Source organism: Planomonospora sp. ID91781, from assembly GCF_015711595.1.
Taxonomy (GTDB): domain Bacteria; phylum Actinomycetota; class Actinomycetes; order Streptosporangiales; family Streptosporangiaceae; genus Planomonospora; species Planomonospora parontospora.
The window spans coordinates 3,265,950-3,323,620 of sequence record NZ_JABTEY010000001.1 but is presented as its reverse complement, the minus strand read 5'-3'; the positions used below and the strand labels follow the sequence as shown (position 1 = coordinate 3,323,620).

The following is a 57,671-nucleotide window of genomic DNA, read 5'->3' as shown; positions in this document are numbered from 1 at the left end:
CGCCGTGATCCTGCTGCTGACGCTGGTGACGACGGTGCACGACGTGGCGCTCACCACCATGCCGCTGCTGGGCCTGGGCATCGCGATCGACTACTCGCTGCTGCTGGTGGCCCGGTGGCGGGAGGAGCAGGCGCGCGGCCACCGCGGCGACGAGGCCGTGCACCGGGCGATGCGCGGCGCCGGGCGCGCGGTGCTGTTCAGCGGCGCGGCGGTCGCGATCGGCCTGGTGACCATGGTCGTCCTGCCGGTGCCGTTCCTGCGCAGCCTCGGGCTGGCCGGGATGGTCATCGCGGCGGTCAGCGTGGCCGTCACGCTGACCGTGCTCCCGGTCCTGCTCGCCCTGGCCGGCCGGCGGCCGGAGCACGGGCCCGCCCGGCCCGGCGACGCCCTCCCGGCGGGTGGATCCGGCACGGCGGGTGGATCCGGCACGGCGGGCACGCCGTACCACCGGGAGGCGCGGGCCGGGCGCGCCTGGTCGGCCTGGGCGCGCGGGGTGGTGCGGCTGCGCGTGCCGGCCGCCCTGGTCTCCGGCGGCCTGCTGGTCGCACTGACCGTGACCGCGTTCGGCGTCGACCTCGGCCTGCCCGAGAGCGCCGACCTGCGCACCTCGGGACCCGGTCACGAGGGGCTGGCCGCGCTCCGGCGGGCCGGCGTCCCCGCCGGTTCCCTCACCCCGTTCGACGTGCTGGTCACCGGCGACCCCACGCGGGCGGTCGAGCGGATCAGGGCCGTCGAGGGCGTCTCCGCCGTGCTCGCCCCCCGGAACCCGTCCTGGCGGCGGGGCGGTACGGCGGTCGTCACCGTGCTCCCGGTCGCGGAAAGCGGGAGCGACGCGGGTCAGGAGACCGTCGCCCGGGTCCGCCGGGCCGTACCGGGGACCGTCCGGGTGGGCGGCGGCGCGGCGCAGAGCATGGACTTCCGGGAGCACGCCTACGGGGCCTTCCCGTGGATGCTCGCCCTGATCGCGCTGGCCACGTTCGTGATGCTGGCCCGGGCGTTCCGCTCCCTGCTGCTGCCGCTCAAGGCGATCGTGCTCAACCTGCTCTCGCTGGGCGCGGTGATCGGCGCGATGGTCCTGCTCTGGCAGTCCGGCTGGGGCACGCGCGAACTGCTCGGCATCCAGCCGACCGGCTCGATCGGCGAGTTCGTCCCGTTGACGATCTTCGCCTTCCTGTACGGCCTCAGCATGGACTACGAGGTGTTCATCCTGGCCAGGATGCGGGAGGAGTACGACAGGTCGGGAGACACCGCCCACGCGGTGGTCGAGGGCGTCGGCAGGACCGGCCGCCTGGTCACCTCGGCCGCGCTGATCCTGTTCGTCTCCTTCGCCGCCCTGGCCATGACGCCCGAGCTGGACGTGAAGGTGTTCGCCAGCGGCCTGGCCCTGGGCGTCCTGCTGGACGCGACCCTCATCCGGGGCGTCCTCGTCCCCGCCGCGGTCGCGATGATGGGTCCCTGGAACTGGTGGCTGCCCGGCTGGGCCGCCCGGCTGCTGCGGGTGGAGCCCTCACCGCTTCGGGCGGATGCGCCGCGCGGCCCGTGAACGGGGCCATGACCTCCTCCGGAGGGGATCCTTCGCATCGGACCACGCGAAACGTCCCGATTACCCCCTTCGATCCGGGGTAGTCCGAGCCCCATGTCCGATTCTCAGGAGCTCATCGCTGACCGGTATCGGCTGCTGGAACACATCGGCCGGGGGGGCATGGGCACGGTCTGGCGCGCCCGGGACGAGGTGCTCGGCCGGAACGTGGCCGTCAAGGAGGTCATCCCCTCGCCCGACCTGACGGGGCCCGAGCGCGAGGTCTTCACCGTCCGCACGCTCCGGGAGGCGCGTGCGGCCGGCCGGATCGGCCACCCGTGCGTCGCGACGGTCTACGACGTGGTCGAGGAGCGGGGCCGTCCCTGGATCGTGATGCAGCTGGTGGACTCCCGCACGCTCGGCGCCGTGATCAGGGAGGACGGGCCGCTGCCGCCCGCCCGGGTGGCGAGGATCGGGCTGGAGGTGCTCGGCGCGCTGGTCGCCGCGCACCGGGTGGGCGTGCTGCACCGCGACGTCAAACCGGACAACGTGCTGCTCGCCGCCGACGGCCGGGCGGTGCTGACCGACTTCGGCATCGCGATGCTGGAGGGCGACTCCTCCGTGACCAGGACCGGGGCGCTCATCGGCACCCCGGCCTTCATCGCGCCGGAGCGGGCGGGCGGCGGCCCCGCCGAGTTCGCCTCCGACCTGTGGTCGCTCGGCGTGACGCTGTACATGGCGGTCGAGGGGCGCTCCCCCTTCCAGCGCGCCCATCCCCTGGCCACGCTCGCGGCGGTCATGCACGAGCCGCCGCCGCCGCTCCGGTACGCCGGGGCGCTGGGACCGGTGATCTCCGGCCTGCTCCGGAAGGACCCGCGGCTGCGCATGTCCGCCCAGGAGGCGTGCGCCTCCCTCCGGGGGATCGTGGACGGGACCGCGCCCGACCCCACCATGCCGATCGACCTGACGGCCCGCGGCCGCGGTCCCGCGACCGGAGAGCCGGAGACCGGTCCCGGCCCGGCGGCCCCCGCCGCGGTTCCGGCGGCACCGCTCGCGGGCTCGGCAGCGTACGCCGGGCCCGCCGCGGAACCCCTGCCGGGGGGGAACGGTCCGGTGGGGGCCGGGCCGGCGGGGACGCCGCCCGCCCCGCCGCAGGCCGGATCGCCCGCCGGGCAGGCACCGCCACCCGCGGCCGCCCCCGCCTCCCGGCGCCGTCCGGTCATGGCCGGGGTCGCCGCGTCCGTGCTCGCGGTCGCCCTGTCCGCCGGGGGGATGGCGTGGGTCACCGCTCAGGGCTCGGCGGGAGGGGCGCACCCGGCGGGTCCGTCGAACCCGACCGTGCAGGCCAGCGTCCCGGCGAAGGGGCGTACCGCGCCGCCCGCCACCGACACGGTGGGGACCGACTCCCGCCCGACCGGGTCCGGCGGTTCGCGGCCCGCGGCCCGCCCGACGGGCGCCCCCGCCCAGGAGCGCGGAGCACCGCGGGAGGAGTCGTCCGGGAAGCCGTCGCAGAAGCCCTCTCAGAAGCCCTCCCGGAAGCCCTCGGGGGACTCCGGGAACGGGCAGGGCACGGCGGAGAAGCCGTCCGAGAAGGGCCGGGACGACGGGAACGGCCGGAACAACGGCGGCGGCAACGGGAACGGCAACGGGCAGGACCGCGGCGCGGACCCGCCCGGCCGGGACGACGGCGAGGGCCGGGAGAACGGCGACGGGCGGGACGGCGGCGCGGACCCGCCCGGCCAGGTCGACCCCGGGAACGGGCCGAACGCCATGAGCGCCAACGCCCCGGGCAAGGCCGTCAAGGCCAGGAAGGCAGGGAAGCCTAGGAGTCGCCGCTGACGACCTTGAGCGAGTGCGCCAGGTCGGCGGGGTACTCCGCGGTGAAACCGACCCACTCGCCCGTCGACGGGTGCTCGAAGCTCAGCGAGACCGCGTGCAGCCACTGGCGGGTCACGCCCAGCCTCGCGGCCAGCGTGGGGTCCGCGCCGTACAGCATGTCGCCGACGCACGGGTGGCGCAGCGCCGACATGTGGACCCGGATCTGGTGCGTCCGGCCGGTCTCCAGCTTGATGCTCAGCAGCGACGCGGCGCGGAAGGCCTCGACCGTGTCGTAGTGCGTGACCGACTCCTTGCCGCCCGCCACGACCGCGAACCGGCCGTCCCCGAAGGGGTGGCGGTCGATCGGCGCGTCGACGGTGCCCCGCAGCGGGTCGAGGTGCCCCTGGACCAGCGCGTGGTAGAGCTTGTCGACGGTGCGCTCCTTGAAGGCCCGCTTCAGGTGGGAGTAGGCGTGCTCGCTCTTGGCCACGACCATCGCGCCGGTGGTGTTGGCGTCCAGGCGGTGCACGATGCCCTGGCGCTCGGCGGCGCCGCTGGTGGCCACCTGGTGCCCGCTGCCCAGCAGGCCGCCGATGACGGTCGGCCCGGTCCAGCCCGTGGTCGGATGGGCGGCCACGCCGACGGGCTTGTTGACGACGATGATGTCGTCGTCCTCGTGGAGGATCGCCATGCCGGGGATGGGCTCGGCGACCGGCATCGGCGCGGCGGGCGGCGGCGGCAGCGTCACGTCCAGCCACTCCCCGCCCTGGACCCGGTCGGACTTGGCGGCGGTGGAGCCGTCCACCAGCACGTCGCCGGAGGCGATCAGCTCCGCCGCACGGGTGCGGGAGAGGCCGAACAGCCGGGACAGGGCCGCGTCGAGGCGCTCGCCCTCCAGGCCGTTGGGGATCGGGAGACTCCGCTGGTCAGCCATTGTCGTTCTGCTCCTTCTGACCGGTGTCGCGCGTTCCGTCGATCTGGTAGCCCCGCCAGGCGAGGAGGACCGCGAGGATGCCGCCGCAGACGATCCCCGCGTCGGCGATGTTCCAGACGGGGAAGTGCCCGGGGAAGGTCTCGATGAAGTCGACGACGTATCCCTGGAACGGGGCCTCCCTGCCGAAGCCCGACGGCCAGCGGAAGACGCGGTCGGTCAGGTTGCCGAGCGCCCCGCCGAGCAGCAGGCCGAGCGTGACCGCCCAGGGCAGGCTGCGCAGGTGCCGCGCGGTGCGCAGGATGGCGATCACCACCGCGGCCGCGACGAACGTGAAGACGATCGTCATGCCGGTCCCGATGCTGAAGGCGGCGCCGGAGTTGAAGATCACCCGGAACTGGAGGAGGTCCGGGACCAGCACGAGCGGATCCCGGCCCTCCAGGGTCTTCAGCACGACCGTCTTGGTGACCAGGTCGAGGAGGTAGACGATCGGTGCGATCGTCGCGAGCACGGCTATGCGCCGCCTTCCGGGAGGGAGGACCGGCCCGTCCGCGCCGGCGGCCCCTTCCGTCTCACCGTCCGCGGTGCCGCCCGCGGCGCCGCCCGTCGTGCCGCCCGCGGCCCCTTCCGTCGTGCCGCCCGCGGCGCCGGTGTCACCGGTGCCGCCGCCGGAGCCGCCCGGGGCGCCGCCCTCGGTCAGCGGCGCTCCTCCCGCTGCTTGCAGGCCACGCACAGCGTCGCCCTCGGAAACGCCTGCAGGCGCTCCTTTCCGATCGGCTGGTGGCACGATTCGCACACTCCGTAGGTCCCCGCGTCGATCCGGGCGATCGCTCGCTCGTTCTGCGCGACCAGGTCGCGCGAATTCAGGGTAAGGGCGATCTCGCGTTCCCGTGCATACGTCCTGGCTCCGGCGTCGGCCTGGTCGTCGCCCGCGCCGTCCGTGACGTCGCTCGACGCGATCTCCGACTCCGCCCGGGCGATCTCCAGGGTCAGCTCCTCGATCTCGGCGGCCAGCCGCCCGCGGACCTCCGCGAGCTCCTCCTCGGTCCACGGCGCGGCAAGGCCGTTCCGGGACGGCGCTACCGCGCTCTCGTCTGCGCGAATGGTCGTGGCCATGTCGGCCTCCTCACTCGGTCGGACCCCTACCGATGCGGTAAGACGGTGCGGGCAGCTTAGGTCGCTCATAACAGAACGGCAAACGACCCGCCGGAGTCTTTGCCCATCCCGTACCATTCCGCCCTTCACCTCTCGATCTCCGGGCTCACCGATATCGGGAGCCGGGGATATCGGGAAGCCTCCGGCGCACCCCGTGCGTTATCGTTTGAGTCCGCAAGGCGTTGACGGGGACGAGTATCTCCGGCCCCCTCGCAGGAGCGACCCGGGGACGGTGCGAGCCCGGGGCGAGGCCCGGAGAGAAGATCACCCCTGAGCCGCCGGAAGAACGGTCCTCCGCGTGCAGCGGATACCCAGTAGACCCGGCCGCGAACCGAAAAGAAGAGGGCCTCCTCACCCGGGAGGTCAAGGAGGGTGGTACCGCGGGGCCGCCAGGTCTCGTCCCTCCGCGCCACTGCCAGCCAGCACCAGCGTGGAGGTTCCGCCCGTCATGTCCGCCCATTTCCGTCCTCTTCCCGCGCAGGTCGACCTGCCCGCGCTCGAACACGAGGTGCTCGACCGCTGGAGGGACGGCAAGGTCTTCGAGCGCTCGGTCGAGCAGAACTCCGGCGGGCCCGCCTGGGTCTTCTACGAGGGCCCGCCCACCGCCAACGGCATGCCCGGCGTCCACCACGTCGAGGCGCGCGTCTTCAAGGACGTCTTCCCCCGCTACAAGTCCATGCGCGGCTACAGCGTGCCCCGCAAGGCCGGCTGGGACTGCCACGGCCTGCCCGTCGAGGTCGGGATCGAGAAGGAACTCGGGCTGACCGGCAAGAAGGACATCGAGGCGTACGGCATCGCGGAGTTCAACGCCAAGTGCCGCGAGTCGGTGCTGCGGCACGTGGACGCCTTCGAAGAGATGACCGAGCGCATGGGCTACTGGATCGACCTGTCGGCGGCCTACCGCACGATGGACCCGGCCTACGTCGAGTCCGTCTGGTGGTCGCTGAAGGTCGTCTTCGACAAGGGCCTGCTCTTCCGCGACTTCCGCATCACGCCGTACTGCCCGCGGTGCGGCACCGGCCTGTCCGACCACGAGCTGGGTCAGCCCGGCGGTTACGAGACCGTCTCCAGCCCGTCGGTCTACGTCCGCATGCCCGCCGTCTCCGGCCCGCTGGCCGAGCTCGGCGCCTCGCTGCTGATCTGGACCACCACGCCGTGGACGCTGGTGTCCAACACGGCGGTCGCCGTGCACCCCGAGGTGACCTACGTCGCGGCCCGCCCCGCCGGCTCCGAGGAGGTGCTGGTCGTCGCCGAGCCGCTGCTGACCGCGGTCCTGGGCGAGGACGCCGAGGTGCTGGCCTCCTTCACCGGCGCGGAGCTGGAGCGCACCTCCTACCGCAGGCCGTTCGACCTGGTCGACATCCCCGGTGCGCACTACGTGGTGCTGGGCGACTACGTCACCACCGAGGACGGCACCGGCCTGGTCCACCAGGCGCCCGCCTTCGGCGCCGACGACATGGCGACCTGCAAGCGGTACGGCCTGCCCGTGGTCAACCCGATCGGCCCCGACGGCCGGTTCGCCGAGAGCGTGCCGCTGGTCGGCGGGCAGTTCTTCAAGCACGCCGACGAGTCCCTGACCGCGGACCTGCGCGACCGGGGGCTGCTGTTCCGGGGCGGCCACTTCGAGCACAGCTACCCGCACTGCTGGCGCTGCCACACCGCGCTGCTCTACTACGCGCTGCCCGCCTGGTACATCCGCACGACCGCGATCAAGGACCAGCTCCTCGCCGAGAACGAGAAGGTCGGCTGGTACCCCGAGACGATCAAGTGGGGCCGCTTCGGCGAGTGGCTGCGCAACAACGTCGACTGGTCGCTGTCGCGGTCCCGCTACTGGGGCACTCCCCTGCCGCTCTGGGTCTGCTCGGCCGACGAGTCCCACATCACCTGCGTCGGCTCGCTGGCCGAGCTCGGCGAGCTGTCCGGCCAGGACGTCTCCGCCCTCGACCCGCACCGCCCCTACGTCGACGACGTCACGCTGCCCTGCCCCTCCTGCGGGGCCGAGGCCCGGCGGGTCCCGGACGTGATCGACGCCTGGTACGACTCGGGCTCGATGCCGTTCGCCCAGTGGGGCGCGCCCTACCAGAACCAGGAGGTCTTCGAGGCGGCCTACCCCGCGCAGTTCATCTGCGAGGCCACCGACCAGACCCGCGGCTGGTTCTACTCGCTGATGGCGGTCGGCACCCTGGTCTTCGGCCGCACCTCCTACGAGAACGTGCTCTGCCTGGGGCTGATCCTCGCCGAGGACGGCCGCAAGATGAGCAAGCACCTGGGCAACGTGCTGGAGCCGATCTCCCTGATGGACCGGCACGGGGCCGACGCCCTGCGCTGGTACATGGCCTGCTCCGGTTCCCCGTGGGCGGCCCGGCGGGTCGGGCACGCCGCCCTGGAGGAGATCGTCCGCAAGGTCCTGCTCACCTACTGGAACACCGTCTCCTTCTTCACCCTCTACGCGGGCGCCGAGTCCTGGAGCCCGGCGGCGCTGTCCGAGGCCCCGGCTCCGGGCGAGCGCCCGCTGATCGACCGGTGGGCGCTGGCCGAGCTGCACCGGACGGTGGCCGAGGTCACCGCGTCGATGGACGAGTTCGACACCGCGCGGGTCGGACGGCGGCTGGCCGAGTTCCTCGACGACCTGTCCAACTGGTACGTGCGGCGCTCCCGCCGCCGGTTCTGGTCGGGCGACGCCTCCGCCTTCGCCACCCTGTACGAGTGCCTGGAGACCGTGACCCGCCTGATGGCGCCGGTGGTGCCGTTCATCACCGACTACGTCTGGGACGTGCTGCGGGAGGAGAGCGCCCCCGCCTCGGTCCACCTGGCCTCCTGGCCCGCCGTGGACTCCGCGCTGCTCGACCCGGCCCTGTCGGAGCAGATGGCGCTGGTCCGCCGCCTGGTGGAACTGGGCCGCTCGGCCCGCGCCTCCAGCGGCGTGAAGACCCGTCAGCCACTGGGCCGGGCCCTGGTCGGCGCCCCCGGCTGGGCCGCGCTCTCGCCCGAGCTGCGCGAGCTGATCGCCGACGAGCTCAACGTGCAGGCCCTGGAGGACATGTCAGGGTTCTCCGCCGACCTGGTCTCCTTCACCGTCAAGCCCAACTTCCGGGCCCTGGGCAAGCGGTTCGGCTCGCAGACCAAGCTCGTCGCCGCGGCCGTGTCCGCCGCGGACGCCGGTGAGCTGGCCCGTACCCTGCGCGCCGGATCGCCCGTCTCGCTGGACGCCGGCGAGCTGGGCACGGTGGAGGTCACGGCCGAGGACGTGATCGTCACCGAGCAGCCGAAGTCCGGCTGGGCGGTGGAGACGGGGGCCGTCGACACCGGCACGGGTGAGACCGTCGCCCTCGACCTGGCCATCACCGACGAACTGCGCCGGGCCGGTCTGATCCGCGACGTCGTCCGGCTGGTCCAGGACGCCCGCAAGTCCTCGGGACTGTCCATCACCGACCGGATCGACCTGTGGTGGTCCGCCGCCGACGCCGAACTGGCGGAGGCGCTGCGGGCCCAGGGCCGTACGGTGGCCGACGAGGTCCTCGCCCTCTCCCTCACCGAGGGTCTCACCGAGGAGGGGCTCCCGGTCCACGAGGACACCGACCTCGGGCTCTCCTTCCAACTCCGCCGCACCACCACGGCCTGACCGGGGCCGGACCGCGGTCCGGCCTCACCTCGGCGGGCCGGTCGGATCCGGTCAGTCCGCCGGGCGGTGGAAGACGACCGGGCGGTGGAAGGCGAAGGGCTCCGGGGATGTCTCCCCGGAGCCCTTTCCGCATGCGCTTCATCTCCGCCTTCCGCAGGCGTGCGGGTCAGCCGCGGTCCGGCACGTCCCCCTGGCAGACGGCGCAGCCGCTCAGGCCCGCCTCCTCGGCCTCGGCCCTGGACATGGTCTCTATGCCGTCGTCGTCGACTCCCCTGACGAGCGGGCAGGCCACGCCGTGGAAGCGGCGGGTGCCCGAAATGACCTTGACCGTGCCGGAACCGGCGGCACCGGCCTTCACGGCGGGGATTCCGTGGGGCGAGGTGTCGTCGTCCCGGCTGTCGTCGTCCCGGGTGACGTCCGGGACGGCGCTCTCCTCCGGAGCGGGCGGCACCGGCTCCCCCGGCCCGGCCGAGGTGGAGCCAGCCGGCACCGGCCGCCCGGCGCGCCCGGGCTGCTCGGTCCCGGCCGGCTCCACCGGCTCGGCGGGCTCCGCGAGGGGTCCGGACCCGGCCGGAGCGGGCTCCGTCTCGGGCCGCCCGTCGGTCTCCGACCCTGATCCAGTGGTCCCCGGTCCGTTGGTCTCGAGTCCGCCGTTCTCCGGTCCGGTGCTCTCGCCCGCAGGCCCGGTCCCGGCAGGCCGCCCGGGTTCAGCGGATCCGGCCGAAGCGGGCTCCGCCCGCTCGATGGGTTCCGCGGGTTCCGATCGTACGGCGGACCCCGCAGCGGGCTCCGGTCCGGCCGGAGAGGGCTCCGCGGTGGTCTCCTCCACCGGCTCCACCGGCTCGGCGGACTCCGCGAGGGGTCCGGATCCCGCCAGAGGGGGCTTCGCCTCCACCCGCTCGCCGGACTCCGGCGCGTCCTGCTCGGCCGCTCCCCGCGTCGGGGCGTCCTGCTCGGCCGCCGTCCGTCTCCCGGACGTCTCTCCTCCGGGCGTCGGCTCCGGAGTCTCCTGCTCCGGCGCGCCCTGCTCGGCCGCTCCCCGTGCGGGGGCGTCCTGCTCCCCGGGCTCGGACGGCCGGGTGTCCGTCACGGGCTCCGGCCTGGAGGCCGGCGGGGAGGCGGGATCCCGGCTGAACCAGCTGGTGGCCGAGGAGTCCTCCCCCGCCGGGGCGGGCGACGGCATCTGGAGGGGGAACGAGGGGGCGGCGAAGGGGGCCGCGGCCTTCTCGGAACGGGGTGCGGAAGCCGGCTGCTCACGGGACTCCCGGAGCGGGGCCTCCGGCTCCCCGGGCGGTGTGCGGGGCCGGTCGGCCTGGTTCCCCGAAGTTCCGGCGGGGCGGTACGGAGGGGTGAACCGTACGGTCTCACCGCTGTCCGGGCCGGTCGTGCCGGAGGGACCGGACTCCCGGAGGGCCTGAGTCGGCCGGGAGGCCTGGGACGGCGGGGCCGGGGCCGGGGCGGCCTCATGCCCCTCGGGGGCGTCCTGCGGCGCGATTCCGCCGCTGAGCTCGGAGAGGCAGGTGGTGCAGGGCGTGAAGCCCTCCTCCCGAGCCTCCTCGTGAGTGAGTTCCTCGTGTTCCCTGCCGGCCAGCTGACGGCACCCGGCGACGTGGTAGCGCCTGCGTCCGGGGATCACCAGCACGATCGCCTCGGCGTCCGGCACTCCCTGCCGCGCGGAGGCCGATCCGGCCGCCGGAACGGGCCGGGGCCGGGTCGCGGCGGCGACCGTCTGCCGCGCGCCCTGCGGCGCCGCCTCGGGCGGGCCGGCGGGCACCCCGGGCACGGGCTGCCGATGAGACGTCATCGGGGGCACGGGCATCGGACCGGCCGGAGCCGGTCCCTTGAAGGGGGACGGCGGAGCCACCCCGGCGCGTCCACCGCCGGGGAAGAGCTCATGGCGTCGCAGCAACGCCCCGATCACCAGGAAGACCGCGGACAGCACACTGACCGCGATCGACCACATGACCAGAAAGGGCTTGGCGATCACGACCCCTGCGATGAGCAGGACGACGGCCGTCAACACCAGGCCAGCGCTGATAAGGATCACGAAGGGACTCCCGGTTACGGGTCAGAGGGAATGACCCGACACCTTAGCGGCGGTCGTTGTGCGGGCCGTCGGCGCCCTGGAAGGCTCCGGAGTGCTGCGACGGCTCACCGCCGAAGGCCCCGGGACCGCTCTGGAGGGGCTGCTGCCCGCCCTGGGCCGCGGCGTGGGACATGACCGGCGGACCGCCCACGGGACCGCCCACGATCGGGAAGCCCCCGCTGCCCTCGGCGGCGACGTTGAGCTCCGCGAGCTGGTTCTCCAGATAGAGCTTGAGGCGGCTGCGGTACTCGCGCTCGAAGCTGCGCAGCTCCTCGACCTTGCGCTCGAGCTCGTCGCGGGTCTGCACCAGCGAGCCCATGGCCTGCCGGTGGCGCTCCTGCGCGTCGCGCTCCAGCGTCTCGGCGCGCGCCCGGGCGTCACCGATGACCTGCTCCGCCTGGCGACGGGCCTTGCCGAGGATGTCGTCGGCCTCGCGCCGCGCCCGGGTCACCGTCTCGTCCGCCTCCCGGCGGGCGTCGGCGATCGCCTGGTCGGCGGTCTGCTGGGCCAGGGCGAGCACGCGCGCGGCGGTGTCCATGTTGTCCTCGGCCGGGGGCATGCCCATGCCGACGGGGACCGGCTGCTGCTGCACCGGCTCGGGAGCCCGCATCGGCTCCGGTTGCGGCGGCATCATCATCTCGGGCTTGGGCTCGGCGACGGGGGCCGGCGCCATGGCCATGCCCATCCCGCCGGGCACCTTGCCCCGCATGCACTCCGACAGCTTGGCGCGGAGCTCCTCGTTCTCCTGGATGAGGCGGTCCAGCTCGGACTCCACCTCGTCGAGGAAGGCGTCTACCTCTTCCTCGTCGTAACCCGGCCTGAGCCGGGTCGTACTGAACTGCTTGTTCCGCACATCTGCGGGTGTCAGCGGCATTTCGGTCTCCTTGGCGCGCTTGGAGTCTGTCCGGAGGGACGGTACCCGATCAACGAAGCGCGGACACGAGTTGGATCAAGACCCAGACCACAATGAACAGGACTGTGAAGCTTAGGTCAAAGGCCACCGTACCCAACCGGAGTGGCGGAATGAAACGGCGGAGGAACTTGAGAGGTGGGTCGGTGACCGTGTATATGGCCTCCGCCAGGACCAGGACCACCCCCGTGGGGCGCCACTGGCGGGCGAACGCCTGGACCGTCTCAAAGATCATTCTGCCGATCAGCAGGAGGAGGTAGATCCACAGGACGACGACCACGATGTCGCTAACGATCCCCACGGCGTTGTCCTGCCTCCGTCCTGGTCCACGACCCCCGGAAGGACGGGGTGGGCTTCGACTCGGTGTGCATAGTGGAACTCTAGCTCTGGTTGAAGAACCCGCGCTCCGCGATTCGGGCCTTGTCCTCGGCGGTCACCTCGACATTGACTGGGGACAACAGGAACACCTTGTTGGTAACACGTTCGATGCTTCCGTGTAGGCCAAAGACGAGACCTGCCGCGAAATCGACGAGCCGCTTCGCGTCGCTGTCAACCATTTCCGTCAGGTTCATGATGACCGGCGTGCCCTCACGGAAGTGCTCACCGATGGTCCTGGCCTCGTTGTAGGTACGGGGGTGGAGCGTGGTGATGCGCGCCAGATCGGTCGTACGGCGCTCCAGGACGGCCGTCGTGGGCCTCGGGGCCGGCACACCGGCCTCCGTCTCGTCCTGGGGGTCTCCGGGCGCGCCGGGGCGCTCGTCACCGGTCCGCCGCGACTCGTCGAACTCGTCGTACTCGTCGTCGGGGTAGACGTCGTACCTCTCGTAGCGGTCGTCCTCCACAAGACCGAGGTAGACCGCCATCTTGCGCATCGCGCCGGCCATCGCTCTTCTTCCTCCGTCTTACTTCGATTGACTCGGGGTGGAGCCATCCCCCCTTGACGCTCACCGCCGATCGACCACTCACCGGATACGTGGGCGCCAAGGCCCACTTGGAGGGACATTACCTGACGAAGGGCTTCCGGCGACCGAGCAACGCCGTACCGACACGCAGGTGTGTCGCACCGTTCGCCACGGCCTCGGACAGGTCGCCGCTCATGCCCGCGGAGACGACGTCCGCTCCCGGGTGTGCCTCCCGTACGGCCCGCGCGATCTCCCGGAGCCCGGCGAACGCCCGGCCGGGCTCCTCCCCCAGCGGGGCCACCGCCATCACCCCGCCCAGCCGGAGCCCCTCCGTGGCGGCCACGGCGTCGGCCAGGGCGGGCACGTCCCCCGGCCGGGCGCCGCCCCGGGCCGGATCGTCGTCCAGCGCGACCTGGACCAGACAGGTGACCTCCCGGCCCGCCCTGACCGCCTCGCCGCCGAGCGCGGAGACCAGGCGGAGCCGGTCCACCGAGTGCACGACGTCGGCGTAGCGGACCACGGAGCGGACCTTGTTGGTCTGCAGCTGGCCGATGAAGTGCCAGGCGAGTCCGAGGTCCGCGCATTCGCGCGCCTTGGCCGAGGCCTCCTGGTCGCGGTTCTCCCCGACGTCGCGCACGCCCAGCTCGGCCAGGAGCCGCACGTCCGAGGCCGGGTAGGTCTTGGTCACCGCGACGAGGGTCACTTCCTCACGGGTGCGTCCGGCCGCCCGGCAGGCCTCCGCGATCCGCTCCTCGACCTCGGCCAGACCGGCCGCGATCTCTTCCCGCCGTGTTCTGTTTGTCACGTTCCCGCCGCTCGAATTCCGACAAACTGGTGGAATCCATTCTGACGGTCCCCGCGGGGCGGGCCGTCACCCGCCCTCGGGTGATGAATGTCACTTCAGGAAGTCGGGCACGTCCAGCTCCTCCTCCTGCTCCTCGAAGACCACCGGCCGCCGACGGGCGGGATCGGGGACCTTCGCGGAGATCGGAGTCGGCTGCGCCGGCTCGGGCGTGGGCCGCGGGATCGACAGCGGCGGCGGCTCCTCCGCCCGCACCGGTTCGGGCTGCGCGACCGGCTGCGGCGCGGACTGGACCGGCTGCGGCGCGGGCGCCGGGGTCTCCGCCACGGTCGGGGCGGGCAGCGGCGGCGCCGAGACCGGGCGTACCGGCGGAGGAGGAGGCGTCTGCACCGCCCGGGGCTCCGGACGGGGCTCCGGCCTGGGTTCCGGCCGCTGCTCACTCCTGGCGGGCGGGGGCGCCGCCGGCCGGAGCGGTGTGCTCGCCGGAGGAGCGGCGGCCTGGCGGGCCGGCTGCGGACGGGCGGCCGGCTGCGGGGCCGCGGCCTTGTCCCCCGCGATGGGCTCGTCGAAGCCCGCGGCGATCACCGTGACCCGCACCTCGTCACCGAGCGCGTCGTCGATGACCGTACCGAAGATGATGTTGGCGTCCGGGGCCGCGGCGTTCGAGACGAGCTGCGCCGCCTCGTTGATCTCGAAGAGGCCCAGGTCGGAACCGCCCGCGATCGAGAGCAGCACGCCGTGCGCGCCGTCGATGCTGGCCTCCAGCAGGGGGCTGGAGACGGCCATCTCCGCCGCGGCGACCGACCGGTCGTCGCCGCGCGCGTGGCCGATCCCCATCAGGGCCGAGCCCGCACCCGACATGACCGACTTCACATCGGCGAAGTCCAGGTTGATCAGACCCGGTGTGGTGATGAGGTCGGTGATGCCCTGGACACCCGAGAGCAGCACCTGGTCGGCCGCCTTGAAGGCGTCCAGCACGCTCACCTGGCGGTCGGAGATCGACAGCAGCCGGTCGTTCGGGATCACGATGAGGGTGTCGACCTCCTCGCGCAGCGTCTCGATGCCCGCCTCGGCCTGCATCGCCCTGCGACGGCCCTCGAAGCTGAAGGGACGGGTCACCACGCCGATGGTGAGCGCTCCCAGGGAGCGCGCGATGTTCGCGACCACCGGGGCGCCTCCGGTGCCCGTGCCACCGCCCTCTCCCGCGGTGACGAACACCATGTCGGCGCCCTTGATGACCTCCTCGATCTCCTCGCGGTGGTCCTCGGCCGCCTTGCGCCCGACTTCGGGGTTGGCCCCCGCGCCGAGGCCCCGGGTGAGCTCCCGCCCGACATCCAGCTTGACGTCGGCGTCACTCATGAGCAGCGCCTGGGCGTCGGTGTTGATGGCGATGAACTCGACGCCCTTGAGTCCCTCCTCGATCATCCGGTTGACGGCGTTGACTCCGCCTCCGCCGATTCCTACAACCTTGATGACCGCGAGGTAGTTCTGCGGTGCTGCCACGACGAGGGGCCTTTCCGCTCGTTGACTTGCAATTTCATGCGGCACGGGGCCCGTGCCGTCGTTTCTTTAACTCTCACCCTCAAGTTGAGATTTAGGTTTATGTCAACCTGAGGATTGATACGGACAGTAGGAGCTACGCTCCAGGTGGGTCAACTAACCGCGCCGCAAGCGTGCCCGGCGTGTCGCGGCCTGTCCTTTTCGTGAGACGCCTCAGGAGGCGCCCCGGAGCACGCGGGCGGACGACCGCGCCCGACCCCGTCGATCCCGTCAATCCACCGTCACGACGTCCGGCGAGCTCACATCATAGGTGTCCGCCGGCCTCTGCAGCAGGGTGACCAGGATCCTCGCCTTGTCGGCGGGACGGTCGCGGCCGCCCCACACCACCGTCCGGCCGTCCTTGAGCCGCAGCGTCACGGTCTCGGCCGACGGGGCGTGCACCTCCGCCACCCGCAGAGCCAGTTCCTCCGGCAGCGCGCCGATCACCGCCAGTGCGGCCGCGGTCGCCGGGTCGCCCGGCCCCGGGCGGTCCAGGCGCAGCACCGGCAGGGCCGGCGGCGCCGTCTCCCGCACCTCGACGACCACACCGTGGCGGTCCATCAGCGCCGACTTACCGCCCACCGGCACCGCCGCCAACGGCTCGCGCTCGACGACCTCGATCACCAGGGTCCCGGGCCAGTTGCGGCTGACCTCGGCCGACTCGATCCGCCGGATCCCCCGGATCCGGCCCTCCACCGCCGCGACGTCCACGGTGGCCAGCGGAGTGCCGTCGGCGACCCCGGCCGCCCCCCGGATCTGCGCGGCGGAGACGTCGAAGTTGCCCGTCACCCGGACGTCGCGCACCCCCAGCACCGGGGAGAGGAACACCAGCCAGACCGCGCTGCCCACCACTCCGGCGGTGAGCAGCGCCAGGAAGGCGGTCCGCCAGGCTCTGTTCGCAGGGTCCGCGGCGACGCTGCGCGCCGCGCTCACCGGGCGGCCAGCTCCGCGACGATCCGGGGGCCCAGCTCCGTCACATCGCCCGCGCCCATGGTGAGGACGATGTCGCCGGGCCTGGCGCGGTCCGCCACCAGGGCGGGCACGGCCTCGCGCAGGGGCGCGTACTCGACCTGTCCGGGCGGGAGCGGCACCTTCTCCGCCACCAGCGCCCCCGACACCCCGGGCTCGGGATCCTCGCGGGCTCCGTAGACGTCCAGGACGACGGCCTCGTCGGCCAGGCCCAGGGCCGCGCCGAACTCGTCGGCGAAGAACCGGGTACGCGAGTACAGGTGCGGCTGGAAGACCGCGATGACCCGGCCGGATCCGGAGAAGGAGGTCACCACGTCCCGGGCGGCGCGCAGGTCGGCGGCCAGCTCGGTCGGGTGGTGGGCGTAGCTGTCGAAGACCGCCACCCCTCCGGCCTCGCCCTTGGCCTCGAAGCGCCGCTTGGCCCCGGTGAAGGCGGCCAGACCGTCGCGGATGGCCGCGAACGGGACGCCCAGCTCCGCGGCCACCGCGATGACGGCCGCCGCGTTGAGCGCGTTGTGCCGGCCGGGGACGGCCAGCCGTACCCCGCCGTGGCCGTGGATCGCGAAGGAGACGCCCATGCCGTCGGGGGTGATCTCGCCGACCCTGAAGTCGGCCTCCTCGGCCTCGCCGTACGTGACCACCCGCAGACCGCGTGCGCGGGCGATCGGCACCAGCGCCGCCGAGCCCGGGTCGTCGGCGCAGACCACCAGGGTCCGGCCGACCCGCTCGACGAACCTGGCGAAGCTGTCGTAGACGGCCCGGGGGTCGCCGTAGTTGTCCAGGTGGTCCGGCTCGACGTTGGTCACCACGGCGATGTCCGGGGCCAGCATGAGGAAGGAGCCGTCGCTCTCGTCCGCCTCGGCGACGAACACCTCCCCCGCACCCTCGTCGGCGCCCAGGCCGGTGGTGACCAGCTGCCCGCCGACGCAGTAGGACGGGTCGACCCCGCACTTCTGCAGCGCCACCGTGAGCATCGAGGTGGTGGTCGTCTTGCCGTGCGTGCCCGCGACGGCCACCGCGTTCCGGCCCGCCATGACCGAGGCGAGCGCCGCAGCCCTGGGGATCACCCTCAGCCCCTGCCGGAGCGCCTCGCCCAGCTCGGGGTTGGAGTCGCGGATCGCGGTGGAGACCACCACGGTGTCCACGTTCTTTATGTGCGAGGCGGCGTGGCCGATGTGGATCACACCGCCCAGCTCCCGCAGGGCGGTCACCATGTCGGACCCGCGCGCGTCGCTGCCGGAGACCGCGACGCCCCTCTTGAGCAGGATGCGGGCGATGCCGGACATGCCGGCACCGCCGATCCCGATGAAGTGGACCCGTCCCAGTTCTTCCGCCGCGACCGGCTCCACCAACTTGACCAGACTCACCGGTCGCTCACCACTCCTCGTTGACCGTACGGGCGGTCCCGGTCGCCGACCGGCCGCTCCGCTCACCGCGCCGGGTCCGCTCCCCGGTCATCGGTCGTTCCACCGCTGTCCGCCCGCCGTCCGGGCGCCCGTCGTATCCGCCGCCCGCCGTCACGCCCGTCCCTGCGCCGCGACCTGCACCACCCGGCGCGCGAGCGCCGTGTCCGCGTCCTTGCGGCCCATCCTGGCGGCGGCCTCCGACATGGCGACCACCCGCTCGGGGTCGGACAGGATCGGCAGCACGTTGCGCAGGATCCACTCGGGCGTCAGCTCGGCGTCCTCCGCCATGAGCCCGCCGCCCGCCTGCACGATCGGCGCGGCGTTGAGCCGCTGCTCGCCGTTGCCGTGCGGGAGCGGGACGTAGGCCGCCGGCAGGCCCACCGCGGTGAGCTCGGCGCAGGTGATGGCCCCGGCCCGGCAGAGCGCGAAGTCGGCGGCCGCGTAGGCCAGGTCCATCCGATCGACGTACTGCAGCACGACGTACTGCGGGTCGCCCGGAGGGGGCTCCTCCTCCAGCGTGTTCTTCGGCCCGATGACGTGCAGCACCTGCACCCCGGCCCGGCGCAGCGCCGCGGCGGCGCCGAGGGCCGCCCGGTTGAGCGAGCGCGCGCCCTGGGAGCCGCCGGTGACCAGCAGGGTGGGCAGGTCGGCCTCCAGCCCGAACCAGGAGCGCGCCTTGTCACCGGTGGACAGCCGGTCCAGCTGGGCGATCTCGCGCCGGAGCGGGATCCCGGCGTACTCGCCCCTGGGCAGGGACGTGTCCGGGTGGCCGGTGAACACGTGGTCGGTCAGCCGCGCGCCCAGCCGGTTGGCCAGGCCGGGGCGCGGGTTGGCCTCGTGCACCACGATGGGCACGCCGCGCCGCCGGGCCGCGAGGTAGGCGGGGGTGGCCACGTATCCGCCGAAGCCCACCAGGACGTCGGCCTGGACCCGGTCCATGATGCCGGCCGCCGCGTTGATCGCGCCCGCCAGCCGGCCGGGCACGGTCAGCAGCTGGGGCGTGATGGCCCGGGGCAGCGGCACCGCGGGCACGAGCTGCAGCTCGTAGCCCCTGGCGGGCACCAGCCGCGTCTCGAGGCCGCGCTCCGTGCCGAGGCAGGTGATCCCGATCCCCGGGTCCAGCCTGCGCAGCGCGTCGGCCAGGGCAAGCGCCGGTTCGATGTGACCGGCTGTCCCGCCGCCGGCGAGGACCACTCTCATGCCGGGTCCTTTCGCTCTCGTCCGCTCAACGTCTTCCGCGGCCCGGTCGTCTTCCCCGTTCCGGGCCGCCCAGGCCAAGCCAGCTTAGAGCCCGCGCCGCCGGTCCGGGGCCACGGTCGAGGAGAGCCTCGCGCGCACCGGGCTCCAGCTTGGCGAAGGAGAGCAGCATGCCGAGCGCGGCCAGGGTCGGCAGCAGCGCCGAGCCGCCGTAGGAGACCAGCGGGAGCGGGATGCCCGTGATCGGCAGCACGCCGATGACCGCGCCGATGTTGACGATCGCCTGCCCGGCGATCCAGGCGACGGCGGCGGCCGAGGCCAGCCGGACGAACGGGTCCCTGACCCGGGTGGCCACCCGCAGCCCCGCGTAGCCGAGCAGGCCGAACAGGGTGATCACCACCAGCGTGCCCATCAGGCCGAGCTCCTCCCCGATGATGGAGAAGATGAAGTCGCTCTCGGCGTGCGGCAGCCAGTTCCACTTCGCCCGGCTGGAGCCCAGGCCGAGCCCGAACCAGCCGCCGCTGCCCATCGCGATCTGCCCCTGCACCGCCTGGAAGCCCGAGGTCTGGGCGTTGCCCCACGGGTTGAGCCAGCCCTCGATCCGGTCCGCGCGGTAGCCCTCGGTGCTGATCATCACGATGGTGGCGAGGACCGCCACCGCGAGGATCCCGCCGAACAGCCGGAGCGGGGCCCCCACCACCCACAGCAGCGCCAGGAAGATCACCATGAGCACGATGGTGGTGCCCAGGTCGCTGCCGGCCATGACCAGCAGCGCCAGGATCGCGGTGCCCGGCATGAGCGGGACGAGCAGGTGGCGCCACTCGATCATCCCGCCCCGCGCCCGGCGCGCCAGCAGGTCGGCCCCCCACACCACCAGCGCGAGCTTGGCCGGCTCCGACGGCTGGATGGTCAGCTCCCCGATGTAGATCCAGCGCTGCGCGCCCAGCTCCGACTGGCCGATGAAGATCACCAGGACCAGTCCCAGGGCCGCCAGGACCATCAGCGGGTAGCCGGCCAGCCGGAAGAAGCGCAGCGGCAGCCGGGAGCAGACCCACATGATGACCAGGCCCAGCGCCATCGACAGGAACTGCCGCCCGAAGAGCGCGAACGCCGAGTCCCTCGTCTCCAGCGCCGAGATGCTGGACGCCGACAGCACCATCATCAGCCCCAGCGCCATCAGCAGCCCGCTGACGCCCAGCAGCAGGTGGTAGGAGAGGAGGGGCCGCTCCAGCAGCTCGCGCAGGCGGGAGAGCCCTCCGCCCAGCGGGACGGGGCCCGCCGGCGGTTCGGTGGCGGTCACCGGCCGCCCCGCGGACCGGTCCGCGCGCCGCCCCGGGCACTTCCCCGCCCGCCTGCCCCGGCCTCCGCACGGGCCCCGGTCCGGGCCTCGGCGACGGGCCGCGGGCTCACGTCCCGCTCCCGTCCCCGGGGGCCCCCAGGCGGTGCACGGCCCGCGCGAACGCCTCCCCCCGGGCCGGGTATCCGGTGAACATGTCCAGCGACGCCCCCGCCGGAGCCAGCAGCACGGTGTCTCCGGGGGCGGCGAGCCTGGCGGCTTCGGCGACGACACGGTCCATGGCCCCAGTGTCCTGCTCCGCGACCTCGACCACCGGGACATTCGCGGCGTGTCGCGCCAGAGCCTGCCGGATCCGCTCGCGGTCGGCGCCCAGGAGCACCGCGCCGCGCAGCCTGGGGGCCGCCTGCCGTACCAGGTCGTCGACGTCGGCGCCCTTCAGCTGCCCGCCGGCCACCCAGACGATCGAGGGGTAGGCGGCGAGCGAGGCGGCGGCGGCGTGCGGGTTGGTGGCCTTGGAGTCGTCGACGTAGTCGACCCCGCCCACCCGGGCGACGTGCGCGATCCGGTGCGGGTCGGGGACGAAGTCCCGCAGTCCCTGCCGTACGGCCTCCTCCGGCACCCCGTAGGCCCGGGCGAGCGCGGCGGCGGCGAGCGCGTTGGCCACGTTGTGCGGCGCGAGGGGCCGGACGTCGCCGAGCGAGGCCAGCTCGGCGGCCTCCCGGACGGGGTCCGCGGTGAACGCCCGGTCCACCAGCAGGTCCTCGACCACGCCGACCTGCCCCGGCCGGGGCACCTGCAGCGTGAAGCCGACCGCGCCGCCGTACGGCGCGGCCAACCGGGCGGACCACTCGTCGTCGGCGTTGTAGACGACCGTCCCGGCCCGGGCGAAGATCTCCCCCTTGGCGCGCGCGTACTCCTCCATGGAGCCGTGCCAGTCGAGGTGGTCCGGTGCGACGTTGAGCACGGCCGCCGCGAGCGGGGCGATGCTCGGCGCGCGGTGCAGCTGGAAGCTGGACAGCTCCACCGCCAGCACGTCGTACGGCTCCGCGACCGCCTCCGCCACCGGGACGCCCACGTTGCCGACCGCCAGCGCCCGGTGCCCGGCGGCGAGCAGCATCGAGGTGAGCATCCGCACCGCGGTGGTCTTGCCGTTCGTCCCGGTCAGCGCCAGCCACGGCGCCGCGCCCTCGGGGCGCAGCCGCCAGGCCAGCTCGACCTCGCCGATCACCTCGATCCCGGCCCGCGCCGCCGCGGCGAGCAGCGGGTGGTGCGGCGGCCAGCCGGTGGCGACGACCTGGGTCGTGCCCTCGGGGAGCCCGGCGGGCTCGCCGAAGCGCACCTCCACGCCCGCCTCGGCCAGCTCGGCGGCGACGGCGCGCTGGCGCTCGCCGTCGCGGCCCTCCAGGACGACCGTCCTCTCGCCGCGGGCGGCCAGCAGGCGGGCGGCGGCGGCGCCGGAGAGCCCGGCGCCCAGCACACAGATCATTGGAACCAGCGAGTCCTTCCAGGGACGGCGGAGTGGTGCGGAGTCCTGCTCAGGACTTGGGCATCCACTCGATGTAGAACAGTCCGAGACCGGCCGCGGCGCACAGGCCCGCGATGATCCAGAACCGGACCACGATGGTGGTCTCGGCCCAGCCCGCCAGCTCGAAGTGGTGCTGCAGCGGCGCCATCCGGAACACCCGTTTGCCCGTCAGCTTGAAGGACCCGACCTGGATGATGACCGAGAGCGTGATGATCACGCACAGTCCCGCCAGGATGATCAGCAGCAGCTGGGTGCGGGTGGTGATGGCCAGTCCGGCGATGACGCCGCCCAGGGCGAGCGAGCCGGTGTCGCCCATGAAGATCTTCGCGGGCGGGGCGTTCCACCACAGGAAGCCGATCAGCGCGCCGAGCACGGCGGCCGCGACCACCGCCAGGTCCAGCGGGTCGCGCACCCAGTAGCAGTTGGGGCCGAGCTGGGTGGTGCAGCTGTTGCGGAGCTGCCAGTTGCCGATCAGGATGTAGGAGGCCAGCACCGCGCCGGTGGCGCCGCTGGCCAGGCCGTCGAGGCCGTCGGTGAGGTTCACCGCGTTGGAGAAGCCCACGATCATGATGAGCACCCAGACCGTGAACCCGACGATGGTGATCGACGGGCCGAAGTCCCGCAGGAACGACAGCCGGGTCTCGGCCGGGGTGATGTCGTAGGCGTTGGGGAAGCGCACCACCAGCACGGCGAAGACCGCGCCGACGATGAGCTGGCCCAGCGCCTTGGCGCCGCTGCGCAGGCCGAGGCTGCGCTGCTTGTAGATCTTGATGAAGTCGTCGAGGAAGCCGACCGCGCCCAGGCCCGTCATCAGGAACAGCACCAGCACCGCGGAGACCGTGGGCGTGGTCCACGACATCAGGTGGGCGCAGGCGTACCCGATCAGTGCGGCGATCACGATCACCGTGCCGCCCATGGTGGGGGTGCCGCGCTTGTCGTGGTGGCCGGAGGGGCCCTCCTCGCGGATGCTCTGGCCGTAACCGCGGCGGGAGAACAGCCGGATCGCCAGGGGCGTGCCGAACATCGACAGCAGCAGGGAGACGGCCGCCGCGATGAGGATGTCCCTCACTGGCCGTCACCCCCGACCAGGGCGTGGGCCACGCGCTCCAGCCCGGCGGCGCGCGAGCCCTTGACCAGCACCACGTCGCCGGGGGCGAGCATGCCCTCCAGGAGGGCCGCGGCCTCCGCCGTGTCGGCCGCGTGCACCACGCGGGTGGCCGGACGCGGCTGCGGCCCCGGCGGCGCGCCGGACGCGGCCTCCTCCACCACCGTGCGGGCGCCGGCCAGGATCGGCTCGGCGTCCCGGCCGACGACGACCAGGCCGGCCAGTCCCGCCTCGCCGGCCATCCGGCCGACGCCCTCGTTCAGCGCGTCGCTGTGCTCGCCCAGCTCGGCCAGGGAGGCGACGACGGCGAAGCGGCGGCGCGGGCCCGCGAGCGCGTCCAGGGCCCGGAAGGCGGCGCGCATGGAGTCGGGGTTGGCGTTGTAGGCGTCATTGATCACGGTGACGCCGTCCGCCCGGTCGGTGACCTCCATCCGCCAGCGGCTGCGGGGCTCGGCCTCCGACAGCTCCTGGGCGATGACGGCGACCGGCAGGCCGAGCTCGTAGGCGGCCGCCGCCGCGGCCAGGGCGTTCTCCACCGCGTGCTCGCCGTACAGGCGGAGCCCGACCGGCGCGGAGCCCGACGGGGTGCGCAGCGTGAAGGACGCGCGGCCCCGCTCGTCCACGGTCACGTCCTCGGCCCGCACGTCGGCGCTCTCGGCGCGGCCGTACCAGGTGACGCGGGCGCGGGTGCGGGCGGCCATCGCGGCGACCAGCGGGTCGTCGGCGTTCAGCACGGCCACGCCGTCGGCCGGCAGCGCCTCCACCAGCTCTCCCTTGGCCTGGGCGATGGCCTCGCGGCTGCCGAAGACGCCGAGGTGCGCGGTGCCGACGTTGAGGACCACGCCGATCTTCGGCGGGGCGATGCGCGCCAGGTAGTCGATGTGCCCGACGTTCCTGGCGCTGAGCTCCAGCACCAGGCAGCGGGTGGTCTCGTCGGCCCTCAGCACGGTCAGCGGGTGGCCGATCTCGTTGTTGAAGGATCCGGGCGGGGCGACCGTCGGGCCGATCCTGGCGGTGAGGCGGGCCAGCAGGTCCTTGGTGCTGGTCTTGCCCGCCGAGCCGGTGACGCCGACGACAGTGCAGTCGGGCAGCTCCGCGCAGGCGGCGGTGGCGAGGGCGGCCAGCGCGGCCAGGACGTCGCCGACGATCACCGCGGGGGCCTCGACGGGCCGCTCCGCGAGCACCGCGACCGCCCCGGCCGCCACGGCCTGCGCCGCGAAGTCGTGGCCGTCGGCCCGGTCGCCCTTGATGGCGACGAACAGCGACCCCGGTTCGGCCGCCCGGGAGTCGATGACGACCGGGCCGCGCACCACCGCGCGGGGATCGGCCATGCCCGCGAGGGCGCCCGAGGTGATCTCGGCGATCCTCGCCAGCGGCAACGGGATCATGATGCGTCTTCCCTACTCTCGTCCGTGCTTCGGCGCCCGGTACGGCTCCGCCGTCCGGCGATCGCGTCGGCCACCACCTGCCTGTCGTCGAACGGGAGGACCCGGTCTCCGACGTACTGACCCTGCTCGTGGCCTTTGCCCGCCACGACGACGACGTCGCCGGAGCCCGCCCGGCCGATCGCCAGCCCGATGGCCGCGGCCCGGTCCGGCTCAATGATCACATGCGCGCGCTCCTCCTCGGGCACGCCGAGGACTCCGTCCATCATCTCGGCCAGGATCCGCAGGGGGTCCTCCGAGCGAGGGTTGTCGCTGGTGAGAATAGCCACATCCGCCAGGCGTGCGGCGGCTTCCCCCATCATCGGGCGTTTGCCCCGGTCCCGGTCGCCCCCGCAGCCGAGCACCACGGTCAGCGCGCCGGAGGTCACCTCGCGCAGCGAGCGCAGCACCGACTCCACCGCGCCCGGCTTGTGCGAGTAGTCGACGATCGCCTCGAAGCCGTCGGCGCCGGGGACGCGCTCCATCCGGCCGGGCACCCCGGCCAGCGTGCCCACGCCCGTCACCGCGGCGCGCAGCGGCACCCCCGCCTCGACCAGGGCCACGATCGCGCCCAGCGCGTTGGCCACGTTGAAGGGGCCGGGCAGGGCCACCGCGGCGTCCTCCTCGACCCCGCCCGGGCCGACGACGCGGAAGGCGCTCCCGTCGGAGCCCAGCCGCACGTCCAGGGCCCTCCACTCGGCCTGCGGGGCGCCCAGGGCGGAGAAGGAGACCGTCGGGATCTTCGCCCGGCCCAGGAGCTCGCGGCCGTGGGCGTCGTCGAGGTTGACGACGCCCACTCGGCTCATCCCGGGGGTGAACAGCCGGGCCTTGGCCGAGAAGTAGTCGTCGAGGTCGCGGTGGAAGTCCAGGTGGTCCTGGGAGAGGTTGGTGAACAGCGCGACGTCGTAGAAGACCTCGTCGACCCGGCCCAGGGCCAGGGCGTGGCTGGAGACCTCCATGGCGGCGGCGGTGACGCCCTGCTCGCGCATGAGGGCGAACAGCCCCTGCAGCTCGCTCGCCTCGGGGGTGGTCAGCCTGGGCGTGAAGCGCAGCTCCCCGGCCCGGATCTCCACCCCGCCGACCAGGCCGGTCGTGTGGCCCGCGGCGCGCAGCCCGGCCTCCAGCATGAAGGTGGTGGTGGTCTTGCCGCTGGTGCCGGTGACGCCGACGACCGTCATGCCGTCCGCGGGCCGGCCGTACACCCAGGCGGCGGCCTGCCCCAGCACGGCCCGCGGGTCCGGGACGACGAGGACCGGCAGGCCGGTCGCGACGGCGGCCCGGCGGCCCGCCGGATCGGTCAGGATCGCGGCCGCTCCCGCGGCCAGCGCCTGCGCGGCGAAGTCCGCACCGTGGGAGACGGCTCCGGGCAGCGCGACGTAGAGGTCGCCGCGCCGGACCTGGCGGGAGTCGATCGTGACCCCGGAGACCGCGGCCAGCGGCGCGCGCGACGTGCCCGAGGGGGCGCCGAGCAGGCTCGCCAGCCCGGAGAGCGGCCGGGGTGAACTGGTTGAAGGTCGCATGGACGACGGGGGACGCACGGCGAGAGCGTACCGTCCTCGCTCATTCCCCGGCGCGGATCCGCACCGCCGGCGGCTCGGTACCGGTGGGCGGGATCTTCCTGCTCTTCAGCGCGAACGTCATCACCTTCTTGAAGACCGGGGCCGCGATCTCGCCTCCGTAGTGGCCTTTCCTGGGGTCCTGGATGACAGCCAGGACGACCAGCCGCGGCTTGTCGGCGGGGGCGAAACCCGCGAAGGTCGCGGTGTAGCCGCAGTAGCCCTGGCAGGCGGCGTCGTAACGCATCGCGGTGCCGGTCTTGCCCGCCACCCGGTAGCCCTCGATCGAGGCCAGGTTGCCGGTGCCCTCCGCGCTGACGGCGGCCTCCAGCATCAGCGAGACCTCGCGGGCCGTGCGCTCGCCGACCACCCGGGTGCGCTTCGCCGGGGCGGCCGGCACGAGCGAGCCGTCGGCGCCGGTGGTGCCGGCCACGACCGACGGGGCGATCCGCACGCCGCCGTTGGCGATGGTCTGGTAGACGCTGGCGGTCTGCAGCGCGGTGACGGAGACGCCCTGGCCGTAGGCGATCGTGCAGCGCTGGCTGCCCGACCACTCCTTCCACGGGGGCAGCAGGCCGGCCTCCTCCCGGTAGAGGCCCGCACCGGGCTTGGCGCCGAACCCGAAGCGCCGCAGCATCTCGTGGAGCTTCTCGTCCCCCACCTTCTGCGCGGCGAGGATCGTGCCCACGTTGCTGGAGGTGGCGACCACCCCGGAGAAGGTCAGACGCTCGGTGGGGTGCGGGTGGGAGTCGCGCAGCACCTTGTCGGCGCACCTGATGTCGTCCGCGACGGTGAACACGGTCTCGGGGCGCACGGCCCCCGACTCCAGCGCGGCCGCCGCGGTGATCACCTTGTTCGTGCTGCCCGGTTCGAACACGTCGGCCACGGCGCGGTTGACCCAGCTCTCCGCGGAGGTCTTCGCCCAGTCCTTCAGGTCCAGCTCGGGGGCGTTCGCGATCGCCACCACCTGGCCGGTCTGCACGTCCATCACGATGACGCTGCCGGTGCGGGCCCCGGTCTCCGCGACCTGCTCGGCGATCGCCTGCTGCGCGGCCCACTGGACGTCCCGGTCGATGGTGAGCCGCACGTCCCGGCCCTCCACCGGCTGCCGCCGGGTGCTGCGGGTCATCGGGATCCGCTGCCCGTCGCGGCCGGTCTCGATGCTCTGCTGGCCGTCGCGCCCGGCCAGCAGCTTGTCGTGCACGAGCTCCAGACCGCTCAGCCCGCCGCCGTCGTCCCCGACGAAGCCGATCAGGGTGCCCGCCAGGTCGCCGCCGGGGTAGTCGCGGCGGTACTCGTGCCTGCTCCCGACCCCCTTGAAGCCGTGCGCGAGCACCTTCTGGGCGTGGATCGGGTCGACGGTCCCGATGGGGACGTAGCGCTTGCCGGTGTCGGCGATCTCCGCCGCGATCCACTCCTTCGGCTTGCCGAGCTCCGCGGCCAGCATCGCCGCCACCTGGGCGCGCTTGGCGGGCGTCACCTCCAGCGGGTCCACGAAGATCTCGCGCACCTCGACCGTCAGCGCGAGCTCGTGCCCGTTGACGTCGGTGATCGAACCGCGCCGGGCGGGGATCCGCTCCTCCTGGACGCGCTGCCTGGCCGCCTCGGCCATGTACACCTTGGAATCCAGGCCCTGCAGCTGGACCAGGCGGCCGGCGAAGACGGAGAGCACGAAGGTCATCGCGATCAGGCCGATGCTGATCCGCCTGCCGGGGTTGCCGAGGTGCAGCACCATCGGCGCGCGCGCCGGCGGGCGGGGCGGTGCGCCCTCCCCCGTCCGCCGCACGGGCCCGCGGGGCCCGGCGGGCCCCGCGGGCTGCTTGCGGGTGGTACGCCCGGGATCGGCCGGCCCGTCGTCACGCTCGCGCACGGGACGCGGACCCGGCCGTCCGGGCGCGGGGCGGGCCCCCTCCGGGCGGGCGGGCCTGCCGGGCGCCGCGGGGCGCGGCGGCCTGCCCGGCCCGTCCGGCTTGCCCGTCCGGCTCTGCCTGCCGCCTCCGGCCGGTCCCTCGGATCCGCGCCCTGCGGCCCGGCCCTGCGCCCCGGACCCGCGCCCTGCGGCCCGGCCCTGCGCCCCGGACCCGCGCCCTGCGGCTCCGCTCCGCCCTTCCGACCTGTTCCGTCCGTCGGCTCCGGTCTGCCGCCGGTCCCGTGCCGGGCGGCCGGTCGCGTCCGCCTCCCCGGCTCCTCCGGACCGCGTGGAGCCGCCGCTCCTGCCCGTCCTGCCAGGACCGTCGGAGCGCCCCGGGCCGTCGGGGCGGGTCGGCCTTCCCCGTCCGTCCGTCCCTCCGCGCCCGCCGGGGGGCACGGGCCGGCCCGCCCCTCCCCGGGATCCGGGCCTGCCGGCACCCTCCGCGCCGCCCTGCCCGCCCTGTCCCTCAGGACGGCCGGGACCTTCGGGACGGCCCGGACCCTCGGGGCGGCCGGGACGGCGAGGGCCGCGGCGGCCGGAGCCACCGCGGCCGGCGCCGGGACCGCGACCACCGCTGTCGTTCATCGACCCGTGCCCGGCACTCGCTCCTGCCCGACGGGCGTCTGGCTCTCGCTGGCGACCCGGCCGCCGGGGAGGCCGTCGGAGTCGATCACGCGGGCGGAATCGTCGGGGACCATCCCCTGCCGGTCGGCCGCGTCGGCCACCTGGCGGGGCATCTCCAGCTGCATGTTCTCACTCTTCTGCTTCTGCTTCTGGAGGCTGAGCTGATGGAGCTCCCTGCGCAGGTCGCTCTCCCGGATGGCGTTCTGGGCCAGGACGGTGTTCAGCAGCAGCAGGGTGACCAGGCCTCCGCAGAGCAGCCCGACCACGAGCAGCACGAAGGGAGCCCTCGGCGCGCGCCCCGAGGGGGATCCCGCCTGGACCGCGGCCGCCTGAGCCGGAGCCCCCTGGGCCGCCGGCGCGACGGCGGGCGCCGCCTTGGCGGGCCTGGGCCTGCGGCCGGACGGCGTCACGCGAGGGGCGCGCGGGGCCCGCCTGTCACGGCCGGGCGCGGCGCGGCGGACGTCTGGCTCAGCTCTCGTCAACTGCCTCACGGATCCTTTCTGCCGCCCGGCACCGGGCAGAAGCCGCCCGCGGGTTGCGGGCCACCTCCTCTTCGCTCGGGAGCTCGGCCCCCTTCGTCAGCAGGGCGAACCTCGGCTGGTGAGCCGGGAGCGGGACGGGCAGCCCCGGAGGGCTGGTGTCCCGGGTTCGCGCGGTGAGGATCTGCTTGGTCAGCCGATCCTCGAGAGAGTGGTAGGCGAGCACGACGACGCGCCCGCCCAGCGTCAGCGCGTCGAGTGCCGCGGGCAGCGCCCTCTCCAGTGCCGTCAACTCCGCGTTCACCTCGATCCGCAACGCCTGAAACGTCCTTTTTGCGGGGTTTCCCCCGGTTCTCCGCGTGGCTGCGGGGATCGCCGTGCGGACGATCTCTGCAAGCCGCTTGGTAGACGTTATGGCTTCCCTGGCCCTTTCCTTGGCAATTAGGTGCGCGACACGCGGGGCGAATCTCTCCTCACCGTAATCACGGAGGATCCGGATCAGGTCGGCGACGGGATAGGTGTTGACGACGCTCTCGGCCGTCAGCTCCTCCTCCCGGTCCATCCGCATGTCCAGCGGCGCGTCGTAGGAGTAGGCGAAGCCCCGCTCGGCCTCGTCCAGCTGGGGCGAGGAGACGCCCAGGTCGAACAGGGCGCCGTCGATCCTCCGGCGGCCGATCCCGGCCAGCACGTCGGCGAGCTCGTCCGAGACCGCGCGGACCAGCGTGGTCCGGCCGGCGTACGGCGCGAGCCTGGCCGTGGAGCGCTCGATCGCGGTGGGGTCGCGGTCGATCCCGACGAGGTGGAGCGAAGGGTGCGCGGCGAGCAGGGCCTCGGCGTGCCCGCCGAGGCCGAGGTTCGCGTCGACGACGACGGGCTCGGGCCGGTCCAGCGCGGGAGCCAGCAGTTCGAGCACGCGGTCGAGCATCACGGGCACGTGCCCGCCCGGCCCCTGAGGATCGTTCCTGTCGTTCTCGGCGTGCATCGGGCACACCCCCCCTTCGCCGCCTCGCTCGCGGATACGCGGCGGACGCTCATCGGTGTCGTGGAACCTGCTTCGCGGGCCTCCCCCGCCGCGGGCGGAGTCCCCGGACGGGCCCGTCACACGGCGGCGAGGCGCCCCGGTCCGGACGCCGACCAGCCTCGCCCGGCCCGCGACGGGCGCGGACCGGGCGAGGCTTCTGGTGGAGCGAGGTGGCAACGCGGGGAGACGCCGTCCCGGCGCCGCCACCGCAGAGTACGGGGTTCACGAAGCGGGCTCTGACAGGCCCCCACCCCGGGGCCGCCCGGCCAGGTCCCCATCCGCACCCGCGTGTCCCCGCACCACCTGACACCGGGGAAGGTGCATCAGCTGGTGCGCGACTGGTTGCGGGTGGAGACCTCGCCGAACGACGTGTTCACCGTGAGTCGACCGCGGAATCACAGAATCCCTGGCAGCACCTCCTCCGACAGGTCGGCGAAAGCCTGCTCTTGGTCGGCCAGATAGGCGTCCCAGGCCTGCGCGTCCCAGATCTCCAACCGGGTGTTGGCCCCGATGACCACGCAGTCACGCTGCAGGCGGGCGTATTCACGCAGAGCCTGCGGGATGGTGACACGGCCTTGCTTGTCAGCGAACTCGTCGGACGCACTGGCGAAGAGGACGCGACTGTAGTCACGGACCGCCTTCGCGGTCACCGGCGCGGTTCGCAGAGCCTCGGTGATGCGCTGGAACTCCTCTACGGGGAATACGTAGAGGCAGCGCTCCTGGCCTTTGGTGATCACCAGACCCTCCGCCAGCTCTTCGCGGTACTTCGCCGGCAGGAACAGCCGTCCCTTGTCGTCGAGGCGCGGATGATGAGTGCCGAGGAACATCGGCCCTCACCTCCCGTGCCCAGTGGAACGCTCAGCGCTGCACTCACTCCACAGCTCAGCCCTCCACTGCGCACCACCATACTCCACTTCTCCCCACCGTCAACTGATTCCGACTCGGCTCGTGCCCGAATTGTTCGATATTTCCCCAGGTCAGCAGGGGTGGAGCCGAGTGGAGCGGGCGAGCGGGCCCTCGATCGCCACGGGCGTGTCGGCGGGGGCGGGAGCCTCCCGCGGCGCCCGCGCCGACCGGAGCGGCGGGCGGGCGGAGCGTGTACCGGAGAGGTCGCGGATCGGCACGGGATCCGCACCCGGGATCCCCGCGAATCGAACATTCATCGCGCACACTGTGGGCCATTCACCCGAAATAGACCCCAATGACCGCATAAAGTCGCTGAGGAACCCGCGGAGACATAGGGTCGGCACTCACAATGGGAGAGGGGCCACGCCGGCCCTCGCAACACGTACCCCCGGCGCGCAACCGCCGCACCCTCATGGAGGCCTGGTGGCAGTAACCCATGACGTCTCACCTCGGCTCGACGACCTGGTGGCCACCGCGCACCGGATCCGCGAGGCGATCGAATCGGTCATCGAGGGCAAGAGCGACGTCATCCGCCTGACCTTGACCGTCCTGCTGGCAGAGGGCCACCTGCTCATCGAGGATGTGCCCGGCGTCGGCAAGACCATGCTCGCCAAGGCTCTGGCGCGGTCCATCGACTGCCCGGTGCGCCGCGTCCAGTTCACCCCCGACCTGCTGCCCAGCGACATCACCGGCGTCAGCGCCTACAACCAGCAGACCCGGGAGTTCGAGTTCAAGCCGGGGCCGGTGTTCGCCAACATCGTGGTCGGCGACGAGATCAACCGCGCCTCGCCCAAGACGCAGTCGGCCCTGCTGGAGTGCATGGAAGAGCACCAGGTCACCGTCGACGGCACGACCTACGCGCTCGACGCGCCCTTCATGGTGATCGCGACCCAGAACCCGATCGAGATGGAGGGCACCTACCCCCTCCCCGAGGCGCAGCGCGACCGCTTCACCGCGCGGATCGCGATGGGCTACCCGGAGCCCGCCGCCGAACTGGAGATGCTCGACGTGCACGGCGCCACCTCCCCGATCGACAAGCTGGAGCCGGTGGCCACCACCGCCGAGGTCCGCGCCCTGATCGAGGCGGTGCGCGCGGTCTACGTCTCCCAGCCGATCAAGAAGTACGCGATCGACCTGGTCACCGCCACCCGCCACTCCCCCGACCTGCGGCTCGGCGCCTCCCCGCGCTCCACCCTGCAGCTGGTCCGCGCGGCCCGGGCGCACGCCGCGCTCGCCGGGCGCGACTACGTCATCCCCGACGACCTGCAGGAGCTGTGCCTGCCCGTGCTGGCCCACCGCCTGCTGCCCAGCGTCGAGGCCCAGGGCCAGCGCCGCCTGCCCGAGCAGGTGATAGCCGACCTGGTCCGCCGGGTCCCCGTACCCGAGGCGCAGGCCCGATGAGCCCGCGGGACGGGCGGGCCGGCTCCCCCGGCGAGCTCCGCGGCCGCGGCCGGCGCGGCGGACGCGGCTGGGCGCCTCCGGCCGTCCCGCCGTGCCGGACGGTGACGTGATGACCGGGCTCAGGGCGCTCACCACGCGCGGCCGGTCCTTCCTGGCCTCCGGGCTCGCGGCGCTGGCCTGCGCCTTCTTCATCGGGGAGCACGACCTGCTCCGCGTCGGGGTGCTCGTCGTCTCCCTCCCGCTGATCGCGGCCGTGGTGGTGGCGCGCACCCGCTACCGGCTGAGCTGCGCGCGGCGCCTCGATCCGCCCCGGGCCGAGGTCGGCAGCGAGGCCTCCGTGACCCTCCGGCTGGAGAACGTCACCCGGCTGCCCACCGGTCTGCTGCTGATCGAGGACACCGTCCCCTACGCGCTCGGCGCCCGGCCCAGGTTCGTCCTGGACCGGGTGGAACCGCGGGGCGTCCGGGAGATCGAGTACCGGGTCCGCTCCGACCTGCGCGGCCGCTTCCCCATCGGTCCCCTCTCGATCCGGATCAGCGACCCCTTCGGCCTGGTCGAGCTGACCCGGTCGTTCACCGTCAGCGACACGCTGGTGGTGACCCCCCAGGTGGTGGCCCTCCCCCACGTCCGCCTGTCCGGCGAGTGGACGGGTGGGGGCGACAGCCGTACCAGGAGCGTCGCGGCGGCGGGCGACGACGACATCGCGCCGCGCGAGTACCGGCAGGGCGACGACCTGCGGCGGGTGCACTGGCGCTCGACCGCCCGGTACGGCGAGCTGATGGTCCGGCGCGAGGAGCAGCAGTGGCAGAGCCGGGGCGCGCTGCTGCTGGACACCCGCAGGCACGCGCACCGCGGCGAGGGACCCCGCTCCTCCTTCGAGGTGGCGGTCTCGGCCGCGGCCTCCATCGGCGTCCACCTGGCCCACGAAGGGCTGGGCCTGCGCCTGGTCACCGACCAGGGCATCGCGCAGGACACGGCGCAGGGCACCGGGCACCTCACCGGCGCGGGGCAGAGCTGGTCGCTGCTGGACACCCTCGCCGTGGCCCGGACCAGCTCGGCGCGATCGCTGGAGTACGGCGTCACCGCGCTGCGGCAGGGCGGCGGAGACGGGCTGATCGTGGCCGTGCTCGGCGGCGTCACCCTGGAGGAGGCGCAGTCCCTGGCCCGGCTCAGGCACGGCAACGTCACCGGCGTCGCCGTCCTGCTGGACGTGGCGGGCTGGGAGCGGCCCGAACTCGGCGACGGCCGGGAGTACAGGGCCGTGCAGGCGGTGCTCGCCGGAGCGGGCTGGCGCATCGTACGACTGCCCGCGGGCGTCCCGATCGCGGACGTCTGGCCGGACGCGGCGCAGCGCGGGCGGTTCGCACTCACCGGAGGCGGCTCATGAGACTTCCCGTCATGTCCGGCGTGGCCACCGGAGCGGTGGCGATCGCGCTCCATTCCCTCTTCCAGGGGGGCGCCTGGTTCTGGACCAGCCTCGGGATCATCCTCGTGGTCACCGGGATCGGCGTGCTGGCCACCCGCTACACGCTGCCGTACTGGCTGGTCCCGCCGGCACAGCTGACGGCCGTCTGGATCTACCTGACGGCGGTGTTCGCCGGCTCGCAGGCGTGGGCCCTGGCGGTGCCCACCAAGGACTCGGTCCTCCGGCTGGCGGAACTGGCGGCCGACGGGTTCGCCGACATCCAGCGGTTCGCCGTCCCAGTCCCCTCCACCTCTGGGATCACCCTGCTCACCTGCAGCGGCGTCGGGCTGGTCGCGATCTGCGTCGACTTCCTCGCGGTCCGGCTGCGGCGGGCCGCGCTGGCCGGCCTGCCGCTGCTGTCGCTGTTCGTGGTGCCCGCCTCGTTCCTCGACGACCCGCTCGGCTGGTGGGTGGTCGTCCTCGGCGCGCTGGGCTTCCTGGGGCTGCTGGTCGCCGACGGACGGGAACGGGTCGGTCACTGGGGGCGGACGGTGCTGGTGCGCCGGGCGCCCTCCTTCGTCGCGCCCCGTCCCGCCGACGACCCCTCCGCCCTGCGGCTGTCGGGCAAGCGGGTCGGCTTCACCGCGATCGCCCTGGCCATCCTGCTGCCCGCGCTGCTGCCCACCCTGGAGCCCGACCCGCTGTTCGGCTTCGGCGTGGGCAGCGGCAAGGGCGGGAGCGGCAGCGCGATCAGCTTCCCCAACCCGGTGGCCAACCTGCGCCGGGAGCTCTCGCTACCGGCCAACTCCACCGTCCTCACCTATCTGACCAGCGACAACTCCCCCCGCTACCTGCGGCTGTACTCGCTGGACGTCTTCGACGGCGAGCAGTGGACGATGACGAAGCCGGTCGGGCGGGCCGAGGACCGCACCTCCGCGGGACCTCTGCCCCCCGCCCCGGGGCAGGGCCCGGGCGTGCCCGCCGCCCAGGTCACCACCCGGATCACGGTGAGCGAGGAGGTCGAGGACCTGAAGTTCCTGCCGCTGCCGTACCCGCCGGGCACGATCCGGATCGACGGGGACTGGCGGCCCGACCGGGAGACGCTCATGGTGTTCTCCCACTCCGACACCGCCGGAGGGGCCTCCTACGAGGTCGTCAGCGCCGAGCCCAGGCCCACGGCGGCCATGCTCAAGGCGGCGGGACCGGCCCCCGAGGCGGTCCGGGAGAGATATCTGCCGCTCCCCGACGGCCTGCCCTCGGAGATCCGGCGGCTGGCCGAGGAGGTCACCGGGGAGGGCGCCACCCCGTACGAGAAGGCGATCCTGCTCCAGGAGTTCTTCACCACCAAGGGCGGGTTCACCTACAGCCTGGCCACGCAGGGCCACGACGGCTCCGCCCTGGCGGACTTCCTGCTCCGCAGCAGGTCCGGGTACTGCGAGCAGTTCGCCGCCTCAATGGCGGTGCTGGCCCGGGTCCTGGGCATCCCCTCCCGGGTCGCCATCGGCTACACCGGCGGCGGCAGCGTCTCCGGCCGCTGGAACGTGCGCACGCACGACTCGCACGCCTGGCCCGAGCTCTACTTCGAGGGCGCGGGCTGGCTCCGCTTCGAGCCCACCCCGTCGGGCCCGGTCGGGCAGGCCAGCGGCTCCCGGCCCCCCTACACCTACCCGGAGGTCCTCACCGACCGGGGTGCCGAGCCGTCCGCGACCCCCAGCGCCGGTTCCACCGGCGCGGACCCGTCGAGCGGACCGTCCGCCGCCCGCCGCAACCCCGCGCTCGACCGCGACTTCGGCGGCGTGCCGCTCGCGGTGGACGAGGGGGTGCCGGTCGCCGCGAAGGCGGGGATCGGCGTGGCGGCCGCCCTGCTGGTCCTGCTGGTCCCGGCGCTGCTCGGCTACGGGACGCGGCGGCGGCGCCGGAGCCTCTACTCCCGGGAGGCCGCGCCCGGCCGGGAGTCCGGACCGGCCTCGGAGGCGGCGGAACCGGCGGGCGTCACGGCGGTCAGAGCCGAGCACGGGAGGACGGCGGCGGCGGTCACCGCGGCCTGGGCGGATCTCGACGACGCCCTGTGCGACTACGGCATGGCCCGGGAGCCGAGCGAGAGCCCGCGGGCCCTGGCCCGGCGCCTGGTGCGGCAGTACGGGTTCGACGCGGAGGCGGCGGCCTCGGTGACGAGGATCGCCGCCGCGGTGGAGCGCCTGCTCTTCGCCAGGGCACCCGGCGCGGCCGGGCCCCTGACCGAGGACGTCCGGCGCGTCCGGCGGGCCCTGGCCGCCACCGCGTCGCGCGGAAGGCGGATCCGGGCCGTCCTGCTCCCGCCGTCCACACTGCTGCGGATCCGCGCGGCGGGGGCGCGGATACTGGACGGTTTCGACCGGCTCGGGAACATCCGGCTCCGGCTCCCGGCCCGCAGGGACGCCTGACGGAGGCATGGGAAAGGGCCCCGGCGCGCCGGGGCCCTTTCCCATGCAGGGGACCGCGCGGGAACCCGGTGGCGCCCGCTCCCGGACCGGAGCGGGGAGCGGCGTAGCGGAGCGGGAGACGGCGTCGGGAGGCGGGCGCCGACGGCAGGGAACGGCTTCAGGGGATGGTGGAGCCGTCACCGGGCCGCCGTGGCGCGCGAAGGCGCCGGGCGAACCGTGAGCCGCCCCGTGGGGGCGGCTCATCCGCTGACCCGCGGAAGGCGGGAGAGGTCAGCGCTCGTCGTGGCGACGGCGCCAGCGCTCTTCCATCCGCTCCATGAAGCTCTGACGGGAGCCGCCGCGGCCCGCCGCCTTGCCTCCTCGCTGCCCGCGGGGAGCCGGGGACGATGAGCCCTCACCGAACCCGTTCATCCGCTTCCAACTGGACAGACCCCACAAGCACGCGGCGAGCATGACCACGAAACCGCCGACGCCGAGGGGGATGAGGTTGATCACAACGCCGACCATCAACAGGACGACGCCGAGGACGAAGCCGATGGAGGCCTTCACCAGACGCCGCTTGTAGTGACTGCGCGGATCACTGATCCTTACGGTATTGGCCCACTTCGGGTCCTCGGCGTAGAGGGCCTGCTCGATCTGGTCGAGCAGGCGCTGCTCGTGCTCAGAGAGCGGCACGGCGCCTCCCAAGGACAGCCCCAGGACGGGGAAAACGGTGACGGACGACACGGGGTGTCCGAACCTCGCGGTCGGTTATCCCCAGAATACGAGGCTGTAGACGTAGACGAAAGAAAACGTCCAACGTAGTCCAAACCGGAGGTGCGATCACGGCTATTCCTCCTCGGATCGGGTGCGGACGAGCGAGGCCGGGAGCACCGCGTCGCGGCCGAACCTCCGCGCCGCCCGGTCCATCGCCCGCTCGGCCTCCCGCCAGCCCGCCTCCCGCTCGCCGAGGGCGAGCTGCCGGGGGGCCGCGCCGGCGGGGAGCAGGTTCTCCACCCGCACGCCGACCAGGCGGACCAGGGCCCCCTCCAGGCCGGAGGCGACGTACAGGTCGCAGGCGACGGAGTAGAGCTCCCGGGCGACGTCGGTGGGCTCGGCCAGCGTCCGGGACCGGGAGAGCGTGGTGAAGTCGGGGCGGCGGAGCTTGACGCTGACCGTACGGCCGGCGTGACCGCCCTCCCTGAGCCTCGCGGCGACCCGCTCCGAGAGCCGGAGCAGCTCCCTGCGGATCTCCACCGGGTCGTCCACGTCCACGGCGAAGGTCTCCTCCGCGCCGATGCTCTTGTCGGGCACGTGCGGGGTCACCCGCCGGTCGTCGCGGCCCCAGGCCAGCGCGGCGAGGTGCGCGCCGGAGGCCCGGCCCAGCTCGCGCTGGAGGGTCTCCACCGGCGTCCTGGCGAGGTCGCCGACGGTCCGCACGCCGAGCCGGGCCAGGGAGCGCTCCGTGCGCTCCCCCACGCCCCACAGGACCGCCACCGGCAGGGGGTGCAGGAAGTCCACCACCCGGTCGGCGGGCACGACGAACAGCCCGTCGGGCTTGCAGTGCTGCGAGGCGAGCTTGGCCACGAGCTTGCTGCTCGCCACACCCACCGAGCAGGTGACGCCGTGCTCCGCGGCGACCCGCTCGCGGATCATGGCGGCGATCCGGGCCGGCGGACCGAGCCGCCGGCGCGCCCCAGAGACGTCCAGGAAGGCCTCGTCGGAGGCTATCGGCTCCACTTCGGGGGTGAAGGTCCGGAAGATCTCCATGACGCCCCGGGACACCTCGGAGTATTTGCCGTGGCTCGGCGGGATGACCGTGGCCCGCGGGCAGAGCCGCCGGGCCCGCGTCATGGGCATCGCCGAGTGCACGCCGTACCTCCTCGCCTCGTAGGTGGCGCTGAGGACGACGCCGCGCGGGCCGGGCGCGCCGATGATGACGGGCGTGCCGACGAGCTCGGGCCGCTCCCGCAGCTCGACGCTCGCGAAGAAGGCGTCCATGTCGGCATGGAGGATCGGGCAGCCGCTGTCGTCCCCGCCGAGGTCGGAACCGGGGCGGGGCACCTGCTGTTTCCTCGACACGGCGCCATCCTATGGGAACACCCGTTCGGTGCGGGCCTCATCGGTGGCCGAGGATGTGCAGCTGGGAGGCGATGTCGCGGAGGACCGGGTGCTCGGCCGCGGCCTGCTCCAGGGCGATCAGCGCTCCGGCCGCCCCGGGCTCGCCGTCGAGCAGCCTGCTCGGCACGAGGTCGGCGAAGACGCGCACACCGTGGACCTCGCCCGGCCGCAGGCCCGAGGCGCCGAGGAGCCGCACCAGGGACTCGCGGGTGAAACGCCGGGGCGTGGGGTCGCGGTCGCCCCAGCGGCCCTCGGGGTCGCCGAGGACCTTCAGGGCCTCGTCGAACCGGCCCGAGACGGAGCGGTGCAGCGCGGCGGCCAACGGATTGGCGGCCAGCACGCTGACCATGCCCCCCTCCCGCAACAGGCGGGCCATCGCGGCCAGCGCCCCGCCGGGGTCCTCGACATACTCCAGCACGCTGTGGCAGAGCACCAGGTCGGTGCCGTCGGCCGGGAGGAGCTCGCCCAGGTCGGCCGCGTCCCCCTGCAGCGCGCGGACGCCCACTCCCGCCTCGGCGGCGCGGCGCTCCAGCGCGGCCAGCGAGTCGGGGCTGGGGTCCACGACCGTGACGGCGTGCCCGAGCGCGGCGAGCGGCACGGCGAAACCCCCGGTGCCGCCCCCGGCGTCGACGATGTCGAGTCGGTCGCGGCCGGTCACGGCCACGCGATCGGCCAGCGCCGCCCGCAGGACGTCCCAGACGACGGCGGTGCGGACCGCCGGAGCCCCGGGCTGTCGTGAGGTGCCTACGGCATGCAACTTCCGATCGCCTCCTTACGTCGGTGACGAGCCCAGCCTACGCCGCGCCGGTGGAACCGGCGACGCGCGCGGGCGCACGCCCGCCCGCAGAAGGGGGCGAACCCTCCCGCGTGCCGCGGTCCCTACAGCGCCAGAGAGGGCTTGAGCTGCTTGAACCGGGCCAGCAGCCCGTTGACGAACTGCGGCGACTCATCCGTCGACAGCTCGGAGGCCAGGCCGACCCACTCGCTGATGACGACGCCCTCGGGGACGTCGGGCATCCAGAGCAGCTCGTAGGTGCCGCCGCGCAGCAGGTTGCGGTCGACCGCGGGCATGCGGTCGAGCGTCCAGCCCTCGGCGTAGGTGGTGATCAGCTCGTCGATGCGCGACCGGTGGCGGCACACGCCCTCGACGATCGTCGAGGTGTACTCGTTGACCGGCGGGTCGGCCCGCTCGAGCCGCTCGGCGAGCACCCGGAGCGGGTCCTCCCCGCGCGCCTCGGCCTCGAACAGGACGTCCAGCGCGCGCCTGCGCGCCTTACCGCGTGCCGACATCAGGCGCGGCCGAGGTAATCGCCGGTGCGGGTGTCGACCTTGACCTTCTCGCCGGTGGTGATGAAGAGCGGGACCTTGATCTCCGCGCCGGTCTCCAGCTTCGCGGGCTTGGTGCCGCCGGTGGAGCGGTCGCCCTGCAGGCCAGGCTCGGTCTCGGCGATGGTGAGCTCGACGGCCGCGGGGAGGTCGACGTAGAGCACGTTGCCCTCGTTGATCGCCACGGTGGCGAGCATGTTCTCCAGCAGGTAGTTGGCGGCGTCGCCGACGGCGGTGCGCGAGACGTGGAGCATGTCGTAGGTCTCGGTGTCCATGAAGACGAACTCCTCGCCGTCCATGTAGGAGAACTGCATCTCGCGCTTGTCGACGTTGGCCACCTCGACCTTGACACCGGCGTTGAAGGTCTTGTCGACGACCTTGCCGGACATCACGTTCTTGAGCTTGGTGCGAACGAACGCGCCGCCCTTGCCGGGCTTGACGTGCTGGAACTCCACAACCGTCCAGAGCTCACCGCCCTCGAGCTTGAGCACGAGACCGTTCTTGAGGTCGTTCGTCGTCGCCACTGGTTTCTCCTGCGTACGGCCGCTCTTGGGGACGAGCAGCTCTTTGGTCGTCCGGTGTGGGGAGCTCCGGCCCGTCCTCACGCGTCATGGGCGCCTCCCCTGCGGGGGCGCCCTGAGCGCCTTGTCCCCGCAGGGTCTCTGCGGGGTCCCCTGCGGGCCCTGTCCCTGCGGCGGGCCCGGGGGGCGGATCGGTGATCGGAACTCGATCGTCTAGTCTACCGTGCCCGCACCCGCGCTCCGGCTCCGCAGGCGGGTCCGCCGGACCCGCCGCAGGCCGTACGGCCCGCACCCGGCCGGGTGCGGGCCGTACGGCCTGCGGGGCCCGCTCAGACCAGGGCGGGCTCGGCGTCCCTGGAGTCCGCGTCCCGGCCTGCGGGCGCCGCGGCGGGCGGCTCCTCCAGGGACTGCGGCGGGGCGTTCAGCACGTCCTCGTCCAGGCGCCCCTCCGACCTGCCCACCAGGACCGGGACGACCATCTGGCCGGCGACGTTGGTGGCGGTGCGGATCATGTCGAGGATCGGGTCGATGGCCAGCAGCAGGCCGACCCCCTCCAGCGGGAGGCCGAGCGTGCTCAGGGTCAGGGTGAGCATCACGATCGCGCCGGTCAGGCCCGCGGTGGCGGCGGAGCCGACCACCGAGACGAAGGCGATCAGCAGGTAGTCGCCGAGGCCGAGCTGGACGCCGAAGACCTGGGCCACGAAGATCGCGGCGAGCGCCGGGTAGACCGCGGCGCAGCCGTCCATCTTCGTGGTGGCGCCGAACGGCACCGCGAAGGAGGCGTAGTCGCGGTCGACGCCGAGGCGCTCGACCGTGACGCGCTGGGTCAGCGGCATGGTGCCGACCGAGGAGCGGGAGACGAAGGCCAGCTCGATGGCGGGCCAGGCGTTGCGGTAGAAGGTGACCGGGCTCACCCTGCCGACGAGGGAGAGCAGCGCCGGGTAGACCACCAGCAGGACCGCGAGGCAGCCGAGGTAGACGCCGGCGCTGAGCTTGGCCAGCGGGGCCAGCAGGTCCCAGCCGTAGGTGGCCACGGCCTTGCCGATCAGGCCCGCGGTGCCGATCGGGGCCAGCCGGATGACCCACCACAGGGCCTTCTGGACCAGCTCCAGGACGGAGCGGCTGAACGCGAGGAACGGCTCGGCCTTCTCGCCGGCCGCCATCGCGGCGGCGCCGAACACGATCCCCAGGAAGACGATCTGCAGGACCTTGACCTCGGCGAACGCGGTGACGATGTTGGTCGGGACGATGCCGGTCAGGAAGTCGGTCCAGGTGCCGGCGCCCTCCAGGTCCACGGCCTTGGCGCCGTCGAGGGCGATGGTGACGCCCCGGCCCGGGTCGATCAGCAGGCCGAGGCCGATGGCGACGGCCACCGCGGCCAGCGAGGTCGCCATGAACCAGCCGAGCGTCTTGCCGGCGAGCCGGGCGGCCCCGTTGACGTTGCGCAGGTTGGCCACGCTGACCACGACGGCGGTGAAGACCAGCGGCGGGACGGCGAGCTTGAGGAGCTGGACGAAGGTCGAGCCGACCTGGGTCAGCGCGGTGGTGAGCCAGGCGACCTCCCCGGCGCGGGCGGCCAGGCCCAGGGCGACGCCGGCGGCGAGGCCCAGCAGGAGTTGCAGGGAGAAGGAGAATCTCTTCACGAACGTGACTTCCGAGAAAGGGCATGCCGGAGCGGACACGGGCATGCGGGGTGAGGGAAAGGACTCGAAGGCGCGTTCTAGCGACAGAGATCGCCGTTGAGACGGCACAGGTCGACGTGGAGCCGCTCGACCAGCCGCACGGACGTCAGGGAGAACCTCACGAAGGGTTGGAACGCCTCCCCCTGCGGGGGCATTCCTCCCGGCCGTGTGAGAGGGGCCACAGGATTCCGCCGTGGATCCGGGCCCGCGGAAGGGGCCCGGCTCCCTCGGGCGGGTCCGGGCCCCGGCTGCGGCCGGGGGCGGGGCCAGGGGCCGGGGCCGGCGGGCGCGTCAGGAGGCGAGTTCCCCGACCTTCTCGATGAGCCGGATGCGCTCGTCGTGCGTGCGGCCGAGCGGGGTGACGTTGATCGTCGTCACGCCGGACTCCCGCATCGCCTGGAGCCGGTCGCGGACGAAGCCCTCCGAGCCGATCAGCGACATCGACTCCAGCAGCTCCTGCGGGACGAGGGCCGCGGCCTCGTCCTTCTTCCCGGACAGGTAGAGCTCCTGGATCTGCTCGGCCTCCTTCTCGTAGCCGTAGCGGCGCGCGAGGTCGTTGTAGAAGTTCTTGCCCTTGGCGCCCATGCCGCCGATGTAGAGGGCGGCCATGGGGCGGCCGAGCTCCAGCCAGCCCGAGACGTCCTCGCCGATGGCGAGGCTCGCCTGGGCGATGACGTCCAGCTCGCCGAGCTCCGGGTCGCGCTTGGCCTTCCCGGCCGCGATCGAGGGCCCCCAGACGTCGGCGGCCTTCTCCGGCATGTAGAAGATCGGCTCCCAGCCCTCGGCGATCTCTGCGGCGAGCTCGACGTTCTTCGGGCCGATGGCGGCGATCACCACGGGGATGCGCTCGCGGACGGGGTGGTTGATGAGCTTGAGGGGCTTGCCGAGGCCGGTGCCCTGGTCGGCGGGGAGCGGGATCGTGTAGTGCTTGCCCCGGTGGTCGACGCGCTCGCGGCGCCAGACCTGGCGGCAGATCTCGATGACCTCCCGGGTCCGGCCGAGCGGCGCGGTGTACGGCACGCCGTGGAAGCCCTCGATGACCTGCGGCCCGGAGGCGCCCAGCCCGAGGGTGAAGCGGCCGTCGGAGACGTAGTCCATGCCCGCGGCGGTCATCGCCAGCAGGGTCGGGGTCCGCGAGTAGACGGGCAGGATCCCCGAGGCGATCTGCAGCCGCTCGGTCCTGGCCGCGATGTAGCCCATCTGGCTGACCGCGTCGAAGCTGTAGGCCTCGGCGACGAAGACGATGTCGAGACCGGCCTTCTCGTAGTCGGCCAGCTCGGCCACCGTCTCCTTGAAGCCCCCCGAGTAGTTCAGGGCCATACCGATACGCATCGTGAGATCGTCCTTCCGCACGCCGACGAAACCGAATGTTGTTCCGTTGTCTCCGCAACAAAGGCTATCGACTCCGCCGCCCCGCACCAACCCCCGGTGGGGCGAGTACCCTACGCGTTCCAGGGCATGGAACGCCTTTTCCCGAACGGCGGACGGACTGCGGACGAGGAGCGGTGTGCTGAAGCGGGTGATCGTCGCGGTGGTGGTGGCGGTGGCGGTTGCGGTGTCCCTGGTGCTCGGCGGGCACGGGCTGCTACCGGAGTTCGGCGGGTTCACACCCGTGCTGGAGAGCCTGCTGCCCTGGCTCGGGACCGCCGTGCCCCTCCTGCTGCTCGGCGCGGCGCTCGCCAGATCGCGGGCCGCGGCCGCCGCGGCCCTGCTCCCGGCGGCGGTGTGGGGGGTCATGTTCGGCCCGGACCTGCTGCGCACCGCGCCGGGCGGCCCCAGCGACCTGTCCGTCGCCACGCTCAACGTGGGTGTGGTCAACGACTCCTCCGGGCTGGCCGTACGGACCGTCGCCAAGGGCCGGGACCTGTTCGCCGCCCAGGAGCTGACCCCCGGCGGCCCGGCCGCCGCGGAGCTCGACACCCTCTTCCCGCACAAAGTGCAGATCAGCACGGTCGGGCTGTGGAGCCGCTTCCCCATCGTCGAGCGGGGCCAGGCCGACATCGGCCTGGACTGGGTGCGGGCGCTGCGGGCCGTGGTGGAGACCCCCAAGGGAAGGGTGACCGTCTACGTCGTGCATCTGGCCTCGGCGCGGCCCGGCGAGACGGCCCAGCGCGACCGGACGCTGGCCCACGCCCGGCGGCTCGTCGACGCCGACGACAGCGAGCGCCTGCTGCTGCTCGGCGACCTCAACACCGCCACCACCGACCGCAAGCGCGCCGACCTGGTCCCGCCGCTCATCGACGCCCAGGAGGAGGCCGGGACGGGGTTCGGATTCACCTGGCCCGCCTCGTTCCCGGTCACCCGCCCCGACCACATCCTCTACCGAGGGCTCACCGCCACCAGCGCGGGCGTCGAGCCCGCCGCCGGCAGCGACCACCGCGCCGCGGTCGCCTCACTGCGCATATCGCGACGCTGACGCGTCGCGGCTCGGGGGCCGGTAACCGCCGTCTTCCCTCGTCGCGTGCTCGCTTCGCTGCGCGCGCTCCTCAGTCCAGACGACGGAGCCCCCTCACTGCGCATATCGCGACGCTGACAGTCTCGCCAGGTCGGCGGGGGTGTCGATGTCGGCCGGGTCGCCCAGGTCGTCGCAGGGCACCTCGACGACCAGTTCGGGGTGGGCGCGGAGGAACGGCCGGGCTCCGACGTCGCCCACGGCGAGCTCCGCGACCCCCGCGAAGTGCTCCCGGGCGATCAGCACCGGGTTCCGCCGCGCGCCGCCGTAGGTGGCGACCGCGATCGGGGCGCCGTCCAGCCCCGCCCGGACGAGCCGTCCGACCACCGCCGCCCCGATGAGCGGCTGGTCCACCAGCGCCACCACCGCGTGCCCGGCCTCCGGGGGCAGCACCTCCAGGCCGGTCCGGAGCGACGAGCCCATCCCGGAGCGCCAGCCGGGATTGCGCACGGCCACGGCTCCGCGCACCTGCGCGGTCACCGCGCCGAGCACCACCACCACCGGATGGCAGCCGCCGTCGCGGAGCGTCCGGATCCCCCGGTCCAGCAGCCGTTCCCCGCCGAACTCCACCAGGGCCTTCGGCCTGCCCAGCCGCGAGCCCGCCCCGGCCGCCAGCAGCAGCCCCGCGCACCCTCCTCCGCGGTCGGCCGGGTTCACGCGCCCTCACCGGGCCCCTCACCCTGACCGCCACCGGGCCCCTCACCGTGGATGCGGCCGGATCCCCCGGTGAGCGGCCGGCCCGTCCCTCCCCAGCGGAGCTGGATCAGCTCGGCGGCGATGGAGACCGCGGTCTCCTCGGGGGTCCGGGCGCCCAGGTCCAGGCCGATCGGCGAGCGGAGCCGCGCCAGCTCCGCCTCCGTCAGCCCCGCCTCGCGCAGGCGCTCCAGCCGGTCGGCGTGGGTACGGCGCGAGCCCATCGCCCCGACGTAGCCCGCGGGGGTGCGCAGCGCCACCTCCAGCAGCGGGACGTCGAACCTGGGGTCGTGGGTGAGCACGCAGATCACGGTCCGCCCGTCCACCGCGGCCGAGGTCAGATAGTCGTGCGGCCACCTGACGACCACCTCGTCGGCCTCGGGGAAGCGCTTGGCCGTGGCGAAGACCGGCCGGGCGTCGCACACCACCACGTGGTAGCCGAGGAACTTCCCGATCCTGGCCACCGCCGCGGCGAAGTCGATCGCCCCGAAGACCAGCATGCGGGGCGGCGGGGCGAAGGAGTGCACGAAGACGGACAACTCGTCGAGGCGCCGCTCACCGTGCGCGCCGTACCGCCTGACGCCGGTGAGACCCTGCGCGAGCATGCCCCGCACGTCGTCGTCGACCGCCTCGTCCAGCCGGACCGGCCCCAGCGAGCCCGACGAGCGGTCCGCCCAGACCACCCGGCGGGCCCCGATCCGGCCGGGACCCGACAGCACGGTCGCCACCGCCACCGGCTCGTGCCCGCGCACCGAGGCGGCGATCTCCCCCAGCTCGGGGAAGGTCCGCCTGGAGACCGGTTCCACGAACACGTCGAGGATGCCGCCGCAGGTCAGGCCGACCGAGAACGCGTCGTCGTCGCTCACGCCGTACCGCTGCAGGACGGGCTCGCCGGAGGCGGCCACCTCGCCCGCCAGCTCGTAGACGGCCCCCTCCACGCAGCCGCCCGAGACGCTGCCCTCGGCCTCCTCGCCGAGCACCGCCATCGACGCGCCGGGCGGGCGGGGCGCGCTGCGGAACGTGGCCACCACGGTGGCCAGCCCGAAGGTCTCCCCCGCCTCCCACCAGCGGACGATCTGCGACAGCACGTCACGCACGGGCGCCTCCCAGCAGCCGGGCCAGTTCCTCGAACGCGGCCAGGCTGTGCCCCGCCACGAAGTCGTCGATGTACGGCCAGGCGGCGCGCATCCCGGCGGTGAGCGGCCGGTAGCCCTCCCGGCCCTTGTGCGGGTTCACCCAGACCACCCGGTGCGCCGTCCGGGACAGCCGGGCCATCTGGGCCCCGAGCAGCGAGACGTCGCCGCGCTCCCAGCCGTCGGAGGCGATCACCACGGTCGCGCCCCGGGCGTCGCCGCCGCGCAGCAGCTCCCGGAGCTCCTCCCCCAGCCGGGTCCCGCCGCTCCAGTCGGGGATCGCGCGCGAGACGGCCTCCATCGCCCGGTCCGGGTCGCGGTGGCGCAGCTCGGCGGTGAGCCGGGTCAGCCGGGTGCCCGCGCTGAACACCTCGGTGGCCCCCGGCTCGGACCTGACCAGCGCGTGGGCCAGGCGGAGCAGGGTGTCGGCGTAGGGGGTCATCGATCCGCTCACGTCCACCACCAGCACGACCCGGCGGGGCCGGGTCCTCCTGGCGCGACGGTGCAGCCGGGCGGGCTCCCCGCCCCGGCGCAGGGCCTCGCGCACCGTCCGCCGGACGTCGAGCCGCCCCCGGCGCGCCGGCCGGAACCTGCGGGACGGGCGCCGCTCGCGCCCGGCCCGGAGCAGGGCGAGCAGCCGGTGCACCTCGGCCAGCTCCGCCGCGGTCATCCCGGCCACGTCGCGACCGCGCAGCACCTCCGCCGGGCTCGCACCGGCGGCCAGGGGCGGGTCCCCGCCGGGTTCGCCGGGGGTCCCGCCGGGCGGCGCCGTGTGCCGGGTGACGGTGACCGCCTCCTGCCGCGCGCGGCCCGGGCGCGTCCCGCCGAAGTAGGCCCGGAAGACCCGGTCGTAGCGGGGCAGGTCGTCGGCCGAGGCGCACAGGGTGGCGCGGCCCGCCCAGTACACGTCGCCGGGCCGGGCGGCGTCCAGGTGGGCCAGCGCGCGCAGCAGGCTCCGGGTCCGCTCGTGGTCGGCGGGGACCCCGGCGGCCCTCAGGCTCCTGGCGAACCCCGTCATGACCGCCACCAGCTCCCTCGGCGCCACGTCAGCCGAGGGGGGCACCGAGGAGTCCGTTCCCGCGCACGGCCTCGTGGTCCTCCCGGTGCTTGAGCAGCGCGCCCAGCGTGGCCGCCGCCAGCCCCGGGTCCAACTCGCGCGCGCCCAGGGTGAGCAGGGCCTCGGTCCAGTCGAGGGTCTCGGCGACGCCGGGCGGTTTGACCAGCCCGGCCCCGCGCAGCCGCCCGGCGGCCCCGGCGACCTGCTCGGCGAGCGTCCTGGAGCACTCGGGGAGCCGGCGCAGCAGGATCTCCACCTCGCGTTCGAAGGAGGGGTGCTCCAGCCAGTGGTAGAGGCAGCGCCGCTTGAGCGCGTCGTGCACCTCCCGGGTGCGGTTGGAGGTCAGCACCACCACCGGCGGGGTCCGGGCGCGGATCGTGCCGAGCTCCGGAACGGAGATCGCGAAGTCGGACAGGACCTCCAGCAGGATCGCCTCGAACTCCACGTCGGCCCGGTCGACCTCGTCGACGAGCAGCACGCTGGGCTGGGTCTCGACCGCCTGCAGCAGCGGCCGGGCGATCAGGAAGCGCCGGTCGTGGACCTCGTCCTCCAGCCGGGCCGCGTCGGCGCCCCCGCCCGCCTCAGCGGCCTTGAGGTGCAGCAGCTGCCGGGCGAAGTCCCAGTCGTAGAGGGCCTGGGAGCCCTCCAGCCCCTCGTAGCACTGGAGCCGGATCAGCGGCGCGTCCAGCACGTCGGCGAGCGTCCTGGCCAGCTCGGTCTTGCCGACGCCCGCCTCGCCCTCCAGGAACAGCGGGCGGCCCATCCGCAGCGCGAGGAACGCCGCCGTCGCCAGTCCCTCGTCGGCCAGGTAGGCCCGCCGGTCGAGCAGCTCCGAGAGCTGCCCGGGCGAGGCGAGGTCCGCTGCCGTGATTGTCCGCCTCAGCACGGCCTCAGGGTACGCGCCGGGGACCCCGGGAATCCAGGGTCGCGCCGCGGCCACCGCGCAGCCGCCGCGCGGCTGCCGCCCGGACGGCCCGGACAGCGCGGACGGCGCGGGCGGCCCGGACGGCCCGATCCTGATGATCGGTCCCGGACGCCGGTATCCTCTCCCGGTGAGCAATCCGGCCGGGCGGGTCACCTCGCCCTCGAGAGTGGTCGTCCTGGCGTTCCTCGGAGTGGTCCTGGCGGGCACCGGGCTGCTCTCCCTGCCCGTCGCGGTCGAGCCGGGCCAGGAGTCGTCGTGGACCTCGGCGCTGTTCACCGCGACCTCGGCGGTCTGCGTCACCGGCCTGGCCGTGCTCGACACCGCGGCGCACTGGACGACCTTCGGCGAGGTCGTGATCCTGGTGCTGATCCAGATCGGCGGCTTCGGGATCATGTCGCTGGCCTCGATCCTCGCGCTGCTCGTCTCCGGGAAGCTCGGGCTGCGCGCCCGGCTCAGCACCCAGGCCGAGACCAAGTCCCTCGGCCCCGGCGACATCCGCCAGGTGATCGTGGGCGTCGCCAAGGTCACGCTGGCGGTGGAGGCGGTGACGGCCGCCGTCCTCGCCGCCCGCTTCGTGATCGGGTACGGCGAGCCGCTCGGCCGCGCCGTCTACTACGGGATCTTCCACTCGGTCTCGGCGTTCACCAACGCGGGGTTCGCGCTCTGGCCCGACAGCGTGATGCGGTTCGTCCGCGACGTGTGGATCTGCCTGCCGCTGGCGCTGACCGTGGTCGTCGGCGGCCTGGGCTTCCCGGTCTACGCCGTCCTGCGGCGGCACTGGCGGCGGCCGTCCCGGTGGTCGCTGCACGCCAAGATCACTCTCGGGATGACCGCGATCCTGCTGTCCGGCGGCGCCCTGGCCATCACGATCTCGGAGTGGAACAACCCCGCGACGTTCGGCCCGCTCTCCCCCGGCCTGCGCATCCTGGCCGGCTTCTTCCACAGCGCGATGACCCGCAGCGGCGGCCTGAACTCCGTCGACACCTCCCAGATGCACGAGAACTCCTGGCTGATCAGCGACGTGCTGATGTTCATCGGCGCGGGCAGCGCCAGCACCGGGGGCGGCATCAAGGTGACCACGTTCGCGCTGCTGGGCTACGTCATCCTGGCCGAGCTGCGCGGCGAGCCCGACGTCACGGCCGGCCGCCGCCGCATCGCCGAGCAGCTGCAGCGCCAGGCGCTCACCATCGCCCTGGTCAGCGTGGCGGCGGTGGTCACCGGCACGCTCGTGATGATGATGCTGACCCCGTTCGCGCTCGACCGCGTACTGTTCGAGGTGATCTCCGCGTTCGGCACCGTCGGGCTCTCCACGGGGATCACCGCCCAGGTCGGCACCGCCGGGCACCTGGTCCTGACGGCCCTGATGTTCATCGGCCGGCTGGGCCCGGTCACCCTCGGCGCCGCACTGGCCCTGCGCGTCCAGACCCGCAGGTTCCGCTACCCGGAGGAGCGTCCCCTCGTTGGCTGAGAAGAAGAACCGCGTCGACCGCGACGCCGCCGTCGTGGTCATCGGCCTGGGCCGCTTCGGCGGGTCCCTGGCGGCCGAGCTCGTCGTCCGCGGCGTCGAGGTGCTCGGCGTGGACAGCGACTCCAGGAACGTGCAGGAGTTCTCCGGGCGGCTCACCCACGTCGTCTGCGCCGACTCCACCGACCCCGAGGCGCTGACCCAGCTGGGCGTGGCCGAGTTCGGCCGGGCGGTCGTCGGCATCGGCACCGACATCGAGTCGAGCATCCTGACCACCTCGATCCTGACCGACCTCGGCGTGCCCGACATCTGGGCCAAGGCGATCAGCCGCCAGCACGCCCGGATCCTGCAGCGGGTCGGCGCCCGCCACGTGGTCCAGCCCGAGGCGGACATGGGCGAGCGGGTCGCGCACCTGGTCACCGGCCGGATGCTCGACTACGTGGAGGTCGACGAGGACTACGCCCTGGTCAAGACCAAGGCCCCCGGCTGGGCGGCCGGGAGGACCCTGGGCGACCTCGGCATCCGCACGGAGTACGGCGTGACCGTGGTCGCGGTCAAGAAGCCCGGCGCCAGGTTCACCTACGCCACCTCCCAGACCGTCATCGGCTCCGGCGACACCCTGCTCGTCGCGGGCGAAACCGACCAGGCCGAGCGCTTCTCCGAGGAGACCTGAGCCCCGCGGCGGGACCGCCGGCCGCGCTCAGCCGCGCTCCCGGGCCTCGCCGCGCTCGCGGATGAGCGCGGCGAGCTCGCGCACCTGGCGCACGGTCCGGCCCTTCTCCGACCCCTGCAGTCCCATGGCCCCGAGGGTCATCCCGTCGGCGAAGTCGATCTTCGCCCACGGCTCCCCCTCGGTCAGCGTGACCGAGAGCACCTCCGGCCACTCGTAGCGGTGCACCCGCAGGGCGTTGACCAGGGTGATCCCCTGCTCGTCCGCCTCCACCCGGCACCGGCCCAGCAGGTGCAGCACCCCGGCGACCACCCCGGCCAGCGCGACCACCGCGACCTTGTCGGCGAGGGTGAACGGCGGCGGCAGGAAGACCGCCATGACCACCGCGCCCACCATGAGCACGACGGCGAAGCCGTAGGCCACGATCCGCCCCGTCTTCGGCCGCCACACGACGGGCAGCGGGGGCGGGACGACGTTCTCGGGGCTCACTTGACGATCACTTTCCCTCTGCGGAACCGCTGGTCGGACGGTCGCCGGGGCCGCCGGTCCGGGCGGCCGTCCGCCGCGCCGGAGGGCGGCCGGGCGCCCGCGGTCGCAACCTACCGCACGCCCCGGCCGCCCCCTCGGGCGGTGTCAGCCGCGCAGGCCGCGCAGGAGCACGGCGGTCTCCAGCGCGGCGACAGTGGCCTCGTACCCCTTGTCCTCGTGGCTGCCGGGCAGACCCGCCCGGTCCAGGGCCTGCTCCACCGAGTCGCAGGTCAGCACGCCGTTGCCGACGGGCGTCTCCTCGTCGAGCGAGATCCTGGTCAGGCCGGAGGTCACCGAGTCGCAGACGTAGTCGAAGTGCGCGGTCTCGCCGCGGATCACCGCGCCCAGCGCCACCACCGCGTCGCAGCGCCGGGCCAGCGCCTGGGCCACCACCGGGATCTCCAGGGACCCGGCCACCCGGACCACGGTCACGGTCGCGCCGCTGTCCTCGCCGGCCCGCACGGCCCGTTCCAGCAGCCTGTCGGTGATCTTCTCGTGCCAGCGCGCCGCCACGATCCCGACCGTCAGCCCCGTGGCGTCGACCGCCTCCGCGCCGGGCCGTCCCTCCCCGCTCATCCGGCCGCCCCGTTCCGCCCGCTCCGCCCGGTCATCCGGTCTCCCCCGCCCATGCGATCTCGGTCTCCTCGTGGATGTCGTGGCCGAGGCGGTCGCGCTTGGCCGTGAGGTACTTCTCGTTGTACGGGTTCATCGCCACCGGCATCGGCTCCCGGCCCAGCACCTTGATGCCGTAGCCGTCCATGCCGCGCAGCTTGGCCGGGTTGTTGGTCAGCAGTCTGGCCGACTTCACGCCCAGGTCGGCGAGGATCTGCCCGGCGTTGGAGAACTCCCGGGCGTCCACCGGCAGCCCGAGCTCCAGGTTCGCGTCGACGGTGTCGCTCCCGCCGTCCTGCAGGCCGTACGCCCGGAGCTTGGCCAGCAGGCCGATCCCGCGGCCCTCGTGCCCGCGCAGGTAGACCACGACCCCGCGCCCCTCCGCGGCGATCTCGGCCATCGCGTGGTCCAGCTGCACCCCGCAGTCGCAGCGCAGCGAGCCGAGCACGTCCCCGGTCAGGCACTCGGAGTGCGCCCGGACCAGGACGTTCTCGCCGTCGCCGAGGTCGCCGTAGACCAGGGCCAGGTGCTCGCCGCCGTCCAGGGCGCTGGAGTAGCCGTAGGCCCTCCAGACCCCGTAGGCGTTCGGGATGCGCGTCTCGGCGACCCGGGTGACCATCCGCTCGGTCCTGCGCCGGAACTCCACCAGCTGCTCGATGGAGACCAGCGCCAGGTCGTGCTCGTCGCAGAAGGCGCGCAGCTCCGGCAGGCGCTTCATGGTCCCGTCGTCGTTGACGACCTCGGCGAGCGCGCCCGCCGGGCTCAGCCCGGCCAGCCGGGACAGGTCCACGGCCGCCTCGGTGTGGCCGCGCCGGACCAGCACGCCGCCCTCCCGGTAGCGGAGCGGGAAGACGTGGCCGGGCCGGACCAGCTCGAACGGCTCGGTGGCCGAGTCGCACAGGGTGCGGATCGTCCGGGCCCGGTCGGCCGCCGAGATGCCGGTGGTCACCCCGTCGCGGGCGTCCACGCTGATCGTGTAGGCCGTGCGCATCCGCTCGCGGTTGTCGTGGACCATCAGCGGCAGGCCGAGCCGGTCGAGGTCCTCGCCGGGCATGGAGACGCAGATGACGCCGCTGGTGTGCCGGATGGTGAAGGCCAGCAGCTCCGGGGTGGCCTTGGCCGCGGCGAAGATGATGTCGCCCTCGTTCTCGCGGTTCTCGTCGTCGACGACCACGACGGGCCTGCCCTCGCGGATGTCGGCGATCGCCCGCTCGACGGGGTCCAGCATGGTGGTCACACTGCCTCCTTGGGGATGAGCACGGCCTGCGACCTGTACTCCTTGAGCCAGTTCGCGAACCCGATCAGGACGAGCACGAAGAAGATCCCGTAGACGGCGCCGGAGACGACCAGCCCGGAGCTGAACGCCAGCGGCACGCCGACCAGGTCCACCGCGACCCAGATGATCCAGAAGTCGACCAGCGCCCGGCCCTGCGCCCAGGTCGCCACGGCGCTGCCGACGAAGATGTAGGCGTCGGCGGCGACCAGGAAGTAGCCGTCGGGCAGCGGGGCGTGCGCGCCCCACGACAGGCCGGTGACGAAGAACAGCACGCCCACCAGCGCCGTGCCCGCCAGCATGGCCGCGACGAGCCCGAGCCGCTCGCGCGGGGTGGCCGGCCGTACGGCCAGCTCCTGGCCGCCCGCGGTGCCGCGCGACCACTTCCACCAGCCGTAGACGGCCAGCACGCCGAACATGACCTGCTTGAGCGCGTTGCCGGTGAGCTGCGCGCCGACCGAGGCGACGAGCAGCAGCACCGAGCCGGTCAGCTGCACCGGCCAGGTCCAGATCGATTTGCGGATCGCCAGCAGCACGGTGGCCAGCGCGGCCGCGTTGCCGACCAGGTCGGTCCAGAGGACCTTCACCCCGAACAGGTGGAATCCCGCCTCGGCCCAGTTCACGCCCGGCCTCCCCGTGCGTGGGCGCCGACGAGCTTCTCCACGTGCCTGGCGATCACGTCGGTCTCCAGGTTCACCGGGTCGCCGGGCTGCTTGGCACCGAGGGTGGTGAGCTTCAGGGTGGTGGGGATCAGGCTGACCGAGAACGCGTCGCCGTCCACGCCGGCCACGGTCAGGCTGACGCCGTCCACCGCGATGGAGCCCTTCTCCACCACGTAGCGGTCCAGTCCGGCCGGGAGCGAGATCCGCACGACCTCCCAGTGCTCGCCGGGCTCGCGGGACAGCAGCACACCGGTGCCGTCCACGTGGCCCTGCACGATGTGGCCGCCGAGCCGCTGGTCGGCGCGGACGGCGCGTTCCAGGTTGACCGGGGAGCCGGGGCGCAGCGCGCCCAGGCAGCTGCGGTCCAGCGTCTCCTTCATGACGTCGGCGGTGAACACCTCGCCGTCGACGGCGACCACGGTCAGGCAGACGCCGTTGACCGCGATGGAGTCGCCGTGTCCGGCGTCGGAAGTGACGGTCCTGCCGCGGATCGACATGCGCGCGGCGTCCTTGAGCGGCTCTATAGCCGCGATCTCGCCGAGTTCCTCGACGATTCCGGTGAACATCCGGGGGGCCTCCCACTCGCCAGTAGCTTCCTGCCATGGCGGGCCCCGGGGATGACGGGTCCACGGACCCGTCGGCGGAGGGTGCCTCGACGGCACTGTCCGCTCGCGCGCTTCCTCCCATCCGGACTTTAACCGTCGGTCCCGGAATTTCACCGGGTCAACCGGTCGATGGCTTCGACCGGGTCGCGGACTGTAACCGCCGGTTCGGAATTTCACCGACCCCGGAGCACGCTGCTCTGCTTTTCGGGTCGCCGGCCGTACGGCACGGCTCCCGTACATCAGTGTGCCATGTCCGGCAAACCGGGCGGGACCCCCTCCAGCATGCGGACCAGGCAAACGCCCGGCGGTTACGCGTCAGGCCGCGTCGAGGCGCCGGGCCCGGCGGGCGTCCGGGGGGTATCTGACCGGCGCGGGGACCAGGCCTATGCCCGTCTGCAGCGCCTTGAGCGCCGCCGTCGCCCACAGGTCCTCCAGCGGCGTGGCGGGCAGGCCGTACAGCCTGCGGGCCCAGCGCGGCAGCGTCGCGAAGGCGAACAGGACGAACCCCGGGAAGACCGGCTTGAGCGGGAGGAGGTACAGCGGGAGCGGCGCGTTGAACGACTGGCGGATCGGGTGCGGCACCTCGGGGGCGAAGTAGAGGCCCGGCCGGCAGGCCCGGATGTAGTCGCGCATCTCGCCGACGGAGCCCGGCACGTCGTCGGCCCGCAGGCCGACGACCTCGGCGGCGCGGCGCCACTCGGCGACGAACCGGTCGGCCTCCTCGTCGGTCAGCCGCACCCCGGCGCGCCGGGCCACCGACAGGTAGGAGTCGACCTCGCCGACGTGCACCCAGAGCAGCGCCTCGGGGTCGTCCAGGCGGAAGCGCTCCCCGGTGCCGGGGTCGACGGCGGTGAGCATGGAGTGGATCTTCCTGACCCGGGCGCCGGCCCGCTCGACCTCCTCCAGCGTGCCGTAGGTCCGCACCCGGACGAACTCGGTGGTCCGCTGGAAGCGGGCCCAGGCCTCGTTGGGGTCCATCAGTGCGGAGTTCTGCGCGACCCCGCGCATGGCGCGCGGGTGCAGCCCCTGCATGAGCAGCGCCCGGAAACCGCCGACCAGCAGGATCGGCTCGCCCATCACCCGCCAGGTCACCGAGCCCGGCCCGAAGAGTCCGTGGTCCATGGGCCACCTCCCTTGTAAGTGACTGGTTACCCTACCCTTCCGTCGTCACACCTACCATCCGGGCCACATCGTCCGGACACGGGAGCGGCGGGGCCGGGGCACGGTCGCGCCCCCGGCCCCGCCGACCCTGCTGGAACCTTCAGCCGATCCTCCCGCCGGACCTCCTGAAACCCCTGTCGGGCCCTCCCCCGGGGACCCCGAGCCAGCGTCAGGCCCCGGCGGCCAGGGCCCGCAGGGCGTCCACGGCGGCGGCCGGGTCACCGGCGCCGTAGACGGCGTTGCCCGCGACGAAGACGTCGGCGCCCGCCTCCGCACAGCGCTCGATGGTCTCGGCCGCGACCCCGCCGTCGACCTGGAGCCAGATCTGCCCGCCGTGCCGTTCGATGAGCGCACGGGCCCGACGGATCTTCGGCAGGACCACGTCGAGGAACTTCTGCCCGCCGAACCCGGGCTCGACGGTCATCAGCAGCAGCATGTCGATCTCGCCGAGCAGGTCCTCGTACGGCTCGACCGCGGTGGCCGGGTTCAGCGCGAACCCCGAGCGGGCCCCCGCGGCGCGGATCTGGCGCAGCGTGCGGACCGGGGCCCTGGCCGCCTCGGCGTGGATCGTCACGCTGCCCGCGCCGGCCTCGGCGTAGGCGGGGGCCCAGCGGTCCGGGTCCTCGATCATCAGGTGGCAGTCCAGCGGCAGGGACGTGGCCTTGAGCAGGGACTCGACGACCGGCAGGCCGAGCGTCAGGTTGGGCACGAAGTGGTTGTCCATCACGTCGACGTGCAGCCAGTCGGCGTTGGACACCGCCGCGGCCGCCTCGGCGAGGCGGGCGAAGTCGGCGGACAGGATGCTGGGCGAGATCTGTACGGCCATGGTGGTCCCGAGTCTATGGGGCACCCCTCCGCCCCCTCCCACCGGCCGTCTCCCGGCGCGGCCGGGTGCCCGTTCAGCGGGAGCGCGCCCGGCGGGGCGGATGGAGCCGGACGGCGCCGCGCAGGTGGGTCCGGGCGGCGTCCATGATGGCGGCGAGCTGGGCGGTCTGCTCGGGGGTCAGCGCGTCGAGGAGCCCGGCGCGGACCGCCTCGACGTGGCCGGGCGCGGTCCTCTCCAGCACCCGGCGCCCCTCCTCGGTGATGGCGGCGAGCACGCGGCGCTCGTCGTCGGGGGCGTCCTCGCGGCGGAGCAGGCCCGCCTTCTCCAGCTGGGCGACCTGGTAGGTGATGCCGCTGCGGGAGGAGACGAGGCGCTCGGCCAGGTCGGTCATGCACAGGCGCCTCTCGGGGCTCTCGTTGAGCCGGTGCAGGATGTCGTACTGCACCGTGGTGACCCCGCCGACCTCGCGGAGCTGCTGCTCGACCATGCGGTGGAGCAGGTCGGAGGTCTCCAGGAACCCACTCCAGGCACGCAGTTCGGTCTCGTCCAGCCAGCGCGGTTCGTTCATGCGCTCCACGATACCGGGTTGCTTCCAATTCGAAGCACCTGTACGGTTCCGTCGTGCTTCGAATTCGAAGCACATCGACCACATGCTTCGAATTCGAAGCACAAAGGAAGGCGCCCCTCATGAAGATCAGCATCCTCGGCTCCGGCAACGTCGGCTCCGCCCTCTCCTCCCGCCTCACCGCGATCGGGCACGAGGTCGTCACCGCCGACACCTCCACGGGCCCGGAGCGTACGGCCGCGCAGGCCGCGCAGGCCGACCTCGTGATCCTGGCGGTGCCGTTCGCCGCCGTCGAAACCCTGGACCCCCGGGTCGGGGCGTCGCTGGCGGGCAAGGTCGTGGTCGACGCCACGAACCCGCTGGCCCCCGACTTCATGTCGCTGACCGTCGGCCACACCGCCTCCGGCGGCGAGCGGGTGGCCGCCGCCCTGCCGGGCGCCCGGGTCGTGAAGGCCTTCAACACCGTCTTCGCCGGCCACCTGGGCGAGGACGGCGCCGGCCGCTTCCTGCCGGTCGCCGGAGACGACGAGGCCGCCAAGAAGACCGTCCTGGACCTCGGCGCGCAGCTCGGCTTCGACGCCGTGGACGCCGGCCCGCTGGCCAACGCCCGCTACACCGAGCCCGCGGTCGAGCTGCTCATCCAGCTCGCCTACGGCCGGGGCATGGGCGACGGCATCGCCTTCACCCTCACCCGCGCCTGACCGGCCCTCCCGGGGTGCCCCGCGCCGGCGGGGCGCCCCGGCCGGCCTCCCACCCGCCGACGGCGCGCCGGACCGCCGGCCGTCAGGAGGCGACCGGCGCCCGGCCGACCTCCCGGGTCACGGCCGCCCACTCGTCCAGGTCGCGCAGCCGTGCGGCCAGCGCGGCCCGCACATCGGCCTCCGCCCGGCCGCCCAGCGTGAGGCGGAGCGGGGGACGGTCGGCGTCCACCACGGCCAGCACGGCCCGGACCACCTCGGCCGGGTCGGCGAACGCCTCCGGCGGCAGGCCGCCGAGGGAGCTCTGCACCGCGCGCACGGTCGGGTCGTAGTCGGCCACCGGCTCGGCGAAGGCGAGGTTGGACAGGAACGGGGTGGCCGCGTAGCCCGGCTCGACCAGCGTCACCTTGACCCCGAGCGGCGCCAACTCGGCGACCAGGGCGTCCGACAGTCCTTCCACCGCGTACTTGGTCGCGGCCAGCAGGCCCACCCCCGGATGGGCCGTCTGCCCGTACACCGACGAGCCCTGCAGGACGTGCCCCGAACGCTGGGCCCGCAGCACCGGCAGCACGGCGCGCAGCACGTTCAGGACACCGAAGACGTTCGTGTCGAAGACGGCCCTGGCCTGCGCGTCGGTCACCTCCTCGACGGCCCCGAAGAGACCGTAGCCCGCATTGTTCGCCACCACGTCGAGGCGGCCGAACGCGGCGACGGCCCGCTCGACGCCGCGGCGCACCGCGGCCTCGTCGCGGACGTCGAGCTCGAGGGCGAGGAACCTGCCGG

General features: G+C 73.6%; 51 protein-coding genes and 1 riboswitch (2 of these 52 cut by a window edge). Of the genes, 10 read left to right on the top strand and 41 right to left on the bottom strand.

Going from position 1 to position 57,671, the window contains the following annotated elements:
• Positions 1-1,543: the 3' portion of an MMPL family transporter gene (locus tag HS048_RS15115; RefSeq protein WP_196467263.1), read on the top strand. Its footprint begins 668 nt before the window's first position; only the last 1,543 of its 2,211 coding nucleotides appear in the window; the start codon falls outside the window, past its left edge; its stop codon occupies positions 1,541-1,543.
• A gap of 93 nt (positions 1,544-1,636) precedes the next feature.
• Complete coding sequence (locus HS048_RS15110) at positions 1,637-3,358, top strand: serine/threonine protein kinase (RefSeq protein ID WP_196467262.1); 1,722 nt, start codon at positions 1,637-1,639, stop codon at positions 3,356-3,358.
• Here HS048_RS15110 and HS048_RS15105 read toward each other — a convergent pair.
• Genes HS048_RS15105 through HS048_RS15095 form a run of 3 tightly spaced genes read right to left on the bottom strand, consistent with a single transcriptional unit; the run spans position 3,342 to position 5,372 of the window.
• Complete coding sequence (locus HS048_RS15105; RefSeq protein ID WP_068894146.1) at positions 3,342-4,271, bottom strand: RluA family pseudouridine synthase; 930 nt, start codon at positions 4,269-4,271, stop codon at positions 3,342-3,344. The two genes, HS048_RS15110 and HS048_RS15105, sit on opposite strands and share 17 nt — an antisense overlap.
• On the bottom strand, positions 4,264-5,001 hold the full coding sequence (locus HS048_RS15100) for a signal peptidase II (RefSeq protein ID WP_307832482.1): 738 nt from the start codon (positions 4,999-5,001) through the stop codon (positions 4,264-4,266). The genes HS048_RS15105 and HS048_RS15100 overlap by 8 nt, the downstream gene beginning before the upstream one ends.
• On the bottom strand, positions 4,965-5,372 hold the full coding sequence (locus HS048_RS15095) for a TraR/DksA C4-type zinc finger protein (RefSeq protein WP_068894446.1): 408 nt from the start codon (positions 5,370-5,372) through the stop codon (positions 4,965-4,967). The genes HS048_RS15100 and HS048_RS15095 overlap by 37 nt, the downstream gene beginning before the upstream one ends.
• A gap of 499 nt (positions 5,373-5,871) precedes the next feature.
• Between HS048_RS15095 and ileS the strand changes: the two genes are divergently transcribed.
• On the top strand, positions 5,872-9,045 hold the full coding sequence (gene ileS / locus HS048_RS15090) for an isoleucine--tRNA ligase (protein ID WP_196467261.1): 3,174 nt from the start codon (positions 5,872-5,874) through the stop codon (positions 9,043-9,045).
• Positions 9,046-9,211: 166 nt separating this feature from the next.
• On the opposite strand, the gene HS048_RS15085 is transcribed toward ileS, so the two are convergent.
• The 18 genes from HS048_RS15085 to mraZ form a co-directional block, all read right to left on the bottom strand.
• Positions 9,212-11,092, bottom strand: coding sequence for a hypothetical protein (locus HS048_RS15085; RefSeq protein WP_196467260.1), 1,881 nt, complete (start codon positions 11,090-11,092; stop codon positions 9,212-9,214).
• A 43-nt stretch (positions 11,093-11,135) separates the two neighbouring features.
• Positions 11,136-12,005, bottom strand: a complete 870-nt coding sequence (locus HS048_RS15080) for a DivIVA domain-containing protein (protein WP_068894149.1) — start codon at positions 12,003-12,005, stop codon at positions 11,136-11,138.
• A 49-nt stretch (positions 12,006-12,054) separates the two neighbouring features.
• Positions 12,055-12,342, bottom strand: coding sequence for a YggT family protein (locus HS048_RS15075; protein ID WP_068894150.1), 288 nt, complete (start codon positions 12,340-12,342; stop codon positions 12,055-12,057).
• 79 nt (positions 12,343-12,421) lie between these two features.
• Positions 12,422-12,925, bottom strand: a complete 504-nt coding sequence (locus tag HS048_RS15070; RefSeq protein WP_068894151.1) for a cell division protein SepF — start codon at positions 12,923-12,925, stop codon at positions 12,422-12,424.
• A gap of 118 nt (positions 12,926-13,043) precedes the next feature.
• Entirely contained in the window at positions 13,044-13,748 is a 705-nt protein-coding gene (locus HS048_RS15065) for a YggS family pyridoxal phosphate-dependent enzyme (RefSeq protein ID WP_196467259.1), read from the bottom strand.
• A 90-nt stretch (positions 13,749-13,838) separates the two neighbouring features.
• On the bottom strand, positions 13,839-15,248 hold the full coding sequence (ftsZ, locus tag HS048_RS15060; protein ID WP_068894153.1) for a cell division protein FtsZ: 1,410 nt from the start codon (positions 15,246-15,248) through the stop codon (positions 13,839-13,841).
• Positions 15,249-15,515: 267 nt separating this feature from the next.
• Complete coding sequence (locus tag HS048_RS15055; RefSeq protein ID WP_068894154.1) at positions 15,516-16,217, bottom strand: cell division protein FtsQ/DivIB; 702 nt, start codon at positions 16,215-16,217, stop codon at positions 15,516-15,518.
• Entirely contained in the window at positions 16,214-17,620 is a 1,407-nt protein-coding gene (gene murC, locus HS048_RS15050; protein ID WP_068894155.1) for a UDP-N-acetylmuramate--L-alanine ligase, read from the bottom strand. Before murC ends, HS048_RS15055 begins: the two co-directional genes overlap by 4 nt.
• A 150-nt stretch (positions 17,621-17,770) precedes the next feature.
• Complete coding sequence (gene murG, locus HS048_RS15045; protein WP_068894156.1) at positions 17,771-18,859, bottom strand: undecaprenyldiphospho-muramoylpentapeptide beta-N-acetylglucosaminyltransferase; 1,089 nt, start codon at positions 18,857-18,859, stop codon at positions 17,771-17,773.
• 25 nt (positions 18,860-18,884) lie between these two features.
• Positions 18,885-20,156: a putative lipid II flippase FtsW gene (ftsW, locus tag HS048_RS15040; RefSeq protein ID WP_068894157.1), complete on the bottom strand. Its 1,272-nt coding sequence runs from the start codon at positions 20,154-20,156 to the stop codon at positions 18,885-18,887.
• A 106-nt stretch (positions 20,157-20,262) separates the two neighbouring features.
• Positions 20,263-21,639 carry a UDP-N-acetylmuramoyl-L-alanine--D-glutamate ligase gene (murD, locus tag HS048_RS15035; RefSeq protein WP_068894158.1) on the bottom strand — a complete coding sequence of 459 codons (1,377 nt, stop codon included), beginning with the start codon at positions 21,637-21,639 and terminating at the stop codon, positions 20,263-20,265.
• 49 nt (positions 21,640-21,688) lie between these two features.
• Complete coding sequence (gene mraY, locus HS048_RS15030) at positions 21,689-22,747, bottom strand: phospho-N-acetylmuramoyl-pentapeptide-transferase (RefSeq protein WP_068894159.1); 1,059 nt, start codon at positions 22,745-22,747, stop codon at positions 21,689-21,691.
• Positions 22,744-24,171: a UDP-N-acetylmuramoyl-tripeptide--D-alanyl-D-alanine ligase gene (gene murF / locus HS048_RS15025; RefSeq protein WP_068894160.1), complete on the bottom strand. Its 1,428-nt coding sequence runs from the start codon at positions 24,169-24,171 to the stop codon at positions 22,744-22,746. Before murF ends, mraY begins: the two co-directional genes overlap by 4 nt.
• Positions 24,168-25,727, bottom strand: a complete 1,560-nt coding sequence (locus HS048_RS15020; protein ID WP_196467258.1) for a UDP-N-acetylmuramoyl-L-alanyl-D-glutamate--2,6-diaminopimelate ligase — start codon at positions 25,725-25,727, stop codon at positions 24,168-24,170. Before HS048_RS15020 ends, murF begins: the two co-directional genes overlap by 4 nt.
• A gap of 40 nt (positions 25,728-25,767) precedes the next feature.
• The gene (locus HS048_RS15015; RefSeq protein ID WP_307832480.1) at positions 25,768-27,633 is read right to left on the bottom strand and encodes a penicillin-binding protein 2; all 1,866 of its coding nucleotides are present in this window, start codon (positions 27,631-27,633) and stop codon (positions 25,768-25,770) included.
• 623 nt (positions 27,634-28,256) lie between these two features.
• Entirely contained in the window at positions 28,257-28,574 is a 318-nt protein-coding gene (locus HS048_RS15010; RefSeq protein ID WP_068894163.1) for a hypothetical protein, read from the bottom strand.
• Positions 28,575-28,767: 193 nt separating this feature from the next.
• Positions 28,768-29,760 (bottom strand): 16S rRNA (cytosine(1402)-N(4))-methyltransferase RsmH, encoded by a 993-nt coding sequence (gene rsmH / locus HS048_RS15005; RefSeq protein WP_068894164.1) that lies wholly within the window; start codon positions 29,758-29,760, stop codon positions 28,768-28,770.
• A gap of 434 nt (positions 29,761-30,194) precedes the next feature.
• The gene (gene mraZ, locus HS048_RS15000; RefSeq protein ID WP_068894165.1) at positions 30,195-30,626 is read right to left on the bottom strand and encodes a division/cell wall cluster transcriptional repressor MraZ; all 432 of its coding nucleotides are present in this window, start codon (positions 30,624-30,626) and stop codon (positions 30,195-30,197) included.
• Between the two features lie 502 nt (positions 30,627-31,128).
• On the opposite strand from mraZ, the gene HS048_RS14995 reads away from it, so the two are divergent.
• The 3 genes from HS048_RS14995 to HS048_RS14985 all read left to right on the top strand — a co-directional run bounded on the left by HS048_RS14995 (position 31,129) and on the right by HS048_RS14985 (position 35,934).
• On the top strand, positions 31,129-32,106 hold the full coding sequence (locus tag HS048_RS14995) for a MoxR family ATPase (protein WP_191893200.1): 978 nt from the start codon (positions 31,129-31,131) through the stop codon (positions 32,104-32,106).
• Between the two features lie 109 nt (positions 32,107-32,215).
• A complete protein-coding gene (locus HS048_RS14990; protein ID WP_230880833.1) occupies positions 32,216-33,493 on the top strand; it encodes a DUF58 domain-containing protein in 1,278 nt (425 codons plus the stop codon).
• Complete coding sequence (locus HS048_RS14985) at positions 33,490-35,934, top strand: DUF3488 and transglutaminase-like domain-containing protein (protein ID WP_196467257.1); 2,445 nt, start codon at positions 33,490-33,492, stop codon at positions 35,932-35,934. Before HS048_RS14990 ends, HS048_RS14985 begins: the two co-directional genes overlap by 4 nt.
• Positions 35,935-36,204: 270 nt before the next feature.
• Here HS048_RS14985 and HS048_RS14980 read toward each other — a convergent pair whose 3' ends face one another.
• The 7 genes from HS048_RS14980 to HS048_RS14950 form a co-directional block, all read right to left on the bottom strand.
• Positions 36,205-36,609 (bottom strand): DUF3040 domain-containing protein, encoded by a 405-nt coding sequence (locus tag HS048_RS14980; RefSeq protein ID WP_068894447.1) that lies wholly within the window; start codon positions 36,607-36,609, stop codon positions 36,205-36,207.
• Positions 36,610-36,762: 153 nt separating this feature from the next.
• On the bottom strand, positions 36,763-37,995 hold the full coding sequence (dinB, locus tag HS048_RS14975; protein ID WP_196467256.1) for a DNA polymerase IV: 1,233 nt from the start codon (positions 37,993-37,995) through the stop codon (positions 36,763-36,765).
• Between the two features lie 37 nt (positions 37,996-38,032).
• On the bottom strand, positions 38,033-38,791 hold the full coding sequence (locus HS048_RS14970; protein ID WP_068894170.1) for a bifunctional 2-polyprenyl-6-hydroxyphenol methylase/3-demethylubiquinol 3-O-methyltransferase UbiG: 759 nt from the start codon (positions 38,789-38,791) through the stop codon (positions 38,033-38,035).
• Positions 38,792-38,913: 122 nt separating this feature from the next.
• Complete coding sequence (gene nusB / locus HS048_RS14965; protein ID WP_068894171.1) at positions 38,914-39,324, bottom strand: transcription antitermination factor NusB; 411 nt, start codon at positions 39,322-39,324, stop codon at positions 38,914-38,916.
• On the bottom strand, positions 39,324-39,884 hold the full coding sequence (gene efp / locus HS048_RS14960) for an elongation factor P (RefSeq protein WP_068894172.1): 561 nt from the start codon (positions 39,882-39,884) through the stop codon (positions 39,324-39,326). Before efp ends, nusB begins: the two co-directional genes overlap by 1 nt.
• Before the next feature lie 326 nt (positions 39,885-40,210).
• A complete protein-coding gene (locus HS048_RS14955) occupies positions 40,211-41,524 on the bottom strand; it encodes a dicarboxylate/amino acid:cation symporter (RefSeq protein ID WP_231647112.1) in 1,314 nt (437 codons plus the stop codon).
• A 330-nt stretch (positions 41,525-41,854) separates the two neighbouring features.
• A complete protein-coding gene (locus HS048_RS14950; RefSeq protein ID WP_068894448.1) occupies positions 41,855-42,895 on the bottom strand; it encodes an LLM class F420-dependent oxidoreductase in 1,041 nt (346 codons plus the stop codon).
• A 175-nt stretch (positions 42,896-43,070) separates the two neighbouring features.
• On the opposite strand from HS048_RS14950, the gene HS048_RS14945 reads away from it, so the two are divergent.
• Positions 43,071-43,979 carry an endonuclease/exonuclease/phosphatase family protein gene (locus HS048_RS14945; protein WP_231647113.1) on the top strand — a complete coding sequence of 303 codons (909 nt, stop codon included), beginning with the start codon at positions 43,071-43,073 and terminating at the stop codon, positions 43,977-43,979.
• A 93-nt stretch (positions 43,980-44,072) separates the two neighbouring features.
• Here the strand turns inward: HS048_RS14945 and HS048_RS14940 are convergent, their stop codons facing one another.
• The 4 genes from HS048_RS14940 to HS048_RS14925 are packed head-to-tail and all read right to left on the bottom strand — an operon-like array spanning position 44,073 to position 47,784.
• Positions 44,073-44,672 carry an NTP transferase domain-containing protein gene (locus HS048_RS14940; protein ID WP_196467255.1) on the bottom strand — a complete coding sequence of 200 codons (600 nt, stop codon included), beginning with the start codon at positions 44,670-44,672 and terminating at the stop codon, positions 44,073-44,075.
• Positions 44,669-45,805 (bottom strand): XdhC/CoxI family protein, encoded by a 1,137-nt coding sequence (locus tag HS048_RS14935; protein ID WP_068894175.1) that lies wholly within the window; start codon positions 45,803-45,805, stop codon positions 44,669-44,671. Before HS048_RS14935 ends, HS048_RS14940 begins: the two co-directional genes overlap by 4 nt.
• On the bottom strand, positions 45,798-46,904 hold the full coding sequence (locus HS048_RS14930; protein ID WP_307832479.1) for a VWA domain-containing protein: 1,107 nt from the start codon (positions 46,902-46,904) through the stop codon (positions 45,798-45,800). Before HS048_RS14930 ends, HS048_RS14935 begins: the two co-directional genes overlap by 8 nt.
• A complete protein-coding gene (locus HS048_RS14925; RefSeq protein WP_307832478.1) occupies positions 46,888-47,784 on the bottom strand; it encodes a MoxR family ATPase in 897 nt (298 codons plus the stop codon). Before HS048_RS14925 ends, HS048_RS14930 begins: the two co-directional genes overlap by 17 nt.
• Before the next feature lie 133 nt (positions 47,785-47,917).
• On the opposite strand from HS048_RS14925, the gene HS048_RS14920 reads away from it, so the two are divergent.
• Positions 47,918-49,291, top strand: a complete 1,374-nt coding sequence (locus HS048_RS14920) for a potassium transporter TrkG (protein WP_196467913.1) — start codon at positions 47,918-47,920, stop codon at positions 49,289-49,291.
• The gene (locus tag HS048_RS14915) at positions 49,284-49,961 is read left to right on the top strand and encodes a TrkA family potassium uptake protein (RefSeq protein WP_191893192.1); all 678 of its coding nucleotides are present in this window, start codon (positions 49,284-49,286) and stop codon (positions 49,959-49,961) included. Before HS048_RS14920 ends, HS048_RS14915 begins: the two co-directional genes overlap by 8 nt.
• Before the next feature lie 27 nt (positions 49,962-49,988).
• Here HS048_RS14915 and HS048_RS14910 read toward each other — a convergent pair whose 3' ends face one another.
• The 8 genes from HS048_RS14910 to HS048_RS14875 form a co-directional block, all read right to left on the bottom strand.
• A complete protein-coding gene (locus HS048_RS14910) occupies positions 49,989-50,447 on the bottom strand; it encodes a PH domain-containing protein (protein ID WP_068894178.1) in 459 nt (152 codons plus the stop codon).
• A gap of 144 nt (positions 50,448-50,591) precedes the next feature.
• Positions 50,592-51,062 (bottom strand): 6,7-dimethyl-8-ribityllumazine synthase, encoded by a 471-nt coding sequence (gene ribH, locus HS048_RS14905; RefSeq protein ID WP_196467254.1) that lies wholly within the window; start codon positions 51,060-51,062, stop codon positions 50,592-50,594.
• A gap of 31 nt (positions 51,063-51,093) precedes the next feature.
• A complete protein-coding gene (locus HS048_RS14900) occupies positions 51,094-52,326 on the bottom strand; it encodes a bifunctional 3,4-dihydroxy-2-butanone-4-phosphate synthase/GTP cyclohydrolase II (RefSeq protein ID WP_191893387.1) in 1,233 nt (410 codons plus the stop codon).
• A gap of 5 nt (positions 52,327-52,331) precedes the next feature.
• On the bottom strand, positions 52,332-52,994 hold the full coding sequence (locus HS048_RS14895; RefSeq protein WP_196467253.1) for a nicotinamide mononucleotide transporter family protein: 663 nt from the start codon (positions 52,992-52,994) through the stop codon (positions 52,332-52,334).
• A complete protein-coding gene (locus HS048_RS14890) occupies positions 52,991-53,599 on the bottom strand; it encodes a riboflavin synthase (RefSeq protein WP_191893189.1) in 609 nt (202 codons plus the stop codon). The genes HS048_RS14895 and HS048_RS14890 overlap by 4 nt, the downstream gene beginning before the upstream one ends.
• A 103-nt stretch (positions 53,600-53,702) precedes the next feature.
• A riboswitch (FMN riboswitch) is annotated at positions 53,703-53,833 on the bottom strand.
• Positions 53,834-53,953: 120 nt separating this feature from the next.
• Complete coding sequence (locus HS048_RS14885; protein ID WP_068894182.1) at positions 53,954-54,760, bottom strand: oxygenase MpaB family protein; 807 nt, start codon at positions 54,758-54,760, stop codon at positions 53,954-53,956.
• Between the two features lie 208 nt (positions 54,761-54,968).
• Complete coding sequence (rpe, locus tag HS048_RS14880; RefSeq protein WP_068894183.1) at positions 54,969-55,625, bottom strand: ribulose-phosphate 3-epimerase; 657 nt, start codon at positions 55,623-55,625, stop codon at positions 54,969-54,971.
• Between the two features lie 73 nt (positions 55,626-55,698).
• Positions 55,699-56,193, bottom strand: coding sequence for a MarR family winged helix-turn-helix transcriptional regulator (locus tag HS048_RS14875; protein ID WP_068894453.1), 495 nt, complete (start codon positions 56,191-56,193; stop codon positions 55,699-55,701).
• 119 nt (positions 56,194-56,312) lie between these two features.
• Between HS048_RS14875 and HS048_RS14870 the strand changes: the two genes are divergently transcribed.
• Positions 56,313-56,891, top strand: a complete 579-nt coding sequence (locus tag HS048_RS14870; protein ID WP_068894184.1) for an NADPH-dependent F420 reductase — start codon at positions 56,313-56,315, stop codon at positions 56,889-56,891.
• Between the two features lie 82 nt (positions 56,892-56,973).
• On the opposite strand, the gene HS048_RS14865 is transcribed toward HS048_RS14870, so the two are convergent.
• Positions 56,974-57,671 carry the 3' portion of an SDR family NAD(P)-dependent oxidoreductase gene (locus HS048_RS14865; protein ID WP_230880832.1) on the bottom strand. The gene runs 172 nt beyond the window's last position, so the window shows 698 of its 870 coding nt (coding positions 173-870); its start codon lies off the right edge, out of view; its stop codon occupies positions 56,974-56,976.

What these genes read in the sequence shown, in the direction of transcription:
- HS048_RS15110 (WP_196467262.1), top strand. Translation starts at nt 1,637, where the DNA reads ATGTCCGATTCTCAGGAGCTCATCGCTGACCGGTATCGGCTGCTGGAA.
- HS048_RS15105 (WP_068894146.1), bottom strand. Translation starts at nt 4,271, where the DNA reads ATGGCTGACCAGCGGAGTCTCCCGATCCCCAACGGCCTGGAGGGCGAG.
- ileS (WP_196467261.1), top strand. Translation starts at nt 5,872, where the DNA reads ATGTCCGCCCATTTCCGTCCTCTTCCCGCGCAGGTCGACCTGCCCGCG.
- HS048_RS15080 (WP_068894149.1), bottom strand. Translation starts at nt 12,005, where the DNA reads ATGCCGCTGACACCCGCAGATGTGCGGAACAAGCAGTTCAGTACGACC.
- HS048_RS15070 (WP_068894151.1), bottom strand. Translation starts at nt 12,925, where the DNA reads ATGGCCGGCGCGATGCGCAAGATGGCGGTCTACCTCGGTCTTGTGGAG.
- murG (WP_068894156.1), bottom strand. Translation starts at nt 18,859, where the DNA reads ATGAGAGTGGTCCTCGCCGGCGGCGGGACAGCCGGTCACATCGAACCG.
- murD (WP_068894158.1), bottom strand. Translation starts at nt 21,639, where the DNA reads ATGATCTGTGTGCTGGGCGCCGGGCTCTCCGGCGCCGCCGCCGCCCGC.
- murF (WP_068894160.1), bottom strand. Translation starts at nt 24,171, where the DNA reads ATGATCCCGTTGCCGCTGGCGAGGATCGCCGAGATCACCTCGGGCGCC.
- HS048_RS15020 (WP_196467258.1), bottom strand. Translation starts at nt 25,727, where the DNA reads ATGCGACCTTCAACCAGTTCACCCCGGCCGCTCTCCGGGCTGGCGAGC.
- rsmH (WP_068894164.1), bottom strand. Translation starts at nt 29,760, where the DNA reads ATGCACGCCGAGAACGACAGGAACGATCCTCAGGGGCCGGGCGGGCAC.
- mraZ (WP_068894165.1), bottom strand. Translation starts at nt 30,626, where the DNA reads ATGTTCCTCGGCACTCATCATCCGCGCCTCGACGACAAGGGACGGCTG.
- HS048_RS14990 (WP_230880833.1), top strand. Translation starts at nt 32,216, where the DNA reads ATGACCGGGCTCAGGGCGCTCACCACGCGCGGCCGGTCCTTCCTGGCC.
- HS048_RS14985 (WP_196467257.1), top strand. Translation starts at nt 33,490, where the DNA reads ATGAGACTTCCCGTCATGTCCGGCGTGGCCACCGGAGCGGTGGCGATC.
- nusB (WP_068894171.1), bottom strand. Translation starts at nt 39,324, where the DNA reads ATGTCGGCACGCGGTAAGGCGCGCAGGCGCGCGCTGGACGTCCTGTTC.
- HS048_RS14950 (WP_068894448.1), bottom strand. Translation starts at nt 42,895, where the DNA reads ATGCGTATCGGTATGGCCCTGAACTACTCGGGGGGCTTCAAGGAGACG.
- HS048_RS14920 (WP_196467913.1), top strand. Translation starts at nt 47,918, where the DNA reads ATGATCGGTCCCGGACGCCGGTATCCTCTCCCGGTGAGCAATCCGGCC.
- ribH (WP_196467254.1), bottom strand. Translation starts at nt 51,062, where the DNA reads ATGAGCGGGGAGGGACGGCCCGGCGCGGAGGCGGTCGACGCCACGGGG.
- HS048_RS14900 (WP_191893387.1), bottom strand. Translation starts at nt 52,326, where the DNA reads ATGCTGGACCCCGTCGAGCGGGCGATCGCCGACATCCGCGAGGGCAGG.
- HS048_RS14890 (WP_191893189.1), bottom strand. Translation starts at nt 53,599, where the DNA reads ATGTTCACCGGAATCGTCGAGGAACTCGGCGAGATCGCGGCTATAGAG.
- HS048_RS14885 (WP_068894182.1), bottom strand. Translation starts at nt 54,760, where the DNA reads ATGGACCACGGACTCTTCGGGCCGGGCTCGGTGACCTGGCGGGTGATG.
- rpe (WP_068894183.1), bottom strand. Translation starts at nt 55,625, where the DNA reads ATGGCCGTACAGATCTCGCCCAGCATCCTGTCCGCCGACTTCGCCCGC.
- HS048_RS14875 (WP_068894453.1), bottom strand. Translation starts at nt 56,193, where the DNA reads ATGAACGAACCGCGCTGGCTGGACGAGACCGAACTGCGTGCCTGGAGT.
- HS048_RS14870 (WP_068894184.1), top strand. Translation starts at nt 56,313, where the DNA reads ATGAAGATCAGCATCCTCGGCTCCGGCAACGTCGGCTCCGCCCTCTCC.